The organism is Bradyrhizobium lablabi, assembly GCF_001440475.1.
GTDB lineage: Bacteria > Pseudomonadota > Alphaproteobacteria > Rhizobiales > Xanthobacteraceae > Bradyrhizobium > Bradyrhizobium lablabi.
Map to the genome: position 1 here is coordinate 331,150 of NZ_LLYB01000071.1, position 41,199 is coordinate 372,348.

At 62.7% G+C, this 41,199-nt stretch carries 32 protein-coding genes and 1 pseudogene; 24 read left to right on the plus strand and 9 right to left on the minus strand.

Annotated features, from left to right (window positions below):
• Both CQ14_RS18955 and CQ14_RS18960 read right to left on the minus strand, forming a co-directional pair.
• A partial coding sequence (locus CQ14_RS18955; protein WP_245320401.1) for a sensor histidine kinase occupies positions 1–1,309 on the minus strand: 1,309 nt, incomplete at its 3' end.
• Between the two features lie 163 nt (positions 1,310–1,472).
• Positions 1,473–2,747 carry a serine hydrolase domain-containing protein gene (locus CQ14_RS18960; RefSeq protein ID WP_057859342.1) on the minus strand — a complete coding sequence of 425 codons (1,275 nt, stop codon included), beginning with the start codon at positions 2,745–2,747 and terminating at the stop codon, positions 1,473–1,475.
• A gap of 147 nt (positions 2,748–2,894) precedes the next feature.
• Between CQ14_RS18960 and CQ14_RS18965 the strand changes: the two genes are divergently transcribed.
• The 9 genes and pseudogenes from CQ14_RS18965 (at position 2,895) to CQ14_RS19000 (ending at position 13,029) form a co-directional block, all read left to right on the plus strand.
• Positions 2,895–3,809 carry an intradiol ring-cleavage dioxygenase gene (locus CQ14_RS18965; protein WP_057859343.1) on the plus strand — a complete coding sequence of 305 codons (915 nt, stop codon included), beginning with the start codon at positions 2,895–2,897 and terminating at the stop codon, positions 3,807–3,809.
• A gap of 340 nt (positions 3,810–4,149) precedes the next feature.
• Positions 4,150–4,399 (plus strand): ABC transporter substrate-binding protein (locus tag CQ14_RS46450; protein WP_245320402.1); only part of this gene is annotated, 250 nt, incomplete at its 3' end.
• 54 nt (positions 4,400–4,453) lie between these two features.
• A pseudogene (locus CQ14_RS18970) lies at positions 4,454–5,468 on the plus strand (CmpA/NrtA family ABC transporter substrate-binding protein); the annotation flags it as partial.
• Positions 5,469–5,508: 40 nt separating this feature from the next.
• Positions 5,509–6,825, plus strand: coding sequence for a CmpA/NrtA family ABC transporter substrate-binding protein (locus CQ14_RS18975; protein ID WP_057859344.1), 1,317 nt, complete (start codon positions 5,509–5,511; stop codon positions 6,823–6,825).
• Between the two features lie 64 nt (positions 6,826–6,889).
• On the plus strand, positions 6,890–7,798 hold the full coding sequence (gene ntrB, locus CQ14_RS18980; RefSeq protein ID WP_057859345.1) for a nitrate ABC transporter permease: 909 nt from the start codon (positions 6,890–6,892) through the stop codon (positions 7,796–7,798).
• Positions 7,799–7,809: 11 nt separating this feature from the next.
• Positions 7,810–8,604 carry an ABC transporter ATP-binding protein gene (locus CQ14_RS18985; RefSeq protein ID WP_057859346.1) on the plus strand — a complete coding sequence of 265 codons (795 nt, stop codon included), beginning with the start codon at positions 7,810–7,812 and terminating at the stop codon, positions 8,602–8,604.
• A 53-nt stretch (positions 8,605–8,657) separates the two neighbouring features.
• Positions 8,658–9,083, plus strand: coding sequence for a globin family protein (locus tag CQ14_RS18990; RefSeq protein WP_057859347.1), 426 nt, complete (start codon positions 8,658–8,660; stop codon positions 9,081–9,083).
• 9 nt (positions 9,084–9,092) lie between these two features.
• A complete protein-coding gene (locus CQ14_RS18995; RefSeq protein ID WP_057859348.1) occupies positions 9,093–10,310 on the plus strand; it encodes an NAD(P)/FAD-dependent oxidoreductase in 1,218 nt (405 codons plus the stop codon).
• 13 nt (positions 10,311–10,323) lie between these two features.
• A complete protein-coding gene (locus CQ14_RS19000) occupies positions 10,324–13,029 on the plus strand; it encodes a nitrate reductase (RefSeq protein ID WP_057859349.1) in 2,706 nt (901 codons plus the stop codon).
• Positions 13,030–13,173: 144 nt separating this feature from the next.
• On the opposite strand, the gene CQ14_RS19005 is transcribed toward CQ14_RS19000, so the two are convergent.
• Positions 13,174–14,100, minus strand: a complete 927-nt coding sequence (locus tag CQ14_RS19005) for a response regulator (RefSeq protein WP_057859350.1) — start codon at positions 14,098–14,100, stop codon at positions 13,174–13,176.
• Positions 14,090–17,461 carry a hybrid sensor histidine kinase/response regulator gene (locus CQ14_RS19010; protein ID WP_057859351.1) on the minus strand — a complete coding sequence of 1,124 codons (3,372 nt, stop codon included), beginning with the start codon at positions 17,459–17,461 and terminating at the stop codon, positions 14,090–14,092. Before CQ14_RS19010 ends, CQ14_RS19005 begins: the two co-directional genes overlap by 11 nt.
• 172 nt (positions 17,462–17,633) lie before the next feature.
• Here CQ14_RS19010 and urtA point away from each other — a divergent pair, with 172 nt between their 5' ends.
• From urtA to CQ14_RS19050, 8 genes are all read left to right on the plus strand, one after another.
• Positions 17,634–18,893, plus strand: coding sequence for an urea ABC transporter substrate-binding protein (gene urtA, locus CQ14_RS19015; RefSeq protein WP_057859352.1), 1,260 nt, complete (start codon positions 17,634–17,636; stop codon positions 18,891–18,893).
• Positions 18,894–19,024: 131 nt separating this feature from the next.
• Positions 19,025–19,951 (plus strand): urea ABC transporter permease subunit UrtB, encoded by a 927-nt coding sequence (urtB, locus tag CQ14_RS19020; RefSeq protein ID WP_057859353.1) that lies wholly within the window; start codon positions 19,025–19,027, stop codon positions 19,949–19,951.
• 17 nt (positions 19,952–19,968) lie between these two features.
• Positions 19,969–21,114 carry an urea ABC transporter permease subunit UrtC gene (urtC, locus tag CQ14_RS19025; protein WP_057859354.1) on the plus strand — a complete coding sequence of 382 codons (1,146 nt, stop codon included), beginning with the start codon at positions 19,969–19,971 and terminating at the stop codon, positions 21,112–21,114.
• A gap of 124 nt (positions 21,115–21,238) precedes the next feature.
• Entirely contained in the window at positions 21,239–21,994 is a 756-nt protein-coding gene (gene urtD, locus CQ14_RS19030) for an urea ABC transporter ATP-binding protein UrtD (RefSeq protein ID WP_057835713.1), read from the plus strand.
• An 11-nt stretch (positions 21,995–22,005) separates the two neighbouring features.
• The gene (gene urtE / locus CQ14_RS19035) at positions 22,006–22,695 is read left to right on the plus strand and encodes an urea ABC transporter ATP-binding subunit UrtE (protein WP_057859355.1); all 690 of its coding nucleotides are present in this window, start codon (positions 22,006–22,008) and stop codon (positions 22,693–22,695) included.
• A 35-nt stretch (positions 22,696–22,730) separates the two neighbouring features.
• Positions 22,731–23,960, plus strand: coding sequence for a formamidase (gene fmdA / locus CQ14_RS19040; protein WP_057859356.1), 1,230 nt, complete (start codon positions 22,731–22,733; stop codon positions 23,958–23,960).
• A gap of 100 nt (positions 23,961–24,060) precedes the next feature.
• On the plus strand, positions 24,061–24,408 hold the full coding sequence (locus CQ14_RS19045) for an FmdB family zinc ribbon protein (protein ID WP_057859424.1): 348 nt from the start codon (positions 24,061–24,063) through the stop codon (positions 24,406–24,408).
• Between the two features lie 44 nt (positions 24,409–24,452).
• Positions 24,453–25,493, plus strand: coding sequence for an aliphatic amidase (locus tag CQ14_RS19050; protein ID WP_057859357.1), 1,041 nt, complete (start codon positions 24,453–24,455; stop codon positions 25,491–25,493).
• Between the two features lie 187 nt (positions 25,494–25,680).
• On the opposite strand, the gene CQ14_RS19055 is transcribed toward CQ14_RS19050, so the two are convergent.
• The 4 genes from CQ14_RS19055 to CQ14_RS19070 all read right to left on the minus strand — a co-directional run bounded on the left by CQ14_RS19055 (position 25,681) and on the right by CQ14_RS19070 (position 29,596).
• A complete protein-coding gene (locus CQ14_RS19055; RefSeq protein WP_245320415.1) occupies positions 25,681–27,090 on the minus strand; it encodes a hypothetical protein in 1,410 nt (469 codons plus the stop codon).
• Between the two features lie 530 nt (positions 27,091–27,620).
• Positions 27,621–28,310, minus strand: coding sequence for an L-2-amino-thiazoline-4-carboxylic acid hydrolase (locus CQ14_RS19060; RefSeq protein WP_057859358.1), 690 nt, complete (start codon positions 28,308–28,310; stop codon positions 27,621–27,623).
• Positions 28,311–28,338: 28 nt separating this feature from the next.
• A complete protein-coding gene (locus tag CQ14_RS19065; protein WP_057859359.1) occupies positions 28,339–28,725 on the minus strand; it encodes a RidA family protein in 387 nt (128 codons plus the stop codon).
• Between the two features lies 1 nt (position 28,726).
• Positions 28,727–29,596: a VOC family protein gene (locus tag CQ14_RS19070; RefSeq protein ID WP_057859360.1), complete on the minus strand. Its 870-nt coding sequence runs from the start codon at positions 29,594–29,596 to the stop codon at positions 28,727–28,729.
• A gap of 127 nt (positions 29,597–29,723) precedes the next feature.
• Here CQ14_RS19070 and CQ14_RS19075 point away from each other — a divergent pair, with 127 nt between their 5' ends.
• The 7 genes from CQ14_RS19075 (at position 29,724) to CQ14_RS19110 (ending at position 39,538) form a co-directional block, all read left to right on the plus strand.
• A complete protein-coding gene (locus CQ14_RS19075; protein ID WP_057859361.1) occupies positions 29,724–30,350 on the plus strand; it encodes a LysR family transcriptional regulator in 627 nt (208 codons plus the stop codon).
• Between the two features lie 7 nt (positions 30,351–30,357).
• The gene (locus CQ14_RS19080; RefSeq protein ID WP_057859425.1) at positions 30,358–31,200 is read left to right on the plus strand and encodes an aldo/keto reductase; all 843 of its coding nucleotides are present in this window, start codon (positions 30,358–30,360) and stop codon (positions 31,198–31,200) included.
• Between the two features lie 184 nt (positions 31,201–31,384).
• Positions 31,385–32,329 carry a DMT family transporter gene (locus CQ14_RS19085; RefSeq protein ID WP_057859426.1) on the plus strand — a complete coding sequence of 315 codons (945 nt, stop codon included), beginning with the start codon at positions 31,385–31,387 and terminating at the stop codon, positions 32,327–32,329.
• Positions 32,330–32,582: 253 nt separating this feature from the next.
• On the plus strand, positions 32,583–35,306 hold the full coding sequence (locus CQ14_RS19090; protein ID WP_245320403.1) for an autotransporter outer membrane beta-barrel domain-containing protein: 2,724 nt from the start codon (positions 32,583–32,585) through the stop codon (positions 35,304–35,306).
• Between the two features lie 795 nt (positions 35,307–36,101).
• Positions 36,102–37,442 (plus strand): Na+/H+ antiporter NhaA, encoded by a 1,341-nt coding sequence (gene nhaA / locus CQ14_RS19095; RefSeq protein ID WP_057859363.1) that lies wholly within the window; start codon positions 36,102–36,104, stop codon positions 37,440–37,442.
• A 453-nt stretch (positions 37,443–37,895) separates the two neighbouring features.
• On the plus strand, positions 37,896–38,252 hold the full coding sequence (locus CQ14_RS48255) for an MAPEG family protein (RefSeq protein WP_430650194.1): 357 nt from the start codon (positions 37,896–37,898) through the stop codon (positions 38,250–38,252).
• A 203-nt stretch (positions 38,253–38,455) separates the two neighbouring features.
• Entirely contained in the window at positions 38,456–39,538 is a 1,083-nt protein-coding gene (locus CQ14_RS19110; RefSeq protein ID WP_057859366.1) for a zinc-binding dehydrogenase, read from the plus strand.
• A 248-nt stretch (positions 39,539–39,786) separates the two neighbouring features.
• Here CQ14_RS19110 and CQ14_RS19115 read toward each other — a convergent pair whose 3' ends face one another.
• The gene (locus CQ14_RS19115) at positions 39,787–40,932 is read right to left on the minus strand and encodes a DJ-1/PfpI family protein (RefSeq protein ID WP_057859367.1); all 1,146 of its coding nucleotides are present in this window, start codon (positions 40,930–40,932) and stop codon (positions 39,787–39,789) included.
• Positions 40,933–41,199 lie beyond the last annotated feature (267 nt).

Here is a 41,199-nt window from a genome sequence, read left to right on the forward strand (position 1 = left end):
CGAGGATCTCCCAATCCACCGCGACAGTCCCCGTGTCGTTCGATAGCGCGCCGTATTTGGCGGCATTGGTTCCGATCTCGTGCACGATCATCGACAGCACCACGGCGAGTCGCGGCGACAGCGGGACCCGCGGTCCGAACATCCGCACCCGCTCCGGATTATTCAGCAAATAGGGTTGCAGCACCCGCGCGATCACTTCCCGCAACTCCGCGCCCTGCCACTTCTCCTCGCTCAAGAGGTTGTGCGCCTCCGCCAGCGCGCCGAGCCTCCCTTCAAATTTCTCCCGCTCGGCACGGCTCGCGCTGCGGAAGGTCTGGGTGGCAATCGACTGCAGGACCGCGAGCGTATTCTTGACGCGGTGGTTGAGCTCTTCGATCAAAAGATTGTGCAGCATCTCGCCGCGGGCGATCTGGGTTGCCATCCGCACCGCAAAGGCCAGGCCGACCATCAGCAGGACGGCGCCCATCACGCTGGTCAGCGCGAGGTTGCGCCAGAGCGGCGCAACGAGAGAGCTTTCGGCCACGCCGGCGGCCACCGTCCAGCCGGTGAGCGAGGAGCGCGCAAAGCTCGTGATCAGCGGCACGCCCTCGAGCGACACCGTCGACACGGTAGCTTCCGGATTCTGGGACATCTCCGCATAGAACGAGGGCGATGCCGGCTTGCCGACGGTCTCCTGCGGGTTGGGGACACGCGCGAAATTGGTGCCTTCGCTGTCGAAGATCGAGATCGTCCAGTCCTTGCTCGGCCGCTGCTGCTCGATCATCGCCTGGAAGATTTCGATCGGCGGGCTGAAGGAGATGTCGAAAAGCACCTCGTCGTCCCGCATCACGGGCACCTCGACCGTGACGATCAGCCGTCTCTTGATCGTGCCAAAGAACAGGTTGGAATAGATTGGCCTCTTCTCCGCGAAGACCTTCGCGACCATGGGCAGGTTGTTGCGCAATGGCAGGTTCGCCGTATCCGATGTGAGCGAGGAGAATACCTGCCGGCCTTCGCGATCCGCGACCAGCACGACGCCGCCTTCGCCGTACTGGTCGAGGAAGCCCTGGCAGATGCGGCGGAATCCCTCGAAATCCCCGTTACGCAGCGCGTTTGTCAGCGACAGCACCTGCAGCGCCCCGGTGATCCGCTGCACCTCCGCGTCCAGCACGAGGCGAATGCTGCGGCTCGTTTCAAGCACGCGTTGCGTAGCGATCTGGCGGTCCTGCTTGTAATGGTTGAAAACGATGCCGGCCGCGAAAAGGATCAGCGGCAGCGTGGTTCCCGCAACCAGGAGGGCGAGACGCACTGGCAGTGAAGATTTCGGCAACGCAAGCCCCGGATCGGCCCCCAGCTGGGCAGCATAGGAGAAGCCGCCGAATTTCGCCAAGGATATAAGAGGGATGTTGGGGGGTATAAATTCGAGCCGCGGCAAAAAAGCGCCGGGTTCCGGGAGCGCTCGCCGTCGCTCCCCGAAGCCCGGCTTCCCGATCTCAGAGATTGCTGTCGGTGATGGCGGCGTACACCATGGTGCGCAACTCGCGCCGCAGCGGATAGGCGCTCGAGGGCAGCACCTGCGTCATGAAGATCGTGATCAGCTCTTCCGCCGGATCGATGAAAAACGAGGTCGTCGCCGCGCCGCCCCAGTTGAACTCGCCGGGGCTGCCGGGAATCAGCGTCTGCACCGGGTTCATGGTGACCGCAAAGCCAAGGCCGAAGCCGATGCCGTTATAGCTTGCCTCCGAGAACAGCGAGCGCGACAGGGCCGGCAGATCGAGCCCGCCGGGCAGATGGTTCGAGGTCATCAGCTTCAGCGTCTTCGGGCCGAGCAGGCGGACGCCGCCGAGCTCGCCGCCATTAAGCAGCGCCCGGCAGAAGGTGAGATAATCGGCCGACGTCGAGCACAGCCCGCCGCCGCCGGAGATGAAGGAGGGCGGCTCCAGGAATGAACTCGTCATCGGGTCGTCCTGCAGCGTCAGCGTGCCCTTGCGCTCGGTGGCGTGGAACGTCATGCCGCCATCCGGGTCGGCCGAATAGCAGGCGGCGAAACGATGCGCCTTATCCCTTGGCACGAAGAAATCGGTATCGCTCATGCCGAGCGGGTCGAGGATGCGTTCTTTGAGGAACTGCTCGAACGGCTTGCCGCTGATTACACCGATGAGGTAGCCGATCACGTCGGTGGCGACGGAATAGTTCCAGGCCTCGCCCGGCGAAAATTCCAGCGGAATTTTGGCGAGGTCGTCGATCATGCTTTGCAGCGTACCGGCCTTCTCGACTTCGCCGATCTTGTTCTCGCGATAGGCGGCATCGACATTGCTGCGCTGCTGGAAGCCATATGTCAGGCCCGAGGTGTGGCGCAGCAGGTCCACGATCAGCATCGGCCGCGACGGCGGGCGGGTCAGGAACGCGGGATGGGTGCCGGCCACGAACACGCCGAGGTTCTTCCATTGCGGAATGTATTTGTGCACGGGCTCGTCCAGCGCGACACGGCCTTCCTCTACCAGCATCATGAAGGCGACGGACGTGAGCGGCTTGGTCATCGAATAGATGCGGAAGATCGTGTCGTCCTTGACCGGCACCTTGTGCTCGATGTCGGCAAAGCCCTGCGAGGTGGAATGGACGACCTTGCCGCGACGATAGATCAGGAGTTGCGTTCCCGGGAAGCGGCCGGCATCGACGTAGCGCTGCTTCAGATGGTTCTCGAGGCGATCGAGCGCCACCTTGGACATTCCGGCTTGCTCGGGCGAGGCGGGGGTAGGGGCTAACATCGGCGCTGATCTCCGGCTGGCGAGACGTCTTGATAGCGAAAATTGATAGCCGAAAAGTGTCGCACGTTCCAACCGGCCGTGCTTATCCGGGGGGAGACGGTGGTGTAGGGTGGCGCCAGCCTTGGTCTATTCCGCAGGACAGCAAAAATGCGCCAATTCAGCGAAACCGAACTGACCGCCGCCGTAATCCGCAGCTTCGACGATACGCCCGATCCGCGCGCCAAATTCCTGCTCCAGGAACTGGTGAAGTCGCTGCACGACTACGTCCGCAAGACCGATCTCACCTTCGAGGAGTGGGAATATGCGATCGATTTCCTGACGCGGACGGGCCAGAAGTGCACTGCGATCCGGCAGGAGTTCATTCTGCTGTCCGACGTGCTCGGCGTATCGATGCTGGTCGATGCCGTGAACCACAGGGAACGCGAGGGCGCCACAGAGACCACCGTGCTCGGCCCGTTCTATGTCGGTGAGCACAAGGTCACGCCGCATGGCACCGACGTCTCGGCCGATCTGCAAGGCGAGCGGATGTTCGTGCAGAGCCGCGTCACCGACCTCGAGGGCAAGCCGCTGGCGAATGTGCCGGTCGACATCTGGCACGCCGATGGCGACGGCTTCTACGATTCCCAGAAGCCGGCCTATGCGGCGCAGGGGCCGTCGTCACGGGCGCGCTTCATCACCGACGCCGATGGACGGTTCTTCTTCCGCACCATCCTGCCATGCAGCTATCCGATTCCGACCGACGGTCCTGTCGGCGAGATGATCGTGCAGACCGGCCGCCACCCGATGCGACCGGCGCATGTGCATTTCCTGGTCAATGCGCCCGGTCACCAGCCGCTGATCACCCACGTCTTCATCGACGGCGACAAATATCTGGATTCCGACGTGGTGTTTGGCGTCAAGGACGAACTGGTCGCCAAAATCGAAAAGCGAACGGATGCGACGATGCCGGACGGCAAGTCCGCCGGCGAACCATGGCACCTCATGACCTACGAATTCCGGATGAAGCCGGGCGATGGAAACGCGCCAAAGCCGATGATGGCGAAGGCCGCTGAAGACGCATAAGGCATGGTGCTGCACCGCTTGCTCAATTCTTGTGCGCCGCACAAGAATTGAGCGAATCGCAAATTTGGAAAGCTGTGACTGGTTCCTGACCGCTGCCGCTTTTTACGGCAACTTTTCTGCAATGTATTGATATCGATAAGTTTTTTGCGATGCACGAGGCTTGGCACGGAGCTTGAATAGCTAGTGCTGACGCCATCGATGCCGTCCCTTGAGACCACTCATCCGAATTGTGACGCCGCCATTCCGGGGCCTCCCTGGAACACGCCTTTTTGCGCCTAGCGCGGTGCCCCAATCGGACGGCCCCCGTTTCACGCACTGACGCAAAAGGACAACGACGCCCATGACGAAGCCTACCAATCCGACCTCACGCCGCGGTTTCAGCCGCCGCCAGCTCCTGAAGGCGACCGGCGGCACGGCAGCATTGCTCGCCGCCGCCAAGCTGAATTTCCCCGCCGGTGCGTTTGCGCAAGGGGCGGGTCCGGAGGTGAAGGCCGCCAAGCTTGGCTTTATCGCGCTGACCGACGCCACGCCGCTGTTCGTCGCCAAGGAGAAGGGCATCTTCGCGAAATATGGCATGCCTGATGTCGAAGNTGCAGAAGCAGGCGTCCTGGGGCACCACGCGCGACAATCTCGTGCTCGGCTCNGGAAGGCAACGGCATCGACGGTGCGCACATCCTGACCCCGATGCCGTACCTGATTTCAGCCGGCAAGGTCACTCAGAATAACCAGCCGACGCCGATGTACATCCTGGCGCGGCTCAATCTGAATGGCCAGTGCATTTCGGTCGCCAAGGAATATGCCGACCTCAAAATTGGCGTCGACACCGCACCGTTCAAGACAGCGTTGGAAAAGAAGAAGGCGTCTGGCAAAGCCATCAAGGCAGCGATGACCTTCCCCGGCGGGACCCACGATCTCTGGATCCGTTACTGGCTTGCCGCCGGCGGCATCGATCCCGACAAGGATATCGAGACCATCGTCATTCCGCCTGCGCAGATGGTTGCCAATATGAAGGTCGGCACCATGGATGCGTTCTGTGTGTGCGAGCCGTGGAACCTTCAGTTGATCCATCAGAACATCGGCTACACCGCGCTCACGACCGGTGAGCTCTGGGACAAGCATCCGGAGAAGTCGTTCGGCATGCGCGCTGCTTATGTAGACAAATATCCGAAGGCAGCCAAAGCGCTGCTGATGGCGGTGATGGAAGCCCAGCAGTGGGCCGAGAAGGTGGAGAACCGCGAAGAAGCTGCAGTCATCTGCGCCAAGCGCCAGTGGATCAACTGTCCGGTCGAGGACATCACCGACCGCATGAAAGGCAAGTTCGACTATGGCACCGGCCGTGTCGTCGACAACTCACCGCAGCAGATGCGCTTCTGGAAGGACCATGCATCCTATCCGTTCCAGAGCCACGATCTCTGGTTCCTCACTGAGGACATCCGTTGGGGCAAGTTCGAGCCGGGCTTCGACACCAAGGCGCTGATCGCCAAGGTCAACCGCGAAGATCTTTGGAAGGAAGCCGCCAAGGAGCTCGGTGTTGCCGCCGCAGATATCCCGACCTCCAAGTCACGCGGCAAGGAGACCTTTTTCGACGGGAAAGTGTTCGATCCGGAAAATCCGGCGGCATACCTCAAGTCGCTGTCGATCAAGCGCGTCGAGGTTTGATCCGTTCACGTCGAGACATTGGGGTGCGAGGAAACTGGATATGAAAAGAGATCAAACTGATCGCTCGTTTCAGAAATTGAGCCGGCGCGCTTTGCTGAAGGCGGGAGGCGGGACTGCCGCGTTGCTTGCCGCAGCGAAGTTGAATTTTCCAGCAGGCGCCTTCGCCGAGACGGCAGGGCCGGAAGTGAAGGCCGCCAAGCTCGGTTTCATCGCCTTGACCGATGCGGCGCCGCTGTTTGTCGCCAAAGAGAAGGGCATGTTCGCGAAATACGGCATGCCCGACGTCGAGGTCGAGAAACAGGCGTCATGGGGCACCACGCGCGACAACCTCGTGCTCGGTTCAGAGGGCAATGGTATCGACGGTGCCCACATCTTGACCCCGATGCCTTATCAGATGACAGCCGGCATTGTGACTCAAAACAATGTGCCGACGCCGATGCATATTCTGGCCCGGCTGGATCTCAATTGTCAGGGCATCTCGGTCAGCAATGAATACGCCGATTTGAAAGTCGGTCTCGATGCCGCCCCGCTCAAGGCAGCATTGGAAAAGAAGAAAGCGTCCGGCAAGTCCGTTAAGGCTGCGATGACCTTCCCGGGAGGCACGCACGATCTCTGGATTCGGTACTGGATGGCCGCCGGCGGCATCGACCCGGACAAGGATGTCGAAACCATCGTCGTTCCACCGCCTCAGATGGTTGCGAACATGAAGGTCGGCACGATGGATTGCCTTTGCGTCGGCGAGCCATGGAATGAGCAGCTGATCCACCAGAAGGCGGGCTACTCCGCCGTTACGACGGGGGAGATCTGGAAGGACCATCCCGAGAAGGTGCTCGGCATGCGCGCCGCCTGGGTTGATAAGAATCCGCGTGCAGCCAAAGCGTTGCTGATGGCCGTCATGGAAGCGCTGCAGTGGTGCGACAAGGACGCGAACAAGGACGAGTTGGCGGCTATCAGCGCCAAGCGGCAGTGGATGAACGTTCCGGCAGCCGACATCGACGAGCGCATCAAGGGAAACTTCAACTATGGAAACGGGCGAGTTGAGAAGAACAGCCCGCTGCTGATGAAGTTCTGGCGCGACTACGCGTCCTATCCGTTCCAGAGCCACGACCTATGGTTTCTTACGGAGAACATCCGCTGGGGCAAGATGCCAACCAGCATGGATACCAAGGCGCTCATCGCCAAGGTCAATCGCGAGGACCTGTGGCGAGAGGCCGCCAAGGAACTGAAGGTTGCTGCCTCCGATATTCCGGCGTCCAAGTCGCGCGGCAACGAGACCTTCTTCGACGGCAAGGTGTTCGATCCGGAAAACCCGTCTGCGTATCTGAAGTCCCTGTCGATCAAGCGTGTTGATGTCTGATCCAAACCGGGCCGCGCGCCGGACGCGTGCGGCCTGCCTTTTTGAACACGGAGATGCATTTTCAATGACAATGCCTGCGATCAAAGCCGAAGCCACCGCGGTGGCGATTCCGAGCACCTCGCCGGCCACGGCGGCGCCCGTGGTGACGATGACGCCGAAGCAGGCGCCGCGTGCCGAGAAATACGTCAAGATGGCGAAGGAAGCCGCAGTACGCGTCGTGCCGCCGCTGATCGTGCTCGCGCTGTTGATGCTGTTCTGGGAGCTGGTCTGCCGCCGCACCGGCTCGACGCTCCCGCCGCCATCGAAAGTCTTCAAGGACACCAAGGAACTGATCCTCGATCCGTTCTTCGACAATGGCGGCATCGACAAGGGGCTGTTCTGGCATTTGTCCGCCTCGCTGCAGCGCGTCGCCTATGGTTACTCGATTGCCGCCATTGTCGGCATCGCGCTCGGCACGCTGGTCGGGCAGTCAGTGTGGGCGATGCGCGGGCTCGATCCGCTATTCCAGGTGCTGCGCACCATCCCGCCGCTGGCGTGGCTGCCGCTGTCGCTCGCCGCGTTCCGTGACGGTCAGCCCTCGGCGATCTTCGTCATCTTCATCACCTCGGTGTGGCCGATCATCATCAACACCGCGGTCGGCATCCGCAACATCCCGCAGGATTACCGCAATGTCGCGGCGGTGGTGCAGCTCAATCCGCTGGAGTTCTTCTCCAAGATCATGATCCCGGCGGCGGCGCCCTACATCTTCACAGGGCTTCGCATCGGTATCGGCCTGTCGTGGCTAGCGATCGTCGCGGCAGAAATGCTGATCGGCGGCGTCGGCATCGGCTTCTTCATCTGGGACGCCTGGAACTCCTCGCACATCAGCGAAATCATCCTGGCCCTGTTCTATGTCGGCATCATCGGCTTCGTGCTCGACCGTCTGATCGCGGGACTGGCGAAGATCGTGACCCGCGGCACCGCGCTGAACTGAAGGAGAATGTCATGCACGCCTATCTGAAGCTCGACCACATCGACAAGACCTTCACCCGCGGCAACGCCACCACCGAGGTGCTGAAGGAAATCAATCTGACGATCGAGAAGGGAGAATACGTCTCGATCATCGGCCATTCGGGCTGCGGCAAATCCACGCTGCTCAACATCGTGGCAGGCCTCACTGGCGCTACAACCGGCGGCGTGCTCCTGGAAAACCGCGAGGTCAATTCGCCGGGGCCGGATCGTGCGGTGGTGTTCCAGAACCACAGCCTGCTGCCCTGGTTGACGGTCTATGAGAACGTCAAGCTCGGCGTCGACAAGGTGTTCGCCTCGACCAAGACTCGTGCCGAGCGCGACGCCTGGGTGATGCACAATCTCAACCTGGTGCAGATGGCCCATGCCAGGGAAAAGCGCCCGAGCGAAATTTCCGGCGGCATGAAACAGCGCGTCGGCATCGCGCGCGCGCTGGCGATGGAGCCGAAGGTGCTGTTGCTCGACGAGCCCTTTGGCGCGCTCGACGCGCTGACGCGTGCGCATCTGCAGGACTCGGTGATGGCGCTGCATCAGAAGCTCGGCAACACCATCCTGATGATCACCCACGACGTCGACGAGGCCGTGCTCTTGTCGGACCGCATCGTGATGATGACCAACGGTCCGAGCGCGCGGATCGGCGAGGTGCTCGAAGTGCCGTTGACGCGTCCACGCAAGCGGCTCGAGCTCGCGACTAACCCTGCTTACCTCAAGTGCCGGCAGCGCGTGCTCGAATTCCTCTACGAGCGGCATCGCTTCGTCGAAGCGGCCTGAGTCTTGCTTGGTCCAATACGGGGCGGTGCTTCGGAACAGGCAGGAGAGCAGGAATGACGTCAGAGCAAGTCAATCTCGTGCAGCAAAGTTTCGCCAAGGTCGCGCCAATTTCCGAACAGGCGGCGGTGATGTTCTACGACCGCCTGTTCGAGGTCGCGCCGCAGGTGAAGGCGATGTTTCCCGCCGACATGAGCGAGCAGCGCAAAAAGCTGATGGCAACGCTCGCCGTGGTGGTCAACGGCCTTGGCGATCTCGGCGCGGTGTTGCCGGCCGCGAGCGCCTTGGCCAAGCGCCACGTCAGCTACGGCGCCAAGGCCGAGCACTATCCGGTCGTCGGTGGTGCGCTGTTGTGGACGCTGGAGAAAGGACTCGGCGCGGCCTGGACCTCTGACGTCGCCGACGCCTGGACCGCGGCCTACACCACGTTGTCCGGTTACATGATCTCGGAAGCCTACGGCAGCCCGCAAGCCGCCGAGTAAGGACGCGCCATGAGCGAACCGCTTGTCATCGTCGGCAACGGTATGGCCGCTGCCCGTCTCGTCGACGAACTGGCCAAGGTGGCATTGGGCCGCTACGCCATTGCCGTGATCGGCGACGAACCGCGGCTTGCCTATAATCGCGTGCTGCTGTCGTCGGTCCTGGCCGGCGAGACCACCTCGCAGGACATCGAGTTGCGGCCCGCGTCCTGGTGGCGCGACCGCGGCGTCACCCTGAAATATGGCTGCATCGCCACCGAGATCGACGTCGGCCGCCGCGAACTCAAGATCGAGAATGACGAGAGCATTCCGTTTTCGAAACTGGTGCTCACCACAGGATCGTCGCCGCTGCGGCTCAACGTGCCGGGCGCCGATCTCGCCGGCGTCCATACGTTCCGCGACAGCCGCGACGTCGACCTGCTGCTGACGCTGGCGGCGCAGAAAAAGCGTGTCGTCGTGGTCGGCGGCGGATTGCTTGGCCTCGAAGCCGCCTATGGCCTCGCCAAGGCCGGCGCGCCGGTGACGCTGGTGCATCTGATGGACCGCCTGATGGAGCGGCAGCTCGATGCGCCCGCGGCCGAACTTCTGAAGTCGCTTGTCGAGCGCAAGGGGATCGAAATCCTGCTCAACGCCAACACCGCGCAGATCCATGGTGTGACCCGCGTCGAGGACGTCGAACTGGCGGACGGACGCCGGATCGACGCCGATGCCGTGATCTTCGCGGCCGGCATCCGGCCGAACACCGCACTGGCGAAGGAGGCCGGCATCCCGGTCAATCGCGGCATCGTGGTCGACGACCACCTGCAGACCGGCGCATCCGACGTGTTTGCGATTGGGGAATGCGCCGAGCATCGCGGCGTCTGCTACGGCCTGGTCGAGCCGGCTTATGAGCAGGCGCGGGTGCTGGCGCGGCATCTGGCGGGGCGCGAGGCTGCCTATTCCGGCAGCACCGTGGCGACCAACCTCAAGGTTTCCGGCGTCAGCGTATTCTCCGCCGGCGATTTCATCGGCGGCGACGGCAGCGAGAGCATCGTGCTGTCGGATATCAACAACGGCACTTACAAGAAGCTGGTGATCTCAGACGGGCGACTGACCGGCGCGGTGTTGATCGGGGATGTCGCCGACGCGCTCTGGTATCTCGAATTGATCCGTACGCGCCAGCCGACGGCGAGAATTCGCGCCGACATGATGTTCGGCCGCTCGCTCGCGACGCGCTCGGAAGCTGCATGATCCGGTTGCTGCCATGACCATCGTCGATCCCGATCTTCGCGCCGTCAAAACCACCTGCGCCTATTGCGGCGTCGGCTGCGGCGTTCTGGCGACGCCGGACGGGCGGGGTGGGGCGGCGATATCGGGCGATCCCGAGCATCCCGCCAATTTCGGCCGGCTGTGCTCGAAGGGCTCGGCGCTCGGCGAGACGCTCGGCCTCGCCGACCGCTTGCTCTATCCGATGATCCGATGCGGCGAGGGGGTCATGGAGCGCGTGGCTTGGAGTGATGCGCTCGACCATGTCGCGCACCGCTTCCAGCACATCATCGCGCGTGATGGCCCCGGTGCCGTCGCTTTCTATCTCTCCGGCCAGTTGCTGACGGAAGACTATTACGTCGCCAACAAGCTGATGAAGGGGTTTATCGGCAGCGCCAATGTCGACACCAATTCGCGCCTCTGCATGGCCTCGTCCGTCGCCGGACATCGCCGCGCCTTCGGCGCCGACACCGTGCCGGGATGTTATGAGGATCTCGACGAGGCGGATCTGCTCGTGCTGGTCGGCTCCAATGCGGCCTGGTGCCACCCGGTGCTGTACCAGCGCATGCTCGTCAACAAGCAGACGCGCGGCGCGCGCATCGTCGTGATCGATCCGCGCCGCACCGATACCGTTGGCGACGACGACCTGTTCCTGGGATTGAGGCCCGGCACCGATACGGCGCTGTTCAGCGGCTTGCTGGTTCACCTCGCCGACAACGGTGTGCTCGACCGCGGTTACATCGAGCGCCATACGGCTGGCTTCGACGACGCCATCACGCGCGCGCGCAACATCGCGGGCAGCGTCGGGGCGACGGCACTGGCGACCGGTCTTGCCGAGCAGGACGTCGCAACTTTCTTCCAGGTGTTTGCCAGCACGCCGCGCGTGGTCACGCTCTATTCGCAGGGCGTCAACCAGTCGGCGCAGGGCACCGACAAGGTCAACGCCATTCTCAACTGCCACCTCGCGACCGGGCGGATCGGCCTGCCGGGCGCGTCACCGCTCTCGCTGACGGGCCAGCCCAATGCGATGGGTGGGCGCGAGGTCGGCGGACTCGCCAACCAGTTGGCGGCCCATATGGGCTTCACGCCGCCGGACATCGACCGCGTGCGGCGGTTCTGGAAGGCGCCGCGGATCGCGACCCATGAGGGCTTGAAGGCGGTGCAGATGTTCGAGGCCATCGCGCGCGGCGAGATCAAGGCGTTGTGGGTGATGGGCACCAATCCGGCAGTGTCGCTGCCGAACGCCGATGGCGTCCGCGACGCCTTGAAGAAGCTCGAACTGTTCGTGATTTCCGAGAACGTGATTTCCAACGACACGGTCGATGTGGGCGCGCATGTGCTGCTGCCGGCGCAGGCCTGGGGCGAGAAATCCGGCACCGTGACCAATTCGGAGCGGCGGATCTCGCGGCAGCGTGCCTTCCTTGTCCCGCCCGGCGAGACGAAGCCCGACTGGTGGATCATGGGCGAGATTGCAAAGCGCCTCGGCTTCGGCGCGGCCTTCGGCTTTACCTCGGCTGCGGATATTTTTCGCGAGCACGCCGCGCTCTCGGCATTCGAGAATGAGGGCGCGCGCGACTTCGACATCGGCGCGCTGCAGGCGCTGTCGAACAGCGATTTCGACGCGATGGCGCCGGTGCAATGGCCGGCGCGGCAGGGCGCCGAGCCGCAGGCGCGCTTCTTCGGGGAAGGCGGTTTCTTCGCCAACGATTTTCGAGCCCGCTTTGTCGCGCCGGAAGTGCCTGCACTGCGCACGGAGACCACGGCCGCGCGGCCGCTGCGGCTCAACACTGGCCGCATCCGCGACCAGTGGCACACCATGACCCGCACGGGGATGAGCCCGCGGCTCGGCCAGCATTTGCCGGAGCCGTTCGTCGAGGTGCATCCCGACGATGCCGCGCGTTACGGCGTTGCCGACGGCGATTTCGCGCGGGTCACCACCGACTACGGGCAATGCACGCTTCGCATCATCGTCAGCGAACGCCAGCAGCGTGGCATGCTGTTTGCGCCGATCCACTGGAGCGCGGCCAACGCGACCGGCGCGCGCGTAGGCTCGCTGGTGGCCCCGTTGACCGATCCCTTCTCGGGCCAGCCCGAGAACAAGGCGACGCCCGCTTCCATCGTTCCTTACGAATACGTCTTCCGCGGCTTCGCGCTGTCGCGCCAGCCGCTCGAATTCCCGGCGCATGCCTGGGTGGCTCGCGTGGCCGTCAATGGCGGCCATGGCTACCTGTTCGCCGACAATGCCGATGTCACGGGCTGGCAGTCCTGGCTGAAATCCGCCGTGCGCGACGATCTCGCCGAATACAAGGATTTTGGCGGCGGCGTCTATCGTGCGGCATCCTTCAGTGGAGATCGCATCGACACCTGCCTGTTCATTGGTCCTGCCGGGGACGCCGGCGACTGGAACGTGGTCAAAGGCCTGTTTGCCGCGGATGCGCTGAGCCACGACCAGCGCCGCATGCTGCTCTCAGGCAAGTCGGCCGACGGCCTCGCCAACGCCGGCCCGATCGTCTGCGCCTGCTTCGGCGTCGGCCGCAACACGATCTGCGAGACCATAGCCGCCGGCGCGCGTACGGCGGCCGATATTGGCAGCAAGCTGAAAGCCGGCACCAATTGCGGCTCGTGCATTCCGGAGCTGAAGCGGCTGATTGCGCAGGCGAGTACGCGGGATGCCGTGTCGGAGAAATTGGCGGCCGTGAACTGATACCGCCCTCATGGTGAGGAGCGCGAAGCGCGTCTCGAACCGTGAGGCCACCGACGGGGGCCTTCATCCTTCGAGACGCCGCTTCGCGGCTCCTCAGGATGAGGGCTAGGACCTATTCAGGCGCGCGGCGAGACCACACTTCGCTCACCCCTTCCGGTTCTTCGCATTCACCGCGATCGCCGCCGCGGCGGTGCGGTTCTCGACGCCGAGCTTGGAATAGATCTGCTCCAGATGCTTGTCGACGGTGCGCGGCGAGAGACCCAAAATCTGCGCGATGTCGCGGTTGGTCTTGCCCTTGGACAGCCACGACAGCACTTCGCCCTCGCGCGTCGTCAGCCCCAGCTCGCTGGAGAATTCGGCCGGGGTGTCGGCGCCTGAATCCTTGGCAAGCCGCAGCAGGAATTCGTTGGCGCCGAGCTTGCCCATATATTGCAGGCGAAGCTGCTCGCCACCGTGCAACGTCGGCATGGCCGCGACCTTGGCGCCGGCCTTGCCCTTGCGGGCCTGATCGAGCCATTGCGGGATCGGCTCCGGCAGCACGACGTCGTCACCCTCGGCCGCAAACGCATCCGCCAGCAGCTTTTGCGCCTGCGGTGTCGCCCACATGATCCTGCCCACGGCGTTGACCGCGAGCAGATAGCGGCCGGAGACGTCGAGCGCGGCGCGCGCGCTCTGGGTCAGCCGGGCGTTGGCGAGGTGAACGCGGATGCGCGCCAGCATCTCCTGGACCGCGATCGGTTTTGTCACATAGTCGACGCCGCCGGCCTCGAGCCCGCGCACGATGTGCTCGGTCTCGGCGAGCCCCGTCATGAAGATGATCGGCACGTGATCGAGGCCGGCGTCGCGCTTCAGCCGCCGGCAGGTCTCGAACCCGTCCATGCCCGGCATCACGGCGTCGAGCAGCACGATGTCGGGCGTGATCTGGTCGACGATCCGCATCGCAGAGGCGCCGTCGAGCGCAACCATCACCGTCATGCCCGCGCCGTCGAGCGCATCGGTGAGCAGCCGCAGCGTCTCCGGGGAATCGTCGACGACGAGGGCGACGTCACGCTTTTTCGGTTCAATGATCATGGCTGTGCAGGGCTTTCAGGGTCGCCATGTACTGATCGAGGTCGAAACGGTCGATCAGCGCGCGCATTTGTGAAACGAAATCGGCATGTTCGGGATGATCGTTGCCGATTTCGTCGAGCTTGAGCTGGATCGCTCTGATATAACCGAGTTGCCCGAGCCCGATCAGCTCTTCGACGTGTTTCAACGGCGGCCGTGAGCCGGTCTCCGGCTTCCAGTGCGGGGCGGGGAGCTGGTCGGCCTCATATTGCCATTCGAGCTTGAGCAGTTGCCTGATGGTTTCGAGCAGGCGGGGAATATCGATCGGCTTCATCAGATAGCCGTCGTGGAACGGCTGCGCCAGCGGCGCGCCGTGGGCTTCCAGCGCGCTCGCCGAGACCATGAGGATGCGGGCCTGGTGATGGCCGCTCTCACGCAACGTCTGCGCCACCGTCCATCCGTCCATGCCGGCCATCGAAATATCCAGCAGGAACAGATCAGGCCGGCAGTGCTGCGCGAGCGCCAGGCAGCCGGGCCCGTCGGGCGCGCTCAGCAGGATGAAGCCGAGCGGCGTCAGCACTTCGCGGAGGAGGTCGCGGTGAGTCGGATCGTCGTCGGTAATCAGAATGGTCTTGCGCGGGCCGTGATAGCCGAAGATCGGCGCTTCCACCGGCGCGATGCGGGTCGGGTTGGTGACTTCCGACAGCAGGATCTTGACGCGGAACGTGCTGCCGGTGCCGACCTCGCTTGCCACCTTGATATCGCCGCCCATCACCCCCGCCAGCAGCCGGCTGATGGTGAGGCCAAGCCCGGTGCCGGTCTGCGGCTGCGAGACGCCAAGTGCGCCGCGTTCGAACGGCGCAAAGATGCGTTCGAGATCGTCCGCCTGGATGCCGGGCCCGGTGTCGATGATCTCGAACTCCGCAACAGGGCTGCGGTAATGCACGACGAATTGCACGCTGCCGCTCTGCGTGAACTTCAGCGCGTTCGACAGCAGGTTGATCAGAACCTGCCGCAGCCGCTTCTCGTCGGCATAGACCACGACGGGCAGCACCGCGGGCCGCTTGAACACGAAGTCGATGCCCTTGGCGGCAGCCTGAACGCGGAACATGCCGACGAGCTGATCGAGAAATTCGCTCAAGCGTACCTCGTCGCGCGACAGATAGAGCCGGCCGGCCTCGATCTTGGAAATATCGAGAATGCCGTCGATCAGCCCCGACAGATGATCGGCGCTGCGTCGCACCACGCGCACCTGGTCGCGTGGCTTTGTCGCAAGGCTCGAATCCTGTTCCAGCAATTGCGCGTAGCCGCTAATTGCGTTCAGCGGCGACCGCAGCTCGTGGCTCAACCCGACAACGTAGCGGCTCTTGGCGAGGTTGGCGGACTCCGCGACTTCCTTGGCGCGCTGCAACTCGGCATCAGTGCGCTTGTGCGCGTCGATTTCCTGAATCAGCAGCGTGGTCTGCCGCCGCGTCTCCGCTTCCGCGGCGCGGCGGCTCTGCTCCGCCAGCACGAACAGCCATGCCACAACGCCGATGATGATGGTGAGCGCGAAAAATACCTTCCACAGCACGTCCGACAGCGCAAAGTTCTCGGCCGGCATCGTCGCCGAGGTCTGCAGATAGATCAGCCCGAGCGTCAGTCCGACGAGGCCGGCGGAAACCGCGAACACGCCGAGGTAATGCCCGAACTGCGAATTGATCCGCGCAAAGATCGGCTCCGGCAGCAGTTTCCCGAGCATGTCCGAGACCTGGGCGCCTGCGCGCGCATGCGGCTTGCAGAGATCGTGGCAGCGCGCATCGAGCGAACAGCACAGCGAGCAGATCGGCCCGGCATAGGCCGGGCAGGAGGCCATATCCTCCGGCTCGAACGAATGCTCGCAGATACAGCACTGGATCGATTCGAGGTTCTGCCAGCTCCGCTTCGGCTTTCGCGCGATGTAATATTTGCCGTCGGTCGCCCATGCGATCAACGGCGCGGTGACGAAGGCAACCGCCAGCGCCACGAAGGCGGAGAGCGCCTTCGCCGTCGGGCCGAACAGGCCGTAGAACGCCGAGATCGAGACGATGGTCGCGATCGTCATCGCGCCGACGCCGACCGGATTGATGTCGCAGAGATGCGCGCGCTTGAACTCGATGTGCTGTGGCCGGAGCCCCAGCGGCTTGTTGACGACGAGATCGGCGACCAGCGCGCCGACCCAGGCGATCGCCACGTTGGAATAAAGCGCCAGCGTCTGCTCCAGCGCCTTGTAGACGCCGATTTCCATCAGCAGCAGCGCCACCACGACATTGAACACCAGCCACACCACGCGGCCGGGATGGCTGTGGGTCAGCCGCGAGAAGAAGTTCGACCAGGCGATCGAGCCGGCATAGGCGTTGGTGACGTTGATCTTGATCTGCGAGAGGATGACGAAGGTGCCCGTCAGCGCCAGCGCCATGTCCGGCTGCGACAGCACGTAGCGGAACGCTTCGAGATACATATGCGCGGGCTCGGCGGCCTGCTCGCTGGAGAGCCCGTGGCTCAGCGCAAAGAAGGCGAGGAACGAGCCGAGCAGCAGCTTGAGCGCGCCGAAGAGGATCCAGCCGGGGCCGGCGATCAACAGCGAGATCCACCATGACGTCCGCGACGTGCGGCGGTCGCGCGGCAGAAAGCGCAGGAAGTCGACCTGCTCGCCGATCTGCGCAACAAGTGAAAACACCACCGAGGCAGCGGTGCCGAATAGCAGCAAATCAAGATGGCCGCCGGCATCGCCATGCTCGCCGGCGAACTTTCGCCATTCCGTGAACGAATGCGGATTGGCATAGGCGATCGCGACGAAGGGGAGGATGTGCAGGATGATCCAGATCGGCTGCGTCCATAGTTGGAAGCGGCTGATCAGCGTGATGCCGTAGGTGACGAGTGGAATGATCACGACGGCGCTGATGAGATAGCCGATCGGCCGGGGGATGCCGAAGCACATCTCCAGCGCGGAGGCGAGAATGACCGCCTCGATCGCGAAGAAGATGAAGGTGAAGGAGGCGTAGATCAGCGAGGTGATGGTCGAGCCGATATAGCCGAAGCCGGCGCCGCGGGTCAGCAGGTCGATATCGATGCCGCATTTGGCGGCATGATAGGCAATCGGCAGGCCGCAGAAGAAAATGATGACGCTGACGACCAGGATGGCAACGGTGGCGTTGGTGGCGCCGTAATTCAGCGTAATCGTGCCGCCGATCGCCTCCAGCGCCAGAAACGAGATCGCGCCAAGGGCCGTATTGGCGACGCGGGCGGCGGACCATCGCCGCGCGCTCTTGGCGGTGAAGCGCAGCGCGTAGTCTTCCAGCGTCTGGTTGGCAACCCATTGATTATACTGGCGCCTGACGCGGTCTATCCGCTGCCGCCCTGCCACCTATTTGCTCCTGCCCAGTTCAGCCGACCCCCGTCCAGCCAGCAAACTCCGTACCAAAACCTACGTCGCTATTTTGCGGTGCAGTATACGCAATCCCACGTATCTGTGCAGTGCACAATTCTGGGCAATCCTCGCCTGACCAATAAGCGTTCTCGAACAAAATGGGGTGCTCATGTCAGACGAACCAAACAAGGGCTTGCAGTCGCCGCTTCGCCGCAAACTGCTGATGGGCGCGGCGGCCTTGCCGCTCATTTCCATCCTTCCGCGGCCGTCATTCGGGGCGGGTCCCGCCACCGCCACAGTCAACACCACGGGCCTCGCGGTCACCGACACGGAAGTCACCGTCGGCATTCTGCACTCGGCCACCGGCACCATGGCGATCTCGGAGACCGGCTCGATCCAGGCTGAAAAGCTCGCGATCGAACAGATCAACGCCGCCGGCGGCGTGCTCGGGCGCAAGATCAAGTTCATCCAGGAAGACGGCGCCAGCGACTGGCCGACATTTGCGGAAAAGGCCAAGAAGCTGCTCGTCAACGACAAGGTCGCCGCGATCATGGGCTGCTGGACCTCGGCATCGCGCAAGGCGGTGCTGCCGGTCGTCGAGCAGTACAACGGCATGCTCTATTACCCGACCTTCTATGAAGGCCTCGAGCAGTCCAAGAACGTCATCTACACCGGCCAGGAAGCCACCCAGCAGATTCTCGCCGGCCTGAACTGGATCGCCAAGGAGAAGGGCGCCAAGTCATTCTTCTTCATCGGCTCGGACTACATCTGGCCGCGCACCTCGAACAAGATCGCACGCAAGCATGTCGAGAACGTGCTGAAGGGCAAGGTCGTCGGCGAGGAATATTACGCGCTCGGCAGCACCCAGTTCAATTCGGTCATCAACAAGATCAAGCTGACCAAGCCCGACGTCATCTTCACCGACGTGGTCGGCGGCTCGAACGTCGCCTTCTACAAGCAGCTCAAGGCGGCCGGCGTCGACCTGTCGAAGCAGGCGCTGCTGACGATCTCGGTGACCGAGGACGAAATCGACGGCATCGGCGGCGAAAACATCGCGGGCGCTTATGCCTGCATGAAGTACTTCCAGTCGCTCGACAATGCCAACAACAAGGCGTTCGTTCCCGCCTTCAAGAAGCTGTGGGGCGAGAAGACTGTGATCGGCGACGTGACGCAGGCCGGCTATCTCGGCCCGTGGCTGTGGAAACTGACCTGCGAGAAGGCCGGCAGTTTCGATGTCGACAAGATCGCGGCCGCATCGCCCGGCGTTGAGTTCAAGGAAGCGCCCGAAGGCTACGTGCGCATCCATGAAAACCATCACCTGTGGTCGAAGACCCGGGTCGGCCGCGCCAAGCTCGATGGCCAGTTCGAACTGATCTTCGAGACGTCGGATCTGGTCGAGCCCGATCCGTTCCCGAAGGGCTACCAGTAAGGGCTGCGGACTCCCCGCAAGCTTCCCGAGCAAGAGCTCCCTGGCGTGGACCGTCAATCCGCGCTTGACGACCCCGCGTCGCGACTTTGCTCGCGGCGCGGGGACTTTATCCCCTCGACGGAGAAACATCGATGTTCGGCGACTATTCGATTGGCGATCTGGGCTCCATCTTCGTCATGCAGGGCTTTGCGGGCCTGATCCTGTTTTCCGTCTACGTGCTGATGGCGCTGGGGCTGGCGATCATCTTCGGCCAGATGGGCGTCATCAACATGGCGCATGGCGAGTTCATGATCCTCGGCGCCTACGTCACCTGGATGACGTCGAACTTCTTCCAGGCGTTCCTGCCGAGCCTGTTCAGCGGCTATTTCTTCCTCGCGATGATACTGGCCTTCCTGGCCTCCGGCGCGTTGGGGATGCTGGTCGAATGGGCGCTGATCCGGCATCTATACAAGCGTCCGCTCGACACGCTGCTGGCCACCTGGGGCCTCAGCCTGATGCTGCAGCAGGCCTATCGTTCGATCTTCGGCGCGCGTGAAGTCGGCGTCGATCTTCCGCAATGGATGCTGGGCTCGCTCAAGGTGACCGACAGCATCGAGGTCCCGATCAACGGCGTCTTCGTGATGGGCCTGACGGTGCTGATCACCGTCGTGGTCGCCTACGTTCTGTACAAATCGCGCTGGGGCCGTCAGGTCCGCGCCGTGGTGCAGAACCGCATCATGGCCGGCGCCGTCGGCATCAATACCGAGAAGGTCGACCGTTACACCTTCGGGCTTGGTTGCGGCATTGCCGGCATCGCCGGAAGCGCCTTCACCATGATCGGCTCGACCGGGCCCACTTCAGGCCAGCTCTACATCGTCGATACCTTCCTGGTTGTCGTGTTCGGCGGCGCCGCCAGCCTGCTCGGCACCATCGCCTCCGCCTTCTCGATCTCGCAGACCCAGTCGACGCTGGAATTCTTCATGTCGGGCTCGATGGCCAAGGTGCTGACGCTGCTCGCCGTGGTCGGAATCCTGATGTTGCGGCCGCAAGGCCTGTTCGCCCTCAAAGTCCGCAAATAACAGAAGCAGGCCCGGTCATGATCAACTCACGCTTCTTCAATCGATCCGAGCTCATCGGCTTCATTGCGCTGGCCGCCATCCTGTTCGTGATCCTGCCGCTGTCGCTGGATGTGTTCCGCCTCAACCTGGTCGCGAAATATCTGACCTACGCCTTCGTTGCGATCGGGCTGGTGCTGTGCTGGGGCTATGGCGGCATTCTGAGCCTGGGGCAGGGCGTGTTCTTCGGCCTCGGCGGCTACTGCATGGCGATGTTCCTCAAGCTGGAAGCCTCCAGCGTCGAGAACACCAAGATCCAGTCGACGCCCGGCATTCCCGATTTCATGGACTGGAACCAGATCACGTCGCTGCCCCTGTTCTGGCAGCCGTTCCACAGCCTCACCTTCACCATCGCTGCCATCATCCTGGTGCCCGGCCTGTTCGCCCTGATCATCGGCACCGCGATGTTCAAGCGCCGTGTCGGCGGCACCTATTTCGCGATCATCACCCAGGCGGTCGCCGCGATCCTGACCATTTTGATCGTGGGACAGCAGGGCTACACCGGCGGCATCAACGGCATGACCGATCTGCGCACGCTGAAGGGTTGGGACATCCGGCCGGATCATGCCAAGATCATCCTGTACTTCGTCGAAGTGGTGTTGCTGTTCGCCTGCATCGGCATCGCGCAGTTCATCCGCCTGACCAAGCTCGGCCGCATCCTGGTGGCGATGCGCGAACAGGAAGACCGCGTCCGGTTCTCCGGCTACAGCGTCGCCAACTTCAAGATCTTCGCCTTCTGCATGGCCGCGGTCTTTGCCGCGATCGGCGGCGCCATGTTCGCGCTCAATGTCGGCTTCATGTCACCGTCCTTTGTCGGCATCGTGCCGTCGATCGAGATGGTGATCTACACGGCGGTCGGCGGGCGGATGTCGATCTTCGGCGCGGTGTGGGGCTCGTTGCTGGTCAACTTCGCCAAGACCGGCCTTTCGGAATCCTTCCCGCAGCTCTGGCTGTTCGGCCTCGGCGCGCTGTTCATCGCGGTCGTGCTGGCCTTCCCGAACGGCCTGTCGGGAATCTGGGCCGATTACGTTCAGCCGCGCATCGACCGGCTGCTGGCATCGCGCAAATCAAAGTCGGGTACCCCGTGGGCCGATAATTCCGTCGCCGACGGCGCGCCGGCGGAGTGAGGAGGCAAGCATGCTCATCGGTCATCTCGGTTGCCGATGCCCCACCGGCGAAATGAGGAGATAGATCATGCTCATCGGTCACCTCGGTTGCCGATGCCCCACTGGCGGAATGCGGAGATAGATCATGCTCATCGGTCACCAGCCCAAACCCTTCCTGCTCGCGGTCGAGGGACTCACCGTGTCGTTCGACGGCTTCAAGGCCGTGAACAATCTCTCCTTCTATGTCGAGGAGAACGAGATCCGCGTCATCATCGGCCCCAACGGCGCCGGCAAGACCACGGTGCTCGATCTGATCTGCGGAAAGACCAAGGCGACGTCGGGCTCGATCCAGTTTCGCGGCAAGGAGCTGACGAAGCTGAAGGAGAACCAGATCGTGCAGACCGGGGTGGGACGCAAGTTCCAGACGCCGTCGGTGTTCGAAGACCTCACCGTGTTCGAGAACCTCGAGATTTCCTACCCGCGCGGCCGCACCGTGTTCGGCTCGCTGGCCTTTCAGCGCGACGCGGCGGTCAAGGAGCGCGTCGAGGAAGTCGCCGAGATGATTTTCCTGAAGGATCGCCTCGATACCTATGCCGACCAGCTCAGCCACGGCCAGAAGCAATGGCTCGAGATCGGCATGCTGCTGATCCAGGACCCGGAGCTCCTGATGCTCGACGAGCCGGTAGCCGGAATGAGCGTCAGCGAGCGCGCCAAGACCGCCGAATTGCTCAACCGCATCATCAAGGACCGCTCGGTGCTCGTCATCGAGCATGACATGAAGTTCGTCGAGGACATCGCCCACAAGGTCACCGTGCTGCACCAGGGCCAGATCCTGTCGGAGGGCACGATGGAGAAGGTCAAGAACGATCCGAAGGTCATTGAAGTTTACCTCGGGCATTAAGGAGCAGGGGCATGCTGGCTATTTCGGATCTTCACGTCGCTTACGGCCAGAGCGAGGTGCTGCACGGCCTGAACGTATCGGTCGCGCCCAACGAGATCGTGGCGATCATGGGCCGCAACGGCATGGGCAAGACCACGCTGATGAAATCGCTGATGGGTATCCTGCCCACGAAGAGCGGCTCGGTGAAAATGGACGGCGCCGAGCTCAACGCGATGCAGAGTTTTGAGCGGGTCGCAAAGGGCCTCGCCTATGTGCCGCAGGGTCGCATGATCTTTTCCACCATGACGGTGAAGGAGAACATCGAAACCGGCCTGGTCGTATCCGGCGGCGCGGAAGTGCCCGATGACATCTATGAGCTGTTTCCGGTGCTGCTGGAGATGAAGAACCGCCGCGGCGGCAATCTGTCGGGCGGTCAGCAGCAACAGCTCGCGATTGCGCGCGCGCTCGCGACCAAACCAAAAGTGCTGCTGCTGGATGAGCCGACCGAGGGCATCCAGCCGTCGATCATCAAGGAAATGGCGCGGACGCTGAAGCGGATCCGCGACGAGCGGGGCCTGTCGATCGTCGTCTCTGAGCAGGTCTTGAGCTTTGCGCTCGATATCGCCGACCGCGTGCTGGTCATCGAGAACGGCGAGATCGTTCGCGACGATCCGCGCGACAGCGTCGATGCCGCGCAGGTCTCGAAATTCCTGTCGGTCTGAACCGTAACTGTGTTGCCAAGAAAGGGGAGCTATCGATGCCAGAGACACTGATCAAGGTCGATCTTACCAAGTCGGCCTACGAGAACGACATGATCCACAACCGCTGGCACCCCGATATTCCGATCGTGGCGTGGGTCAATCCCGGCGACGATTTCATCATCGAGACCTATGACTGGACCGGCGGCTTCATCAAGAACAATGATTCCGCCGACGACGTGCGCGACATCGATCTGTCGATCGTGCACTTCCTGTCCGGCCCGATCGGCGTCAAGGGCGCCGAGCCCGGCGACTTGCTTGTGGTCGACCTGCTCGATGTCGGTCCGCTCAAGGAGAGCCTCTGGGGCTTCAACGGCTTCTTCTCCAAACAAAATGGCGGCGGATTCCTCACCGATCATTTCCCGCTGGCGCAGAAATCGATCTGGGACATCAAGGGCCTCTACACCTCGTCGCGTCACGTGCCCGGCGTTAATTTTGCCGGCCTGATCCATCCCGGCCTGATCGGCTGTCTGCCCGATCCGAAACTGCTCGCGACCTGGAACGAGCGCGAGACCGCACTGATCGCGACCAACCCGACCCGCGTGCCGGGTCTGGCCAATCCGCCGTTCGCCGCGACCGCGCATGCCGGCCGCGCCAAGGGCGATGCCAAGGCCAAGGTCGGCGCGGAGGGCGCGCGCACCGTGCCGCCGCGCGAGCATGGCGGCAATTGCGACATCAAGGATCTCTCCCGCGGCTCGAAGATCTTCTTCCCGGTCTATGTGCCGGGCGGCGGCCTTTCGATGGGCGATCTGCACTTCAGCCAGGGCGACGGCGAGATCACCTTCTGCGGCGCCATCGAAATGGCGGGCTGGTTGCACCTGAAGGTCGACGTCATCAAGGACGGCGTCGCCAAATACGGTATCAAGAATCCCGTGTTCAAGCCGTCGCCGATCACGCCGAACTACAAGGACTATCTGATCTTCGAAGGCATCTCGGTGGATGAAGCCGGCAAGCAGCATTACCTCGACGTCCACATCGCCTATCGCCAGGCCTGTCTGAACGCGATCGAGTACCTGAAGAAGTTCGGTTACTCCGGCGCGCAGGCCTATTCCATCCTCGGCACCGCGCCGTGCCAGGGCCACATATCAGGCGTGGTCGACGTGCCGAACGCCTGCGCCACGCTATGGCTGCCGACGGAGATCTTCGACTTCGACATCATGCCGTCGTCGGCCGGTCCCATCAAACACATCACGGGCGACATCCAGATGCCGATCTCGCCGGACAAGTGATCCCTGCGCGAGAAGGATGCGGGACGGCTCAAGCGTGCCGGCCGCCCCGCATCCGCCATTCGCGAAATTCTCCTTCGAACTATTCGCGCAAGGAAACCAGATGCCCGTCTACGAATATCTCTGCAACGATTGCGGCCCGTTCACGGATATACGGCCGATGTCCGAATACGACAATCCGCAGGACTGCCCGCACTGCGACAATGAATCACCCCGCGTGATCCTGACCGCGCCGGCGTTCTTCTGCATGCCATCCGACAAGCGCAAGGCGATCGCCACCAACGAGCGCAGCGCCCACGCACCGAAAACGGTTGCCGAATACAAGGCTTCCCACGGCCCCGGCTGTGGCTGCTGTTCTACCGGCAAGAAGAAGCCGGCTCGGCTGATGACCAAGACAAAGAGCGGCGCGAAGGGTTTTCCCACCGCGCGGCCGTGGATGATCAGCCATTAGCAGCGCGATCCGTCAAACCCAAACCAGAACAAGAGGCGAGTTCCATGCTTCACGGTGACATTTCTTCCAGCAACGACGCGGTCGGTGTCGCAGTCGTCAATTACAAGATGCCGCGCCTGCATACCAAGGCCGAGGTGCTCGACAACGCCCACAAGATCGCCGACATGATCGTGGGCATGAAGCTCGGCCTGCCGGGCATGGATCTCGTGATCTTCCCGGAATATTCCACCCACGGCATCATGTACGACTCCAAAGAGATGTACGAGACCGCCTCATCGGTTCCGGGCGAAGAGACTGCGATCTTCGCGGAAGCCTGCCGCAAGGCCAAGGTGTGGGGCGTGTTCTCGCTGACCGGCGAGCGCCATGAAGAGCATCCCAACAAGGCGCCGTACAACACGTTGATCCTGATGAACGACAAGGGCGAGATCGTTCAGAAGTATCGCAAGATCATGCCGTGGGTGCCGATCGAGGGCTGGTATCCCGGCAAGTGCACCTACGTCTCCGAGGGACCGAAGGGCCTGAAGATCAGCCTGATCATCTGCGACGACGGCAATTATCCGGAGATCTGGCGCGACTGCGCGATGAAGGGCGCCGAGCTGATCGTGCGCTGCCAGGGCTACATGTATCCGGCCAAGGAGCAGCAGGTGCTGATTTCCAAGGCGATGGCCTGGGCCAACAACGTCTATGTCGCGGTCGCCAACGCGGCCGGCTTCGACGGCGTCTATTCCTATTTCGGCCACTCTGCGATCATCGGCTTCGACGGCCGCACGCTCGGCGAGACCGGTGAGGAAGAGTACGGCATCCAGTACGCGGGCCTGTCGAAGAGCCTGATCCGCGACGCCCGCCGCAACAATCAGTCGCAGAACCATCTCTTCAAGCTCTTGCATCGCGGCTACACCGGCAAAATCAACTCCGGCGAAGACGCAAAGGGCGTCGCGGAATGCCCCTACGATTTCTATGCGAAGTGGATCGCCGATCCCGAGGGCACCCGTGAGATGGTCGAGGCGTTGACACGGCCGACGGTCGGGACGGACGAATGTCCGATCGACGGCATTCCGAACGGGATGACGGCGAGTAATTATTGACGACTTCGTAGGGTGCGCAAAGCGCAGCGTGCCCACCATTCACGATGAACGTGCCGATGGATGGTGGGCGCGGCGCAATGCGCCTTTGCCCACCGTACGGCTGTCGCGGGTGATGACAGCTGCAGGGGGACCTCCAGCGGCCGCCGCCAGGGGGACGATGGGACGCTGGAGGTCATGCACATGGGGGTTATCCCCACATGTGGTGGAAGTGGTGCACGATCTCGGCGAACGCCGGCTCGTGGGTTTCCACGGCCGCCGGAGCAAGATCATGTGTACCGGCGTCGGCGGCCGCAAGGGTCGTCGCGGCAGCGGCTGTAGTCGCGGCGACAGCCGGTGCTGTGGCAGGAGCCGCCGGTGCAGCAGCCGCTGGAGCAGCAGCGGCCGGTGCCGCGGCGGCAACCGCAGCCGGAGCACCCGCCGTCGACAGCACCTCAGCCACGGTCAAACCATCGGGATTGTAGGTACCGCCGTTCACCGGGATATTGTTGCCGCCGACATCGGCAGAGTTGGCGTGCATCTGCTCGGCCGCAGCGGCGACCAACGCTGCGTTTCCGGTCTGCAAGCCTTCGATCATCTTGGTCACCTCGGCTCCGAGCGTGCTGGTATCGCCGAGCAGCTCGTTGTCGAACCGTGCCTCGAAGATCCCGCCCTGCGCGGCGTCGAAGTTGGTGACGTCAGTCTGGAAGGTATGCAGGTTGGCGATAACCGCAGCAGTCGCTGCTGCATCGTGCGCGGTGACGGCCGCCATCGCCTGTTGTCCGAGCGAATTGGACTGCGCGATGAAGTTCGCCCAGAAATTGGTTTGCGCATCGTTGTCGAGATATTTCGGCGTGGGGTTCAGCGCGTCGCCAAAGGGCGTAAAGCCGGAAACGCCCCCCTGGTTTGCCATGTTCGCCAGATTGGTGTCGCCCTGGACGATGTCGATAATGTCGAGAATGTTGTCGTTGCTGGCTCGTCCCGCATCGGGGTTTATGCCGGCCTGCGCGATGTAGGTGTTCTCGAGTTCCAGCTGCCGTACGACCGCTTCCGCGTGAACGCCGGTCAGCCCGCCGAACAGCAGCGGATTGGCGGTCATCAGAGCCTGCATGTCCGTGATGATCGCATTCACATCGTTGCTGATCGTGGTTGCGTTGTCGGCATTTACGCCGCCGAGTATCTGGCTTGCCACGTCGTTGAAGATGACGCCGATCTCGGCGAGATTGGCGTGGGGCGCGGTCGCGGCCGTGACGCCATCGGCAAGGCCCACGGGCGCTGCGAGAAATCCGGTGGCGCCGTTTTGCGTCGCTAGCGCAGCGAGGTTGGCATCGTTGTTGACGATGTTGAGGATGTCGAGATGGCTCGTGCGTAGCGCCGCTTCCGCCGCCGCGACGCTGCCGAAAGTTCCGCCGCCATTTACCGAGGCTGTAGCCGCCGAGAGCGCGGTCGTAATATCGGCCAGTATCGTGTTGACATGGGTCAGCGTGTCGCCGGTGAATTGTCCTGCGGCGACCTCCGCCTGAAGACCGGTTTGCACGGTGGTGAGATCGGCAGTGTATTTCAATACGCTGCCAAGTCCCTGCCCACCTTCCTCGACGACGTTTTGCCACAAACCGCCCACCAGGGCGCGACCCGCGTCATTGAACGTCAGGCCGAGATCCGAGAACGCCGGCGCTGAGGATGTCGGGGGTGTTGGATCGACAGGCGGTGTCGGATCGGTTGGATGCGTCGGATCAGCGGGGGGATCAGGAGTAATAACGGGGGGTGTCTGATCGTGGCGATGATGGTGATGAGAATGGCTTGCCATGGGCTGGCTTTTCTCCCTGTCAACGTGACCGATGGTCGCAACGATTGTCTTCGTTCGTGGCGTCATTCAGCCGATACCGCGGCCAACGGGCGCGGAAGCAAGGTGATAGGCGGACGAATGTATGACGCTTGATGAACTCGTCTGTGGCTTGTTCGCGCCGACAAGGTAGTCGAATGAAGGCTATCGTTTCTTTTTTTCGGAACTCGCGCGATCTGGGATGCAAGTCCGAGATGCTCTCACAGGCGGGCGAGCGCCACTATATTGGTGATGCGCGCTATCGCGCGTCGAGATGATCGTCGCTCGTTCCGCAGCGATAATGAGCCGAAGCACACAGGTGCGTCGTCCTAGTCCGACGGGAGCCGCGAGAATCGGAAGTTGCAGTGGCTCGCGCCGCCAGCCAACGTTTGCGTCCTTTCCAGGTGGATGCCTCGCGTTGCATAGGCGTCGAAATCGAGTCCACAAATGTTCGGCAAGATCTCCTTATCGCCATGGCGGGCCGCGAATTTGCAGAAGCCGCAAGCCTTGTAGTTGATGCCGAATTCAAAGGTGTCACTGGGGCCCGGCTCGACGAAATCGTAGACGAAATCTTCCGGAAACTCTTTCTGATGGCTTGTTGTAGCGCTTTTTGCAGCCTGCTCGCGCAGCAAGGTCTGATTCTCAGGCGACATGAATTGACGCCCCGAGGCGAGACGTTCCGCTTCGGGCATGGTGAGCAATTGCGCCTTGTAGGTTTCTCGCTCGATTTCGCCGATCATGGACAGCAGCACGCCGTGTCGCCGGAGCACTCGGCTGATGGCCATAAAGCCCATCAGGCGCATGAAGAAATCGCTCATACGACTTGCCGCGCCTCCGACATAGGGCATTTGGGTGAGCACGATTTCGAATTCGTCCGTCACCTCCTGCCTGATCCCAGCAATATCGGTGAGATGCGCGCGCTCGCACAGCATCGCTTCGGCAAGGTCGAGACGATGGCGCATCGCGGCCTCCATTGCACCGCGATGCGAGTCGTAAAAGGGATGGATGACCTCAGCCATTGGACACCTCTCTAATCCGGCCCGCCTTTCATTCCGCGGCGATGGCCTCGATCTCCAGCAGCCATTTGCCGTCGACGGTTTCGGCGATCATCACCGTGGACGCCGGTTCATGTCCTTGCAGCATCTTGCGGCGGATGGCGCGGTTGGGCACGACCTGGCTTTTGTCAGTCAGAAACGTATTGATCTTGACCAGATGCTCGACGCCAAGGCCGGCGGCGGCGAGTACCGCGATGACGTTGCGCCAGGCCTGCTCGCACTGCGCCTCGAAACCCTCGGGCACGCTGCCGTCGGAATTTTCCGGAACCTGGCCGCTGATGAACAGCAGCCGGCGGTACTGAGAAAGCTCCAGCCCCATGCTGTAGCCGCTGGAAGGCGCGTGGACCGCTGCGGGATTATGCCTGATAATTTCAGCCATGTCAGATTGTCTCCTGTTCGACGAATTCCAGCGCCAGGCCATGCGACGCCGCGGGCGGGATCAGCAGCACGGCGCCGGTCATCTCGAGATCGGCGCCGCTGTTTTTCAGTGTTCGCCTTGTCGCGTCGAGATCGGCGACTGCCAAACGTGCGGCGCAAAAGCGCGGCGACGTACCGACTGCGACGCCCGGCAGCCGGCGCGCGATCTCTTGGGGACCGAGCACGGTGACCCGATCGCCGCGCTCGCCAACCATCAATCCTCCGGGCACGGGCTCGGCTTCACTTTCCGTGAGGCGCTGAAGGAAACTGCGGTGCGCCGCCGGCTCCAGGGCCGACATCACGACCTCGATCACGCGCAAGACGCCGTTCGGGTGGTGCTGATAGTCCGGTTTCCAGAACAGTTCGGGCGGGTGACGCTGCTGGCAGGTGAAGAAGGCGAGCCCGGGCATGGCGGGATCGGTGGCGAAGGCCAGTGAAAACGCAACGCGAGCCGTGCCGCCGTCCGGCAGCACCGCGTCGCGGCCGAAATCAAACGGCGCATAAGCGCCGAAATGATCGGCCTTGAAACGCACCGCATCCGCATGGGCGTCGGTGCTGTGCAAGGCCAGCATCGACATTCCCTCGGCGGTGGCGAGAAAATTCTGGTTGTGGGCGGCGAAGCTGAATCGGCCGGGTTCAGCCGGCGGCACCGCCGCAGCATCGGTGACGGCCAGCAATTCCAGAAAATTGTTCCCGAACATCGCCAGGCGATTGCTGGTTCCGAACGGGTGCACGCCGGTCGGCGTGAGGTTGAAGCCGAGCTTTTGCCAATCCAGCGCAGCCTGCGCCAGATCGCGGACACAAATGACGAGATGATCGATACGGCGGGGCATGGGATCTCCGGTGCGGTGGAGGGAACGTAGCCGGCGGCATCACGCCTCGGCAAAGCATTGTTGCTGCGGTTCAGCGCAAGAAAATCTATTGCAAGGCTTGCGGCTATCGGTGACAAACTGGCCGGCGATGACCTACATCCTTCCACCGCTCAATGCGCTCCGCGCGTTCGAAGCCGCGGCGCGGCATCTCAGCTTCAAGCTGGCGGCGCATGAGCTGCATGTGACGCCTGCCGCTGTGGGGCAGCAGGTGAAATCGCTGGAGGCGCGTCTCGGCGTGCGCCTGTTCGACCGGCTGCATAAGCAGCTTGTCCTGACCGAGGCCGGCCAAGCCTATTTGCCCCAGATTTCCGACGGCTTTCGCCGCATCGCCAGCGCGACCGCGAAATTGAAGCCGGTGGGCGCGGCGCTGCTGCAGCTGGGCGTGCACGGCAATTTCGATCTGCGTCGCCTGGAACTGGCGGAGTTTCGAAGCTGCCATGAAGAAATCGGCTTGCGGGTGCTGCAGCCTGCCGGCCTGGCCGAGTTGACCGAAGGCAAGATCGATGTGCTGATCGCGCGCGGGCTCGGCCACCATCCCGGCTACCGCTGCGATCGCGTGGGCGATGGATCCGGGCTTGGCGACTGGCTGATCGCGCCCGCGGGCACCGCGGATTGTCCTGAAGTCGCAAGTTTTCGCGACTGGCTGCGCGGCCTGCCGGCGGAGAATTCGCTCGCGCCGCATCGTCGTCGCGTGGTCGGCATCGTCAGAAGTTGAGGTGATCGTGAAGCAGAAAAAATTCGGCGCAGGCGGCCCGGACGTGTCGGTGATCGGGCAAGGCACCTGGTATCTCGACCGCGGCGACCGCAAGGCGGCGATCGCGGCGCTCCGTCGCGGTATCGAAACCGGCATGACCCATATCGACACCGCCGAGATGTATGGCGATGCCGAGCTTGTGATCGCGGATGCGATTGCCGGGCTCTTGCGCGAAAAACTCTTCCTTGTCTCAAAGGTGCTGCCGAGCAACGCCTCGCGCCGCGGCACTATCACCGCCTGCGAGCGTTCGCTGAAGCGGCTGAAGACCGATCATCTCGACTGTTATCTCCTGCACTGGCGCGGCTCCTATCCGTTCGAGGAGACGGTGGCTGCGTTCGACGAACTGGTGGCCGCGGGAAAAATCCGCTCCTGGGGCGTCAGCAATTTCGATTGTGACGATCTCGACGAACTGCTCGATGTCGCGGGCGCGGGCAAGATCGCCTGCAACCAGGTGCTCTATCATCTGCACGAGCGCGCGATCGAGCATGCGGTGATCCCGTGGTGCGAGAAGCATGGCGTCGCCGTCGTCGCCTATTCGCCGTTCGGGCATGACGAGTTTCCGTCCGCGCGCAGCAAGGGCGGCGAGGTGCTGCAGGCAATCGCCGATGCGCACAAGGCAACCCCGCGCCAGGTCGCGCTGACGTTTCTCACGCGTGCGCTGTCAGTGCTCGCGATTCCCAAGGCCTCGAGCGCGGAACATGCCGCTGACAATGCGGGGGCAGGGGATCTGAAACTCAGCGAGCAGGACATCGCCGCGCTCGACCAGGCGTTCCCACGCGGCCCCAAGCCGCGCGGCCTGCCGATGCTCTGACGGGTCACTGTCCTTAACAAAGTGTTGCAATCGCGCCCTCAGCGCATATCCGCATCCCGCTTTCGGACCTAGTCGCATCGGGCGAATTGGTGTTTTTTACAACCTCGCCCGATTCGAAATTACCGCCTTCGAGATTGCCGTGACACCGCCCCCCGCCGCAGCCGCCAGGCTGGACAGCGTTCATCTGCTTTTGCCCGAAAAGAAGTCGACGATCCGCAAGGCGCCCGCGCGCGCCGACCGGCCGTTCAAGGGCATCGCGCTGGTGCTGGCCTCGACGGTATTTCTCGGCACCTCCGACGTGACGGCGAAATATCTCTCCGCGACGCTGCCCTCGATCGAGATCGCGTGGATCCGCTTCCTCGTGTTCGCGATGATCATGACGCCGGCGATGATGCCGGGTTCGCCGCTGTTTGCGATGCAGACGGGCCGGCCCGGCCTGCATCTCCTGCGCGGCCTGACGATCCTGGGCTCGTCGCTGTTCTTCATCTCCGGCCTGCGATACCTCCCGATTGCAGAGGCCTCCGCCACCGGCTTCGTCGCGCCGCTATTCGTCACCGCGCTGTCGATCATCTTCCTCAGCGAAAAGGTCGGCCTGCGCCGCTGGATCGCGACGGGCGTCGGCCTCGTCGGCGTCATCATCATCCTGCGTCCGGGCACCGGCGCGTTTCATCCTGCCGCGTTCTTTCCGCTGGTCTCGGCGCTGGCCTGGGCCTGCACGCTGATCATCACGCGGATGATGAGCGGCACCGAGCGCGCCGTCACCGTGATGGCCTATTCGTCGATCGTGGGTCTGTGCATTCTCTCCGCGCTGGTGCCGTTCGTCTGGGTGACGCCGACCTGGCACGACATCGCCTTCGGCATCTTTATCGGCATCGCCTCGACCGCGGGGCAGTGGATCGTGGTGCTGGCGTTCCGCTACGCTGACGCCTCCGTGCTGGCGCCGTTTTCCTACACCCAGCTGCTGTGGGTCAGCGTGCTCGGCTTCTTCATCTTCGGTGAGGTGCCGGACGCCTACACCATCACCGGCGCGGCGTTCATCGTGGCCAGCGGCCTCTATACCGCCCATCGCGAGCGTATCAGGCGCTCGCAGCTTCTTTCGGTTTCGGGCGAGCCGTCCCCCAACGCCTGATCGCGCACTGATTGATATCAGCGCCACAAAATCGTGGCGCGAGTGCCACAGTGCGGCCGGAAAGCGCTACTTCTCGACGCCAAACCAACAAAATCCGGAACCGCCGTAATCCTGTGACGGTACCCGCATGCTAACCTGACTTCCATTGAATGGCGCCGGAGAGCGCCGGGGAATGGGGTTCAGGGCGTTGTTTTTTCAATTGCTACCGTCGGCGCAGGGCCGACGCCGGTATATGGCTGCGTGGGCGGTCACGATGCCGGCGTTTCTTGTCGGGCTGTGCCTTTCGACGACACCAGCGAACGCGGCCTGCGCGCCCGATCCGGCATCCAGCGGCGACACCGTCACCTGCAGCGGCAACACTCCAAATGGCTTCCAGGCGGGCTTCGGCGTCACGAACCTCACGGTCAACGTGCTGTCCGGGGCGACGGTTAGCGATGGCGGCGGCGCCGCGATCAGTGTCCTGGATTCCAGCACGGTCAACAATAGCGGCACCCTGACGGCAGGCGCATTCAGCAACGGCGTCATCGCGTTTGCCGACGACAACACGGTCACCAATCTCGCCAGCGGTACCATTACAGTTGGCGATCAGGCCACCGGCATCTCGATGATGGGCAATCGCGCCATCCTCAACAATGCCGGCACGATCAATGCGGGCGTTTTCAGTGCCGCAATCGACGTGTCCGGCGACGATGCCCTGATCACCAGCAACGGAGTGATCAACGTCGCCGACAATTCAGTCGCTATTTCCGCACAGGGCGATCGCGCCCTGATCACCCATTTCGGCACCATCAATGGTGGCACCGGCAGCGCCGGCATCGCCTATAACGGCCCGTCCGGCGGCACGGTCACCAACAGCGGCCGCATCCTTCTCGGCGACGATTCCTTCGGCATCGTCGTGCTCGCCGATTCCGCCACCATCACCAACAGCGGCACCATCACTGTCGGAAGCGGTTTCGCCTTCGGCATCGACGTCAGCAGTGCCAGTCCCTTCGGCAGCAACACCATCATCAATACCGGAACGATCAACGTCGGCGCCGGCGGGTTCGGCGTCGGCATATCGCTCAGTGGCAACGGCACGATTTTCAACTCCGGCACCATCAATGCCGCTGCAGGGTTTGCGGCAATCGAACTCTGCGGTTGCGGCGGCGTGCTGACGCTCGGGCCAGGCAGCGTCATCAACGGCCTCGTGCTCGGCAGCGGCGGCACGCTGCAGCTCGGCGGCACCGGCAAGGACACCTTTAACCTCAGCCTGATCGGCGCCGGCCAGCAGTATGACGGCTTTACGACCTTCAACAAGGTCGACAGCTCGAACTGGACCGTGACCGGCACCGGCGCGCAGGACTGGAACGTGCTCGGCGGCACGCTTTCGGTCAACGGCGTCATCAACGGCCTCGTCACCGTCACTGTCGGCGGCACGCTCGGCGGCACCGGCACCATCGACGACGTCGTCATCAACGGCGGCGCGCTGGCGCCGGGCAATTCCATCGGCACGCTCAACGTGGCGGGCAGCCTGACGTTCACGGCGGCGTCGAGCTACATGGTCGAGATTTCGGGCGCGAGCAGCGACCTGACCGTGGTCACCGGCGTAGCCACGCTTGGCGGCGCGATTGTTGTTGTCGTTCCAACCGGCACGGTGACGAAGCAGTACACGATCCTGACCGCGACCGGCGGCGTAGCCGGCACGTTTAACCCGGTCGTGTCGAGCGCTTCGCCCAATCTAAACGCAAGCCTCAGTTACGACCTCAATAACGTCTACCTGAATATCGCGCTCGGCTACGGCAGCGGCCTCAACGTCAACCAGCAGAACGTCGCCAACACCCTGACCAACTTCTTCAACACGACCGGCGGCATTCCCGCAGCCTTCGCTTCGCTGTCATCGGCCGGCCTGACGCAGGTCTCGGGCGAACTCGCGACCGGATCGCAGCAGGCGACTTTTGACGCGATGAACCTGTTCCTCTCGCTGATCTCGGATCCGTTCGTGGCGGGCCGCAGCGGCGGGATCGGTGGCAATGCAGGTGCTGTCCCGTTCGCCGAAGAGAGCGCGCTTGGCTATGCCGCGAAGAAGCCCGGCACAGCGCGTGACGCCTTCGCCAAATTCCCGACCAAGGCCGATGTCGCGCGCAACGATCTGTTCGACCAGCGCTGGAGCGTCTGGGGCTCCGCTTATGGCGGCGGCAGCAACACCTCGGGCAATGCCGCGCTCGGCTCGAACGACGCCACCGCGCGCGTGTTCGGCTTTGCGGTCGGCGCCGATTATCGTTTCTCGCCCGATACACTGGCCGGCTTCGCGCTCGCCGGCGGCGGCACCAATTTCAGCGTCAGTGGTTTCGGCTCCGGCCGCTCGGATCTGTTCCAGGCCGGCGCCTTCGTCCGCCACAACATGGGAGCGGCCTATATCACCGCCGCCGCGGCCTATGGCTGGCAGGACGTGACCACGGAGCGCACCGTCACGGTCGCCGGCTTCGAGCGGCTGCGCGCCCAGTTCAACGCCAACGCCTATTCCGGCCGCGTCGAGGGCGGCTATCGCTACACCACGCCGTGGATGGGCATCACGCCCTATGCCGCCGGCCAATTCACCACCTATAGCCTGCCGGCCTATGCCGAGCAGGTGCTGGCGGGCGCCGGCACCTTTGCACTGAATTATGCAGCCAAGGATGTCACGGCTGCGCGCACCGAACTTGGCGTTCGCACCGATAAATCCTGGGCGGTACAGAACGGCATCCTGACGCTGCGCGGCCGCGCCGCCTGGGCGCATGATTTCAACACCGACCGCAACGTCACGGCCTTGTTCCAGACGCTGCCCGGCGCAGCCTTCGTCGTCAACGGCGCGGCGCAGGCGCATGATTCCGCGCTCGTGACCGGTGCTGCCGAGATGAAATGGCTGAACGGCTGGTCCGCGGCGGCGATCTTCGAAGGCCAGTTCTCCAACGTCACCAATTCCTACGCCGGCAAGGGTGTCGTACGCTATTCGTGGTGATCCTCCGCGCTAGAGCGTGATCCGGAAAGGTGGAAGCAGGTTTTCCGACTTGCTCGGGCCCGCGATGTCTGAGCGATCATCGTAATGCCCAGCGCGTAGATAACAGGAGAAATAGCGCCCGGTTACCCCTGTAGTTGGCCGCTGGTCGGGTGCTTTCAAACCCGCCCATAATCGTCGTGCCCTGGCGGTCACAGACCCGCCATTCCCATTTTGTCAGGCTTCGCTTGGTAATCAAGACTTCCAACACGGTGCCGACTCGCATCCCCAGTTGCGTACGATCAAAATACCAATGGGCATTAAGCTGTCGGTTCGCTTTTGGACTCTCAGATGTAGTTCTAGAAAATTAAGTGTTTGAAACAGTGTTTGAAACGCAGCACCTGGTGATGTCTTGGTTTGGTGGGTTTGTCACGTAATAGCAGGCGTCCCGTAAATGCAGATCGTCGCCAGCTTCGGTAGTGAACCGAGTCCAATCCTCACCTCGCGTAGAATTACGGATTTCCCGATTCATGATGGGAGCAGATCGACACCGTTTCACGATCGTCAGCCGTTTAATTTAGGGAGGAGTACAGAGGCAGTTCAATCGAATGGGCAACGTCGGCTGCCGGAATTAAAGCGGACTAGCTCTTGGCATCAAAGGCACTTCCGAGTCTGACCCAAAACAGACATTGGCGACGGGTCATTCTTCCAAGGTTGAATTGTCGCCATCGCGATGTATAACGGCGTTCGGGTGCTCGCTGCATTGAGCAGCGACAGGTTAAGCGATGGTCGGGCCGCCACGCGGAAAGCGTGCGCCCGATGAACGATAGCCCTTCATTTGACGATCTGCCGAAAGCCCAGCGGCTGGCGGAACAGGCCCTCAGCAACCTTCATCGGTTCCTGCATGTCGAGGCAGTCAGCGGTGCCGCGCTTCTCTTTGCCGCTGCCGCTGCACTGGTCTGGGCCAACTCTCCGTTCGCTCATAGCTATCACGCCTTTTGGAACCTTCCGCTCACAATCGGTGTCGGGGAACACGTCTTCTCCCAGTCGCTGCATTTCTGGGTCAACGACGCGCTGATGACAGTCTTCTTCCTCGTCGTGGGCATGGAGATTCGGCGGGAAATTCATGAAGGCGCACTGAGCAGACTCGACCAAGCCATTCTGCCGGTGGTCGCAGCAACTGGCGGCGTCATCGTCCCGGCGCTCATCTATCTGAGCCTCAACAGCGATCCGGCTAGAGGGCAGGGCTGGGCCGTACCAACCGCGACAGACATTGCCTTTGCCGTCGGGGTGCTCGCGCTGCTTGGACGAAGGATCCCAGTCAATGTACGTGTCTTCCTGCTTGCTCTGGCGATCATCGACGACATCATTGCGGTACTGATCATTGCCCTCTTCTACACCGCCAGTCTTCAGCTTGGCGGTTTCATCCTCGCGTCTATTGGCGTCCTCGCGGCTTTAGGATTTCAGCGGATTGGGATCGGTTCTGCGCCCTTTTACGTGCTGCCCGGTTCTTTGGTTTGGATTGGGTTCATGGTAGCCGGGATCCATCCAACCCTTGCAGGTGTCGTGCTCGGGCTGATAACCCCGGCACGCGCCATACCGATGCGGGAGCCGCCGTTGGAAGTAGTGTCGCGCGTGCTCAAACAGTTGCGAAGTAGCGATGCGGTGAAGGCAAGGGATCCGCAGCGGCTGGAGCAACCGCTGCGAGACCTTCGCGTAGCTCACCGCGAGATATTGCCGCCAGTGTCGCGGGTGCAGATGGCAATGCATCCGTGGGTGGCTTACGGTGTCATGCCGGTCTTCGCGCTAGCGAATGCCGGCGTCAGCTTAACGGGCGCTGATCTCTCCGCCGGGGGCCATCAGGTGATGATTGGCACTGCGCTTGCCTTGGTCGCGGGGAAACCGCTTGGCGTCGTGGGCGCGACTTGGGTCGCGGTACGACTGGGCTGGTGTCGCCTTGCTCCTGGAGTTTCGTGGGGTGGCGTCTGTCTGGTCGGCCTGCTGGCTGGCATCGGCTTTACCATGTCGATCTTCATCTCCATGCTCGCGTTTTCCGATCAAGAATTGTTGAGGGCGGCGAAACTGGGCGTGCTCTTCGGTTCGCTCGTCGCCGCCACACTCGGCCTTGGCTGGGGCGCCATCTACGTTCGACGTCAATGAAAGCGGCCAATGCCTTTCAAAGCTCCGCACGTATCGTTCGTATCGTTTGCCGTTGAGGTTCTACCCGCCGGGATCACCCAGGTGATGATCGTCGAAACTAGCTTGCACCTAAATCCGAAGCATTCCTCGTACAATAGATCCGCCGTGGAAACTCTCATTTCGGCCGCGCAAAAGTATGCTAGCGCCAACATAGAAGGTCCTGCCTCTATTCGGCTTGTTTCGACTCAAAGCATGGAGATCTGACTGCCAGCTCACCGTTGTTTCGTCGGCTATTGGCCCCTTAACGGACATGCCGTTGGATGGAATCCCGACGCTCCACACAAAAAGCGTGTTGAGCTGAGTATGAATTATCAACCGGACGTGGCTGGCCGTGTGTAACGCCAGCTCCGCGCCGACAGAGATTCACGGAGTGCGATAGCGATGACGGGAGATCTATGGGCATTGGCCGCTGCCATGTTGCTGGCTACTCTTCAGCTCACCCTGTCCAGTGTACTGACACTCCGTCAGCTAGGGGGCGCTTGGGTCGCAGGGGATCGTGACGAATTGCGCGAGGTTACAGGTATTAGCGGGCGCTTCGTTCGTGCGCACCGTAACCTGCTTGAGATATTTCCACAGTTCGTTGCCGCACTGTTCCTGGTGCATGCAGCTCATGCTGCTGGATCGCTGTCGGTAATTGGGGCTTGGGTGTTCGTCATCGCCCGGCTCTTTTATGTTCCCGCCTACGCCTTCGCACCGCCAGGTGTACGGCCAGTCTGTTGGCTCGCCGCACAGATAGGAATTTTTGCGATTTTGACCGATCTGTTTGTCTGAACGCTTCGGATAACTGCGGTTGGCTGTACCGAACGTCCACACATGGCCCTTCTCGGACCTCGTGCGGTGTCTGCTTCTCCGCCCGCTGTTGGGGAATAGGCTGACATCGAGAATTTGCGAGTACATGCCCTGGATGATGATGATGCGATTTGATGAAATCACGTCATGATCTAAGGTGAAGAAAATCACCGGGAGGATCTTTCGTGCGCGCAGCCATTTTCCGCAATGGGGAAATTGTCGTCGATGAGATGCCGGAGCCAAAACCCGGCGCCGGGCAGGTGCTGGTGAAGTCGCTGGCCTGCGGCATCTGCGGCTCCGATTTGCATGCGCGCAAGCACGCGCACCGCATGGTCGAACTCGCCAAGCATTTCCCCAGCCGCAAACCGATGAACCTTTCGCGCGACGTCGTGTTCGGCCATGAATTCTGCTGCGAGGTGCTGGACTATGGTCCCGATACCACCGGCAAGTTCAAGCCCGGCACAAAGGTCTGTTCGCTGCCGGCGCTGCTGACGCCGGAAGGTCCGCAAGGCATCGGCTATTCCAACGACAATGTCGGCGCCTATGCCGAGCGCATGCTGCTCAGCGAAGCGCTGCTGCTGGAAGTCCCGAACGGCCTTGCCGCCGAACATGCCGCGCTGACCGAACCGCTGGCGGTCGGTGTTCACGCGGTCGCGAAAGCCAACATCAAAGGTGGCGAGGTGCCGCTGGTGATCGGCTGCGGTCCGGTCGGGCTTGCCGTCATCGCGGCGCTGAAGATCCGGGGATTGCATCCGATCGTCGCCGCCGATTATTCGCCGGCCCGCCGGGCGCTTGCCGAAAAACTCGGCGCCGACATCGTCGTCGATCCTGCGCGCTCGCAGCCCTACGCCACCTGGGCCGAGCACGCCCAGATGTCGCCGGAGGAAAAGGCGGCGCGCCCGCCGCTGCAGGCGCTGTTGCCGGCGCTGAAAGCCGCGCTGATTTTCGAGTGCGTCGGCGTGCCCGGCCTGATCCAGCAGGTGTTCGAGGGCGCGCCGCGCGATGCGCGCATCGTCGTGGTCGGCGTCTGCATGGAAACCGATCGCGCCGAGCCGATGCTCGGCATCCTGAAGGAGCTCAACGTTCAATATGTGCTGGGCTACACGCCGGAGGAATTCGCGTATTCCTTGCGCCTGATCGCGGAAGGCCAGGTCGACGCCGCCTCGATGGTCACCGCCAGCGTCGGCATCGATGGCGTCGCAAAAGCCTTCGCCGATCTCGCCAACCCCGAGGCGCATACCAAGATCATCGTCGAGCCGTGGCGGTGATTTGCCGGAGCGACATGCGTAACTCTCAGGCCCTCATGGTGAGGAGGCGCGAAGCGCCGTCTCGAACCATGCGGCCCCGCTGGTGCCATTCATCCTTCGAGACGGCGCTTCGCGCCTCCTCAGGATGAGGTCTGGCATAAGAATGCACCGCGCCGTAGGGGTGGGCAAAGGCGCGTAGCGCCGTGCCCACCATCTATCCGCATTTTCGTACGATGGTGGGCACGCTCCGCTTTGCCCGCCCTACGGCATTACGGCATTTGATGCTTCGGATATTCAAGCTGCATCGCGACAAAGTCGGCGGTCTCCGTTCCGTAACGCGCCGCAATACCCGATAGCGCATTATCCAGCGCCTCCGCCGGTTTCGCATCGCTCGCCGGCAGCAATCGCGCCGCCGGCCAGTTCGCCGCGACCTGGTCGGGAATGATCCGCAGACCGCCGCGGCTCTGCTGCGGGCCGGCCGAACGCGCGAACGTCACCGCCTGCGAGCGATAGGTGCGCGACCAGGCGTCGGCGATCAGGGCCAGCGACACTTCATCGACGCCGTCCTTGAGTTCGATGCCAAGTTGCTCATGCGCCCAGAACGCCGCCGTGTTGCCGATGGCGGTCAGCGCAAACGGGCGCGTGAATTTGAAGGCGCCGCTGTCATGCCGCGTATCCCATTCGGCGAGGCCGATCTCGTGGCCGACGGCGCGGGCCTTGTCGGAGCCGGCGATCGCCTCGACCAGCGTCAGCGACATCGGCATCGACGCCGAGATGCCCGTGGTCGTCGCCACGTCCTTGTCGACCACCAGCCGGCGATCCCTGACATAGCGCATTGTCGGATGCTTGCCGCGCAACTCCTTGACCGAATACCAGTGCGTGGTCGCCTGCCTGTCGTGCAGCAGTCCGGCATCGCCGACCACCTTGGCGCCGACACAGACGCCGATCACGATCGCTCCCTTCGCCGATTGGCCCCTGATCCATTGCAGCGCCTCGGGGTCGTCATCCCGGCTCATCGCGGGCACGATCACGTAATCGGCGCCATCGGGATGCTGCGCGTCGAACTCCGCGATCGTCGCCTGCGGCTCGACCTTGAGCGTCGGAAAAAGCGTCATCGGCCCCGGTCTCGTCGCCAGCGTGATGACATCGGCGACGTCGGCCCGCCGCAGGATGCCGTAGGGCATCAGATAGTCGGTGGTTTCGGTGGCGTCGTTGATGCCGATGATGGCGACCAGCGGCCGCTGCCGCTTCGGCGGCTTCAACGCCGCAACCGTCGCGTCACGCTCGGCTTGCGCGATCGGCGGCTGCGCCGTGAGGGATGGCGCCGGCGGCAGCGACCACAACCAGCCGCCGCCGATGATGACGAGAAGTGCGACCGCGCCAAGCGCGCTCCACAGCAGGCGTCGCGATGTCATGACTTTTCCGGCTCGATATTCCCTGAGTTGAGCCAGAGTCTACCGCCGTTATATCCGGTTCGAAATGACGCAGATCCCGCGAAAACGGTCATGCGGCGAAGAGGAACCGTAGCTTCGTAGGGTGGGCAAAGCGCAAGCGTGCCCACCATCAAGCAGCACGATCGGTGATAGATTGCCCACCATGCAGCGGCGCCCCGCACACGACAAGCAAATCACTTCTGATTTTCAGAAATCGTGTCAAGCCCGGGAATCAAAAATATTCCGCTT

Bases quoted from the DNA above. Each gene is read 5' to 3' on its own strand.
- CQ14_RS19075 (WP_057859361.1), top strand. From the start codon at position 29,724: ATGACCTACATCCTTCCACCGCTCAATGCGCTCCGCGCGTTCGAAGCC.
- urtB (WP_057859353.1), top strand. From the start codon at position 19,025: ATGTTCGGCGACTATTCGATTGGCGATCTGGGCTCCATCTTCGTCATG.
- fmdA (WP_057859356.1), top strand. From the start codon at position 22,731: ATGCCAGAGACACTGATCAAGGTCGATCTTACCAAGTCGGCCTACGAG.
- CQ14_RS18960 (WP_057859342.1), bottom strand. From the start codon at position 2,747: ATGTTAGCCCCTACCCCCGCCTCGCCCGAGCAAGCCGGAATGTCCAAG.
- CQ14_RS19115 (WP_057859367.1), bottom strand. From the start codon at position 40,932: ATGACATCGCGACGCCTGCTGTGGAGCGCGCTTGGCGCGGTCGCACTT.
- CQ14_RS19000 (WP_057859349.1), top strand. From the start codon at position 10,324: ATGACCATCGTCGATCCCGATCTTCGCGCCGTCAAAACCACCTGCGCC.
- CQ14_RS19060 (WP_057859358.1), bottom strand. From the start codon at position 28,310: ATGGCTGAGGTCATCCATCCCTTTTACGACTCGCATCGCGGTGCAATG.
- CQ14_RS19065 (WP_057859359.1), bottom strand. From the start codon at position 28,725: ATGGCTGAAATTATCAGGCATAATCCCGCAGCGGTCCACGCGCCTTCC.
- CQ14_RS18995 (WP_057859348.1), top strand. From the start codon at position 9,093: ATGAGCGAACCGCTTGTCATCGTCGGCAACGGTATGGCCGCTGCCCGT.
- urtA (WP_057859352.1), top strand. From the start codon at position 17,634: ATGTCAGACGAACCAAACAAGGGCTTGCAGTCGCCGCTTCGCCGCAAA.
- CQ14_RS18990 (WP_057859347.1), top strand. From the start codon at position 8,658: ATGACGTCAGAGCAAGTCAATCTCGTGCAGCAAAGTTTCGCCAAGGTC.
- CQ14_RS19050 (WP_057859357.1), top strand. From the start codon at position 24,453: ATGCTTCACGGTGACATTTCTTCCAGCAACGACGCGGTCGGTGTCGCA.
- CQ14_RS18965 (WP_057859343.1), top strand. From the start codon at position 2,895: ATGCGCCAATTCAGCGAAACCGAACTGACCGCCGCCGTAATCCGCAGC.
- urtE (WP_057859355.1), top strand. From the start codon at position 22,006: ATGCTGGCTATTTCGGATCTTCACGTCGCTTACGGCCAGAGCGAGGTG.
- CQ14_RS19045 (WP_057859424.1), top strand. From the start codon at position 24,061: ATGCCCGTCTACGAATATCTCTGCAACGATTGCGGCCCGTTCACGGAT.
- CQ14_RS19070 (WP_057859360.1), bottom strand. From the start codon at position 29,596: ATGCCCCGCCGTATCGATCATCTCGTCATTTGTGTCCGCGATCTGGCG.
- CQ14_RS19090 (WP_245320403.1), top strand. From the start codon at position 32,583: ATGCCGGCGTTTCTTGTCGGGCTGTGCCTTTCGACGACACCAGCGAAC.
- CQ14_RS19005 (WP_057859350.1), bottom strand. From the start codon at position 14,100: ATGATCATTGAACCGAAAAAGCGTGACGTCGCCCTCGTCGTCGACGAT.
- nhaA (WP_057859363.1), top strand. From the start codon at position 36,102: ATGAACGATAGCCCTTCATTTGACGATCTGCCGAAAGCCCAGCGGCTG.
- CQ14_RS48255 (WP_430650194.1), top strand. From the start codon at position 37,896: ATGTTGCTGGCTACTCTTCAGCTCACCCTGTCCAGTGTACTGACACTC.
- urtD (WP_057835713.1), top strand. From the start codon at position 21,239: ATGCTCATCGGTCACCAGCCCAAACCCTTCCTGCTCGCGGTCGAGGGA.
- urtC (WP_057859354.1), top strand. From the start codon at position 19,969: ATGATCAACTCACGCTTCTTCAATCGATCCGAGCTCATCGGCTTCATT.
- ntrB (WP_057859345.1), top strand. From the start codon at position 6,890: ATGACAATGCCTGCGATCAAAGCCGAAGCCACCGCGGTGGCGATTCCG.
- CQ14_RS18985 (WP_057859346.1), top strand. From the start codon at position 7,810: ATGCACGCCTATCTGAAGCTCGACCACATCGACAAGACCTTCACCCGC.
- CQ14_RS18975 (WP_057859344.1), top strand. From the start codon at position 5,509: ATGAAAAGAGATCAAACTGATCGCTCGTTTCAGAAATTGAGCCGGCGC.